A 43,687-nucleotide genomic window follows, 5' to 3' on the forward strand; every position below is an offset into this window, starting at 1 on the left:
GTCGTGGACCTCACCACCGTCGACCCCACCGTCCGCACCGACATCCGGTACGCGGGCCCGCACAACTTCGTCGGCCGCCCGATCGACGGGTACGCCGAGCCGCGCTGCCTGCTCACCCGGCCGGCCGCGCAGGCGCTGCACCGGGTGCAGACCGCCGCGCTCGCCGGTGGGCACAGCCTCAAGGTGTACGACTGCTACCGCCCACAACGCGCCGCTGACGACTTCGTCGCCTGGGCGAAACTCCCCGGCGAGCAGCGGATGAAGGGGGAGTTCTATCCCGGCGTAGCCAAGGACCGGCTGTTCGCCGACGGCTACATCGGCGCGCCCACCGCGCACAGCCGGGGCAGCACGGTCGACCTGACACTGGTCCCGGTCTCCGGGCCGCCGCAGGCCGCGTACACGCCCGGCCAGCCGCTCGTGCCCTGCACCGACCCGGCCGGGCGCCGCTTCGCCGACGACTCGATCGACATGGGCACCGGGTTCGACTGCTTCGACCCGCGCGCCCACACCGCCGACGCGCGGATCAGCGACACCGCCCGGAACAACCGGGACCTGCTGCGCCGGCTGATGTCCGCGCAGGGATTCGAGAACTATCCGCTGGAGTGGTGGCACTACCGGTACGTCGACGAGCCGTACCCGGACACCTGGTTCGACTTCCCGGTGGCCGGTTCGTCACTGCGGTGACGCGGTCGTTCCACCATGATCGATTGCGGCTAGGCTCGACGCTCATGGAGACCGAACGGATCGGGCCGCCGCTGCTCGCGGACGAGCGGGAGTCGTTGCGCGCCTTCCTCGACTTCCACCGGGCCACGCTGGCCCTCAAGTGCGAGGGGCTGACCGACGAGCAGTTGCGCCGGCAGGCGTCGCCGCCGTCCACGCTGTCCCTGCTCGGCCTGGTCCGGCACATGGCCGAGGTGGAGCGCACCTGGTTCCGCCGGGTCATCGCCGCCGAGGACGTACCGCTGGTGTGGTCGGACAGCGGCGACTTCCAGCAGGCGTACGACGCCCGCGACGCCGACGCGGCGGAGGCGTTCGAAGCGTGGCAGCGGGAGATCGAGCACGCCCGGCGCATCGAGCGGGAGGCCGAGTCGCTCGACGTGACAGGCCACCAGGCACGCTGGGGCGAGGACGTCTCGCTGCGCCTGGTCATGCTGCACATGCTGCACGAGTACGCCCGCCACAACGGGCACGCCGACCTGATCCGCGAGGCGATCGACGGCACCGTGGGCGTCTGAGCCCGCTCAGCGCCCGCGCACCGGTCAGCGCGTGCGCAGCGGCAGCCAGGCCAGCACGTCGGAGATCCGCGCGTCCCAGTACGCCCAGTCGTGGTCACCCGGGCCGAAGTCGACGGTGACCGGCACGTCGCGCTTCCGGGCCACGTCGAGGAACCGCAGGCTGTCCTCGTACAGGAAGTCCTCGGTGCCGCAGGCGACGTAGAGCGCGGGCCGGTCGTCGCCGGAGCGCTCCAGCAGCCCCACCGTGTCGTCGTCGGCGGGCACCGGGCCGTCACCCCAGACGGTGCGCCACACCGCCGGGTCGACCGGACGGGTCGCATGGTGGCGGCGGCGCGTCACGTCCAGCGCGCCGGACAGGCTGGCCGCCGCCGCGAACCGCTCCGGGTGGCGCAGCGCCCACTTCATCGCCCCGTAGCCGCCCATCGACAGGCCCGCGACGAATGTGTCCTCCCGCCGCGTGGACAGCCGGAAGAACGACCGGCACACCTCGGGCAGCTCCTCGCTGAGGAACGTCCAGTACCGGTTGCCGTGCGCCTCGTCGCAGTAGAAGCTCCGCTGCACCTGCGGCATCACCACGGCCAGCCCGAGCGGCGCCACGTACCGCTCGATCGAGGTGCGCCGGGTCCACACCGTGTCGTCGTCGGTCAGGCCGTGCAACAGGTAGAGCACCGGCGGGTCGCCGTCGGCGGCGGCGCCCGGCACGCCGACCCCGGCCGCGCCGCGATCGGGCAGCAGCACCGTCATCGACGTGCCCATGCCCAACGCCTCGGAGAAGAAGTCACACCGGATCAGCGCCATGAGGCGGCAGCGTACCTCGGAGGGGTTCGATGAGGGCGTTCCTATTGCCCCGGGACCGTCGCACGGGAAAAGATGGCCGTGCGTGCCGGAAACACACTCGTAACCTGCGCGCTGCTGGTCTCTGTCACGAGGAAGTGGGAGTCAGTCATGAGCGACGTGTCGGCCGCACTGGGTGTGCGCCTCTACCCGGACCTGGTCGAGCCCGGCGGTCTCGCCCCCGCGCTCGTGGCGACCGCCGCCGCGCAGCAGCTCGACGTGGGCGAGGTGACCGCGCCCGAGCAGGGGCGCAGCCGGTTCACCTGTGCCGAGATGACCTCCGCCCGGGGCGTGGTCTGCGTCAGCCTCGGCTCCCAGGCCCGCTACTTCATGATCGACCTGCGGGTGGACGGCGACGTCCAGGCCCGGGGCGACGCCACCGATCTGCTCCAGGTCGCGCAGGTGGCGGCCGCATGGCGGGCCGGCATCACGCTCGCCGAGCTGACCGCGCGCTACCCGTTCATGGAGGAGATGCGGCGCCACCCGGTGGCGCACGCCGGCTGAGACCGGGCACCCCAGCCCTGCCCGATCCAGGTCGACCGCCGCTCCCGGACGCGTCGTGTCGATCTAGGGTGATGCGATGACCGCCAGGCGCGTGACGACAGTACTGTTCGACTTCGCCTGGACTCTGTTCGCCAGAGACTCGGAGCGTTGGGTGGGCAACGCGGCGGCATCGATCGACCGGGCATTGGCTGCTGGCGAGGCGCACCGTATTGCTGGCGACTTCGCGGAACTGTTGCGGGAGACGGCCACGGATCCGGCCCACATCGCCCGAGATCTGGATCCGCGAGTCTGGGATCGGGCGATCCTCACCGTGCTGGAACAGATTCCTGGGGTTGACCAGGCGCTGGCATCGGTCATGCACGAAACACACGCCGAAGCAATCGAGCCGTACGCCGACACCGTCGCCACGCTGTCCGCATTGCGTGACAGCGGTGTTCGCATCGGCGTCGTCAGCAACGTCGGCTGGGACATCCGCAAGTGCTTCGCGCGGCACGGACTCGACGGCTATGTCGATGCGTTCGTACTGTCCTACGAGGTCGGCTTCGTCAAACCGGACCCTCGGATCTGGGGCGCCGCCCTCGCAGCCCTCCATACGGCACCGGGCCAGACCCTGATGGTCGGTGATCATCCCGCTGGCGACGGCGGATCGGTTTCCGCCGGCATACCAGCGCTGATCCTGCCAATGGTGGATTCGCCCGCGCAGAAACGCGGATTCGAATACGTGCTCAGGCTTGCCCAAGTTCCGTCCTGACGGGTCTGCCGCTGGCACTCACGTGAAGCCCCTCGTGAAGTTGATCTCTCGGCAGAGACCTCCTTCATACGAGGGCTTCACTCGCAAATTCACGTTGCCGCCGGTGCGCGGCGGCCGTACCGTGAGCGGCAACGTTCTGGTCCACCAGGGGAGTCCACCGTGTCGCAGCAGAACCGCACCCGCGCCGAGCGGCAAGCGCCGCGCGCCGGTGTCCTGCTGCCCGAATCGGGCACGGGCCGGCGACGGCAGTGGCAACCAGGGTGGTGGCGCGTCTAGCGCCGGCGCGACGATCCGCGCGAACCGCCCGCCCCAGACCGGAGCCGGGCGGTTCTCCGTGTCCGGGGTGAATCCGCCGACGGCGTCACGCCGCCGGAGGGCCGTTGGAGCAATTGGCAGCTCACCCGGTTCTCACCCGGGAGGCTACGGGTTCGAGTCCCGTACGGCCTACGCCAGACGGACATGAGCAAGGAGACGACGATGGGTTTCACCCCGCTGGCCGGTACTCGGGCACCGGTCCGGGTCTGGACCGACCCGTACGCGATCGAGGCGCAGGCGGCCCGGCAGCTGCGCAACATCGGCGCGCTGCCGTGGGTGCAGGGCGTCGCGGTGATGCCGGACGTGCACTTCGGCAAGGGCGCCACTGTCGGCTCGGTGATCGCGATGCGGCAGGCCGTGTCGCCGGCCGCGGTCGGCGTGGACATCGGCTGCGGCATGTCGGCGGTGCGGACCTCGCTGACCGCCGCCGACCTGCCCGACGACCTCGCGCCGCTGCGGTCGGCGATCGAGGCGGCGATCCCGGTCGGCTTCGCGATGCGTGACGACGCCGTCGATCCGCGCCGGGTCCGGGGGCTGGAGCAGGCGGGCTGGGACGAGTTCTGGCGGCGGTTCGGGACGCTGGACCGGAAGGTGGCGCAGCTCCAGACGCGGGCGCAGCGGCAGCTCGGGACGCTCGGCGGCGGCAACCACTTCATCGAGGTCTGCCTGGAGCAGGGCGGCGCGGACGACGGCCGGGTCTGGCTGATGCTGCACTCCGGTTCCCGCAACATCGGCAAGGAGCTGGCCGAGCGGCACATGGCGGTGGCGCGCGGCCTGCCGCACAACACCGACCTGCCGGACCGGGACCTCGCGGTGTTCCTCGCCGGCACGCCCGAGATGGAGGCGTACCGGCGGGACCTGTGGTGGGCGCAGGAGTACGCCCGGCGTAACCGGGCGGTCATGCTCGCCCTGCTCTGCCAGGTGGTCCGGGAGGCGTTCCCGCACGCCTGCTACGACGAGCCGATCTCCTGCCACCACAACTACGTGGCGGAGGAGAGCTACGACGGGGTGGACGTGCTGGTGACCCGCAAGGGCGCGATCCGGGCCGGCCGGGGTGACCTGGGCATCATCCCGGGCTCGATGGGCACCGGCTCGTACATCGTGCGCGGGAAGGGGAACCTCGACGCGTACTGCTCGGCGTCGCACGGCGCCGGGCGGCGGATGTCGCGGGGGCAGGCGAAGCGGACGTACAGCACCGCGGACCTGGCCGCGCAGACCGCCGGGGTGGAGTGCCGCAAGGACGCCGGTGTGGTCGACGAGATCCCCGGCGCGTACAAGGACATCACCGAGGTGATGGCCCAGCAGGAGGACCTGGTCGAGGTGGTCGCCCACCTCAAGCAGGTCGTCTGCGTGAAGGGTTGACCGGTGGGGCCGGCGTCGAGGGGGCGCCGGCCCTACCGGGTACGCCGGGCGACGCGTACGCCGATGGCGACCGCGCCGATGACGAGCAGTGCGGACAGGAACTGGAGGCCGGGGGAGTCGTCGGCCTCGCCGTACACGAAGCCGGTGACGCCGAGCACGACGGCGAGCAGGGCGACGACGACGGCCAGGTGTCTCATCGCTCCTCCTCGTCGGCGACCCATTCGAGCAGGTCGCCGGGCTGGCAGTCGAGCACCCGGCACATGGCCTCCAGGGTGCTGAAACGGACGGCCTTGGCGCGGCCGTTCTTGAGCACGGCGACGTTGGCCGGGGTGAGCCCGACGCGTTCGGCGAACTCGCCGACGCTCATCTTGCGCTTGGCCAGTTCGACGTCGATGCGCACGACGATCGGCATCAGATCACCGCTTCCATGTCGGTGCGCAGCGTGGTGGCCTGGCGCAGCAGCGCGCGCAGGACGACCATCAGCAGCCCCAGCACGCTGACGCCGGTGACCAGCAGGAACAGCAGCAGCGGCAACCCCGGGTCGTCGGCGTTGAAGCCGACGTAGAGGAACACACCGACGAGCACCACCCAGGCGGCGGCGACCGCCCAGACGATCCCGTCGACCCAGCCCAGGGACGCCTCGGTGAAGATGCGGTCGTTCTTGACCAGGGTGAGCAGGTGCCAGGTGCAGACGATCACCACCTGCACGCACAGCACCCAGAAGATCGTCACCGCGGTGGCGGGCCATCGCAGGTACGCCATGTCCGGGTTCTCGCGCGCCATGTGCGCGAACTGCCCGGGCAGCGACATGGTCTGGAACAGCACCAGGATCGCGAACAGCAGGACAAGGAAGGCGCGGAGTGGTGTCACCGCGCGTTGCGCCGTCAACATGCATCGACTATCGCGCGGAACCTATCGAAAGTCAATCGGTATCACTCGCGCGACGGCCGACGGCGTACCTGACGTGCACCGCGTGGCGCGAGTGGTGCACGGCGCGGATCTCCAGGTCGACGTCCCGGTCGAAGCCCTCGAAGAGCCTCTTCCCGCGACCGAGGATCACCGGCGCGGTGGACAGGCCCAGCTCGTCGACCACGCCGGCCGCGAGCGCCTGCCGGATCACGTCGGCGCCCCCGCCGATGACCACCGCGCCGTCACCGGCCGTACGCCGGGCCGCCGCCAGCGCCGCGTCGAACCCGTCGACCATGAGGAAACCGGCGTCCGGGTCGGGCTGGTCGGCGGTGCGGTGGGTGAGCACGACCAGGGGCGCCTCGAACGGGTTGCGGCCGCCCCAGGCGCCGGCGCTGTCGTACATGCCCCGGCCGCACAGCGCGGCACCGACGCCCGCCAGCAGCTCGTCGAAGTACGCGCGGTCCTCGCCGGTCATGCCGGTGCCGGGTTCGCGTGGCGTGTCGTACGTCCACGGCCCGCCCATCACCCAGTGGTGCAGCCGCTCGCCGCCGACGCCCAGCCCCTGGCCCGCGTGGTCGTCCGGACCGGTGACGTAGCCGTCCAGGGACACGGTGACGAACGCCCGCACCCGGCCCCGCGCTTCGCTGGTGCTCATGCTTCCTCCCGGAGATCGGAGAACACCGACCCGGGGCAGACCGCCCTCGCGCGGCGGACTCATCGGCGCCGCCGGTCCGACGTCAGCCGTAAACCGGATGTTCCGCCTGGAACGCCAGCCGCCGGTCCGCGCCGGCGGCCAGCTCGGCGAGGACGTCGTCGAGGTCCAGGAACGTCTGCCAGCGCTCCTGGCCGGTGATGGCGGCGAGCCGGTCGACCACGAGCTGCTCCAGGTCGGTGACCCGGCGGCCCTTCCACACCTTGTCGGCGAGGCTGACCAGCAGGTCCTCCAGCTGTACGCCGGGGGAGTGCCAGGCGGCGTGGGTGACGGCGAAACGGGCCCGCTCCTCCGGTACGCCGAAGCGCAACAGCAGCTGGTAGCCCGCCTCCTCGTGCGCCGACCCGGGGCCGGTCAGCTCGCCGGGATGCTCGACCTTGCCGAGGTCGTGCACTGCGGCGCCGAACAGCACCGCCTGCCTGTCGAACGGCACCGCGCCGAACCGGTCGGCGAACGCGGCGGTCAGGTGCCAGGCGACGTCGTGCACCAGCCGCAGGTGCGCGCCGAGGCGCGGCGGGGCGGCGAGGGCGTCCAGCAGCTCGACCGCCACGCCGGGAAGCGGGAGCAGCGGCGGGTCGCCCGGTTCGGTGAGGGCGCGGCGCAGCGCGTCGGAGGTCATCGGGGCGAGCGTACCGGGCCGCCTCGGGCTCACCTCTGGTGATGGACGAGCAGCCGAGCGTGAAGCGGCCACTCGTCCGATTCCGGTGCGTCGATCCACTCGCGAGTGTGGGGGCCACGTCTCACACGGGGGTTGTCGAATGACCGCAATGAATCGTCGTGCCCTGCTGCGTACCGCCGCGCTGACCGGAGTCGCCGCCGCGACCGGGCTGGCCGTCGGGCCCCACGCCGCGTCCGCCGCACCCGCGTCCGCCGCCGACGTGGTGAACGGGTCGTGGCTGGTCAGCGTCGGCTGGGGTGTGCTCCAGGTCGACCCGGGCCGCACCACGCCGCGGGAGCTGCTGCCGAACGGGGACCACGCGAAGGCCTCGCCGGACGGCCGGTACGTGGCCTGGGTCAACACGGCCCGCTCGGGCGACGGCACGCTGGAGCCGTACGTGGCCGTGTACGACCGGGTCACCGGCCAGAAGCGCACACTGCTCGCCGATCCGTTCGGTGTCCGCTACGGCGCGCCGACGTGGTCGCCGGACGGCACCGAGATCGCGCTGGTCACCGGGCAGGGCAACGACCGGCTGATCGCTGTGGACGTGGTCACCGGCGCCACCCGCGTGCTGGTCGAGGGGCACTCCATGAGGGACCCGGACTGGTCCCGGGACGGCTCGATGATCGTCGTACGGTGGCGCAGCCGTTCGCAGGGCTGGCAACTGCGGGTGCTGGAACTCGCGACCGGCACGGTGCGGCCGATCTACACGCCGGTGGCGGGCGAGATGTTCATCTCGCCGGTCTTCATGCCCGACTCGGGGCGCGTCGTCTTCTGCACCAACCGCTGGCACCTGGACCGGGAGGTCTACAACCAGTCGCTGGCGTCGGTGCGCATCGGCGGCACCGGGCTGAAGAAGCTCACCGACGAGCCCCGGTTCTACCTGTCGCCGGTGTTCTCCCCGGACGGCCGCTACTGCGCCGCGCTGTCGATCCCGCCGGAGAACGAGTACCCGGACGGCGGCAACATCATCGTGTCCACCAGTGGCTTCGGCGAGCAGTGGTGGATCCCCGGCGACGAGTACGACGACAGCACCCGGCTGGACTGGGCGCGGGCGATCTGACGTAGCGCCGCGCGCACATCCGGTGGGCCGGATGTGCGCGCCGCCGGGCGTAACCGGTGCGAGGCTTGGTGCGGACGCCGCCGAAGGGGCCGGCGTCCGCTGTGGAGGGGTGATGGCCGAGCCGCCGACCGGGACGTCGTCGCACCGCGCGCAGGCGCACGGCAGGCACGCCAACCACCGCCGCTACCACGACGGCGCCGAGGTCGACGGGTACGTCGACGACCCGTACCACCGGGTGCGCCGCGCGGTCGCGGCCCGGCTGATGGCCGAGGGGGTGACCCGACGTGGGCCGGTGCTGGAACTGGGCTGCGGACCGCGCGGCATGCTCGACCCGGCCGCGCTGCCCGGCCCGGTGGTGCTCGCCGACACGGCCGAGACGGCGCTGCGCACGGCCCGCGCCGCGGCCCGCGGACGGGCGCTGCCGGTCTGCCTGGACGCCACCCGCGGGCTGCCGTTCCGGGCGGGCAGCTTCGCCGGGCTGCTCGCCGGCGAGCTGATCGAGCACGTGTACGACCCGCTGGCGCTGCTGCGGGAGTGCCACCGGGTGCTGGCGCCCGACGGCCTGCTGGTGCTCACCACGCCGAACCTGGCGCCGGTGCAGGACCGGCTGGCGTTCCTCGCCGGGCGGGCGCCACGTCAGGTCGATCCGCTGCACCCGTACCTGTGGCTGCACATCCGCCCGTTCACCGCCTCGCTGCTGCGCCGGACGCTGCGCCGGGCCGGGTTCACGCCGGTGGCGCTGCGGTCCAACGAGGTCGGCTGGCGGCTGCCGGGCGGCCGGTGGGTGGCCTCGCGGCGGCTGGCCCGCGCCGCACCGGGGCTCGGCGGTTCGCTGATCTGCGCCGCCCGCCGGCACGGCGCACCGCCACCACAGCAGAACAGGGCGTGATGGCGACATTGACAGCGGGCTATCATGGAGGTTCCGTCGTCGACCGGGGGATGTCATGACGCGCCTGCTCGCCTGGGTCGTGACCAATCTCGACGCGTTCATCGGCCTCGTCCTGGCCCTCACGGTGTCCGTGCTCGGCCTCACCAACGCGGTCGACCAGGAGGTCGTCAACAGCGCGATCCTGCTGGTCCTGGGCCTGCTCGCGCAGGCGATGCTGCGGGACCGGCTGCGCCGGCGCACCACCGAGCGGGAGGTCCGCCAGGTCATCTCGGACACCCGCGACCGGCTGACCGACCTGGTGCCGCAGATGCAGGAGATCACCGGGCCGGAGGGCGCGCTGAACCGGGCCCGCGAGGCCATCGACAGCGTCTCCATGGTGCGCGTGCTGCACGGCAGCGAGGTCGGGCAGGCGCTCGCCGAGGCGCGGCGGCACACCGACCAGTGGAGCTTCAAGGGCGGCACCGGCACCTACCTGCGCGCGGTCACGCTGCCGGACTGTCTGGAACACGCCCGGCGGCGCAACGCCACGCTCACCGTCGCGATCGAGATCATCGACCCGACCGACGAGGAGGTCTGCGAGCGGTACGCGCGGTTCCGGCGCAGCCTCGACCCGGACGCGCCCGGCGAGCCGTGGACCGTCGACCGCACCCGCAAGGAGTCGTACGCGACCGTGCTGGCCGCCTGCTGGCACCTGCAACGCTCCGGCCTGCTCACCATCGACGTCCGGCTCTCCGCGCAGATGACCACGTTCCGCTACGACCTCTCCTCCTCCTGCGTCGTCATCACGCAGGAGAACCCGCAGACGCCCGCGCTGCGCATCGACCGCGGCGAGGTCTACTACAACCGTTTCAACATCGAGCTGGACTACAGCCGCCGGCAGAGCCGGCGCGTGCCGATCGAGGCGGCGGCCCAGGTCAAGCTCGACGACGAGCCGTCGGTCGAGCAGGTACGGCGGTTGTTCACCGCCCTCGGCCTGACGCTGCCCCGGTCCTTCGGCGACCGTGAGGTCGCCGGCATCATCGGCAAGGCCGTCCAGGCGAGGAACCCCTACTCATGACCAGTTACGCCGACCTCGAACGGGAGATCGACCGGGGCACCCGGCCGGAGATGCTGCGCGGCTGGGTGCTGGACGTGCTCGGCGACGTCGCCGACGGGCGGCGGCCGCTGCGCGCGGTCCGGCACCCGCTCGGCTTCACCTGCCTGCCCGTGGAACGCGACGGCCCGGACGGCATCTGCGTGCACGCCTGGCCGGCCGACCCGCCGCCGGTGCGCCCGACCACCTCCACCATGCACTCGCACAGCTGGGATCTGCTCAGCCACGTGCTGCACGGGACCGTCCGCAACGAGCTGATCGAGGTCGACGACGCGCCGGCCGACCCGGCCTGGCGGATCTACGAGGTGCACAGCCTCGGCGAGGTGGACGAGATGGCCGCCACCGACCGGCTGGTCACCGCGATGACCGCGACGGTGGAGACGCACTCGGCAGGCGACTCGTACGCGCTGCGCGCCGGCGGCTTCCACACCTCGGAGGTCGACGCCGGTGAGCCGGCGGTGACAGTGGCGCTCGGCCGGACCACTCCCGGCGCGTGCGACCTGAGCCTCGGCGCGGTGGACGGGCGCAGCCACCGGGTACGCCGGGACCGCTGCGACGCGGCGGAGACCGCGCGGATGGCGCGGGAGATCGCGCGACTGGTGGCACGGGGCTGACTGGCTGGAGGAGCCATGGACGTGGAGCCGAGCAGAGGCGGGCCCGACCTGCGCGACGCGCACCGGTTCGCGGTGGAGGCAGCGCAGGCGGCGGGCCGCCTGCTGCGCCGGGGCACCCGGGGGGAGGTGCACGCCCGGGCCAAGAATGACACCGGTGACCTGGTGACCGACCTCGACCTGGCCGCCGAGCGGCTGATCGTCGACCGGATCCGGGCCCGCTGGCCGGAGCACGGCGTGATCGCCGAGGAGGGCGGCGAGTACGCCCCGGACACCGCGTGGGCGTGGCTCGTCGACCCGCTGGACGGCACCAACAACGTGGCGATCGGGCTGCCCGCGTACGTGGTCGGCATCGCCCTGTGCGACAACGGCTCGCCGGTGCTCGGCGTGGTGCACGACCCGGTCGCGGGCCGTACCTGGTCGGCGGTGCGCGGCCGGGGCGCGTTCGTGCACGCGTCCGGCCCGGCCGCGCGGCCGCTGCGGGCCGCGCAGCGCCCGGTGCCGTCCGCGCCGGTGCTGGCCTGGACCCAGGGGCACGAGGTACGCCGCGACGACAGCACCGCCCGGGCGCTGAAGGTGGTGCTGGACACCAGCGCCCGCCGGGTGCTGCAACTGTGGGCGCCGTTGCTGTCCTGGGTGATGCTGGCCCGCGGCGACATCGACGGCATCGTCGGCTACCGCCCCGAGGCGGTCGACCTGCCGGCCGGGATGCTGCTCGCCGTCGAGGCCGGCATGGCGGTCCGGGCGCTCGACGGCGGCACTTTCGACGACAGGTACGGCTGCCCCGCCGACCGGCGCAGCTTCGTGGCCGGGCCACCGGAGACCATCGACCGGCTGGTCAAACTGGTCACCGCGGCACAGTGGATCGAGCCGCAGGTACGCCGCCTCACCCCGGTCGGCCTCGGCTCGGTCGGCTGGTGAGCCGGGTCGGCTAGCCTCGGCGGGATGGCCGCCAGACAGCTCAAGATCGGGCTCCGGGTCCGCGACCTGGACCGCTCCCACCGGCTCTACCTGCGACTCGGCTTCAAGGAGATCCCGCAGACCGACCAGACGAACCTGCGTTACCTCACGTTCGGCCACACCTGGCTGATCCTGTCCGACCTGCACCGCCACGGGCACCACAACGCGGAGCGGGAACGCGAGGTCAAGGCCGGGCCGCCGGGGCTCGGTGTCGTCCTCACCGTGCCCACCGCCGACCTGGACGCCACGTACGCGCTGTGGCGCGACGAAGGGCTGCCGGTGACGCTGGAGCCGGAGGACGTGGGCTGGGCGCGGATCTTCTACGGGCTCGACCCGGACGGCTACGAGGTCATGTGCGAGCAGTTCCACCCGCCGTCGCGCGCCGCCTCCTGACGCGCGGCGGCGGGTCAGGCGACCGGCCGCGACGGCTCCCGCTCGGCCAGGAAGCCGGTCCAGGTCCGCACGCCCCTCGCGGCGCCCGGCCGGGCGAGGTTCGCGCCTTCCCGGTACGCCCGGCCGGCCCGCCCGGGGATGCGTACCGGCAGGCGTGCCCGGCGCTTCCCGGCGGCGGTCAGGTAGCCGGTCAGCAGGTCACCGATGCCGTACGTGTCCGGCCCGGCCAGGTCGGGGACCAGCCCGGCCGGTGCGCCGAGCGTGAGTTCGGCCAGCCGGGCCGCCACCTCGTCCGCGTCGACCGGCTGCAACCGCAACCCACCCGGAACCGGCACCACCGGCAGTCTCGTCATCGCCGTCAGCATGGTGAACACCAGGTCGTGCACCTGCGCGGCGCGCAGCACCGTCCACGGGACGCCGGAGTCCACCACCGCGCGCTCGGCGTCGAGCTTGGACCGGATCCAGGCCAGCGGCACCCGGTCGGCGCCGGTCACCGAGATGTGCACCAGGTGGGCCACAGCGGCCCGGTGCGCGGCGCGGGCCAGGTGGGCGGTGGCACGGTCGTCGCCCTTCGCGCCGCCGGCCAGGTGCAGCACAGTGGACACCCCGCTCAGGGCGGGGCCGAGGTCCGCGCCGCTGAGCAGGTCGGCGGCCACGTGGGTGACACCGTCGCCGGGCCGCCCGCCGCGCCGGCTGAGCACGCGCACCGGGTGCCCGGCGGCGCGCAGCAGCGGCACGACGTGCCGGCCGATCGTGCCGGTGCCGCCGGTGACCAGAATGGGTGCGTTCATCGTCGTCCTCCCGTTGTCGGTGCTGCCACCTCGACCCGCGCCGGCCTGCCGACGTGACAGGTGTGACGGCTGTCACCTGTGGTCACATCGGTGACCCGGCGCGGGTCGAGTCGATGTGCGGGAGGGGAGGCTCAGGTGATGGACCTGGCGGAGCGGTTCGAGCGGGAGCGGCCACGGCTGCGCGCGGTGGCGTACCGGCTGCTCGGGTCGCTCACCGACGCCGAGGACGCGGTGCAGGAGACCTGGCTGCGGCTGTCCCGCACCGACCCGGACACCGTGGAGAACCTCGACGCCTGGCTCACCACTGTGGTCGCCCGGGTCAGCCTCAACACGCTGCGGTCCCGCGCCGCCCGCCGGGAGGACCCGCTGGACGTACGCCTGCCCGACCCGGTGGTGGACACCGGCGCCGACGATCCGGCGCACGCCGCGGTGCTCGCCGACTCGGTGGGCCTGGCGCTGCTGGTGGTGCTGGACACGCTGACCCCGGCCGAGCGGCTCGCGTTCGTGCTGCACGACGTGTTCGGCGTGCCGTTCGACGAGATCGGCCCGCTCGTCGACCGCTCGCCGGCGGCGGCCCGGCAGCTCGCCAGCCGGGCCCGCCGCCGGGTACGCGGACAGGCGCCCACGCCCGATCCCGACCTGACCCGGCAGCGGGCGGTGGTGGACGCCTTCCTCGCCGCCGCCCGCGACGGTGACCTCGACGCGCTGATCGCGGTGCTGCACCCGGACGTGGTGCTGCGCTCCGACGCCGGGACCGCCCGCGCCCGCCACACGGTCGTGCTCACCGGCGCGACGACCGTGGCGGCGCAGGCCACCACGTTCGGCCGGCTGTTCCCGCACGCCCGGCCGGTGCTCGTCAACGGCGCCGCCGGGGTGCTGGTGACCGCCGGCGACCGCCCGCTGTCGGTGATGGCGTTCACCGTTGCCGGCGGACGGATCGCCGCCGTGGACGTGATCGCCGACCCGCGCCGGCTGGCCGCGCTCGGCCTCGCCGGCTGACCCGGAGTCGCGGACCGTCAGTCGACCAGAACCAGATTGGCCATGTCGACCACCGGCCGGAATCCGAGCCGGGCGTAGAGCCGGTTCGACACCGGGTTGGCCTGGTCGGTGAACAGGCACACCCGCGCGCCCTCGGCGGTGAGCAGCCGGCACACCTCGGCGACGGCGTTGCCGGCCCAGCCGCGTCCGCGCTGCTCCGGTGGCGTGTAGACGGGTCCGACGCGAGCCACGCCGAACGACGTCGGGTGGGCGGCGGTCAGGTGCACCGGGCGGCCCGACCCGTCGGTCCAGAACCAGACCCGGCCGTCCCGGATCCGGCGCAGTAGCTCGGCGCGGTCGGGCGTCTCGTGTGCGCTGGTGCCGGGCGGGCGGCCCGCCTGCTCGTCGGCGTCGGCCGTGAACGCGCCGAACCACGCGGCGACCAGGTCGACGTCGTCGGTGGTGGCCGCCCGCAGCGCGCCGGGGACCGGAGCCGGTGGTGCCAGTTGGTCGAGCACGTGCAGCCGGGTGTGCTGGGCCACAGCGACCCGCCCGCCGTCGAGGCGTGCGACCTCGTCGGCGCAGGCGCGCGCGGCGGGCAGCGCGCCGTTCACCGCGCGGACCCGCTCGCCGCGCCGGTGCCACGCCCCGGCCAGCGCCACAGCGGCTGCCTCGGGCATCGGCAGCAGGAACGGCGGTCGCGGCGGGAACGGCGCGGTACGCATCGCGGCGCCCACCACCGCCCCGGAGGCGTCGCGCACCACCAGCCACCAGTCGTCCTCGGGCAGCGCGACGCCCTCGGCGCGGCGGGCCGCCATCCGCTGCGCGACAGTGGCGACGACCGTGCCGACCACCGGATCGGCGGCCAGGTACGCCTCGGCGGCGGCGAGGAACTCGCCCGGGTCGGTGCAGAAGTGCAGAGTGGGTGCGGCGGTCATGCGGGCACGGTAGCCACCGCCCGGGATCGGGCCGTACCGGTTTTCCCGCCCCGGCGAAGGTGGGCGATGCCGCGATGCTAGGCGCCGGGACCGACAAGAAGCGCCGTCACGGTGGCGGCGGTGGCGAGCACGGCGAGCGCGGCGCTGGTGGCCACGAACCGGCCCAGCGGTACGGCGACCCCGGCGGCCCGGCAGCGCTCGTACCAGATCAGTGTCGCCAGCGACGCCCACGGCGTGGCCAGCGGACCCACGTTCGTGCCGATCAGCAGCGCCAGCAACTGGGTGTGCCGGTCGGCCGCGATCACCGCCTCGCCGGCCAGGTACGCGGGCAGGTTGTTCACCACGTTGCTGAACAGCGCGCCGACCGCGCCCGCCCGCAGCGCCCCCTCCGCGCCCGGGTCGGTGCCGATGAGCGTGCCCATCACCGTGTCCAGGCCGTGCCGGCCGATGGTCTGCACCACCAGGAACAGCCCGGTCACGAACACCAGCAGCCGCCACGGCACCAGTGCCGGACGCAGCCGGTGCCGGGCCCGGACCGCGAAGCCGGCGACCAGGATCGCGGCGGCCGCCCCGGAGGCGATGCCGATCTCCACCCCGGCCAGGATCCCGGCGACGAACAGCAGGCAGGCCGCCAGCGCGGTGCGGTAGAGCACCCGGTCCGGCGGCACGTACGGCGGCGGCGGGACGAACGGGTCGGCCCCGGCGCGCGCCGGACGCCAGTACCACCACCACAGCAGCAGCGCGGTCACCGCGACGGCGACCAGTTGCGGCCACCACATCCGGGCCGCCCACGGCACCGGGTCCAGGTCGACCCGGTCGCTGGCCAGGATGTTCGTCAGATTGGACACCGGCAGCAGCAGGCTCGCCGTGTTCGCCAGCCACACGGTGGTCATGGCCAGCGGCGTCGGCGGCACGTTCAGCGCCCGGGCCAGCGCGATCATCACCGGCGTGAGCAGCACCGCGGTGGTGTCCAGGTTGAGCGCGATGGTGGTCACCGAGGCGAAGCCGACGCACAGCCAGAACAGGGCCCGGAAACTGCCCCGCGCGGTCACCGCCACCCGGGTCGCCAGAGCGTCGAACACCCCGGCCACAGCGGTCAGCTCGGCCAGCACCACCACCGTGCCGAGGAAGATCAGGATGGGGATGATCCGCCGCATCGTCGCCTCGGCGTCGGCGCGGGGGAGCAGCCCGGTGAGCACGAACACCACGCCGAGCACGGCCAGCCCGATCGCGATCCAGTCCAGCACGTGCAGGCGGCCCCAGCGGGAGCGGTCGGGCACGGCGTTCGGCGGATCGCCGGGGGTCTCCACGAGGGATGATCCTCGCACATGCCGGCGCGGGCGGAGGAGCCCGACGCGGGACGATCCGAGCTGCCGAGGGTGTCGATCTGTTGACCGTCGGTGGCCATAATGACCATGTGGTTGTAGGCGCGCACCCCACCCGGTCCGACCGCCCCATCGATTTCTTCATCAGCTACTCGCCGGCCGACGAACGCTGGGCCACGTGGCTGGCGTGGGAGTTCGAGGCGGCCGGCTATCGCACGTTGTTGCAGGCGTGGGACTTCGTGGCAGGCACCAACTTCATCGACTTCATGGACCGTGGCGTCCGCGAGGCCGAGGTGGTGGTGGCGGTGCTGTCCGAACGCTACCTGCACTCCACGTACGGCAAGCTGGAGTGGCAGGCCGCGCTGCGCGCCGACCCGGACGGCACCGGCAACAAGCTCGTCACGGTACGCGTCGAGGACTGCCCGATCGACGGCCTGCTCGCCACCATTACCTATGTGGACCTGGTCGGCGTGGACGACCCGGTGCAGGCCCGCAACCGGGTGCTCGACCGCATCCGGGAGGCGCTCGACGGGCGCGCCAAGCCGATGCGGCAGCCGGCGTTCCCGCACCACCCGGCCGACCCGCACGGGGTGCTCGCCGCACCGGCCGCCGGAGCGCCCGCGCCCCGCCGCGCCCGGCGTACCCCGATCAACCCGCCGCCGTTCCCGCCCGCCGCGGCGGCGCCACCGACCGCCCGGGACACCGTCACCGTGCTCCAGGTCGCCGGGCCGCGCTTCGGCCGGGGCGTGATCACCCCCGGCGCGCCGGTCACCCCGGGCGAGGTGCAGGAACACCTGATGGGTGACCTAACGCTGCTGATGAACGACGGCGTGCCCCGGCCGGACCTGCTCGTCGTCGCCGGCAACCTCACCGAGTCGGGCAGCCCGCGCGAGTTCTCCGACGCGCTGAGCTTCCTCACCGGCCTGCGGGTGCTGCTCGGGCTGGAGCCGCACCGGCTCGTCGTGGTGCCCGGCCCGCGCGACGTGACGATGGCCGCCTGCCGCGCGTACTTCGCCACCTGTGAGGCCGACGACGTCGACCCGCAGCCGCCGTACTGGCCGAAGTGGCGGCACTACGCGCGCCTGTTCGACGACCTCTACCAGGGCCTCGACGACCGGATCTTCGACAGCGAGCAGCCCTGGACGCTGTTCCCGGTGCCCGACCTGCGGGTGGTGGTGGCCGGGCTGAATTCCACCATCGCCATCACCCACCGCGAGGAGGACCGGTACGGCTTCCTCGGCGAGGCGCAGTCCAGCTGGTTCGCCCAGCGGCTGCGCCACTACCAGCAGTCCGGCTGGCTGCGGCTGGGCGCGATGGCGCACGCGCCGGGGGCGCGCAGCCCGTACGCCGACGAGGTGCCGCCGGACCCGGTGTCGCTGCGCGACCGGGGCTCGGTCAACCGGCTGGTCGGCCCGATGCTCGACCTGCTGCTCTCCGACGCCGCGCCGTCGGCCCGGGTGGACCCGGTGGTGCCGCTGGCCGCCGCGCCCCGCGACGGCCGGGCGCAGGTGCTGCGGCTGGGCGCGGACGGGATGACCCGCTGGGTGCTCGGCCGCGACGACCGGCTGGCCGGCGGCGCGGTGACCGCCGTGTCCTGGCCCCACGCCGAGGCCACCTTCGGCGCGTCCGGCCCGGCCCAGGTACCCGACCCGCGCCGTCCGGTCGCCGTCGAGGGGGCCACCCAGGGCGCCGCGGTGGCCGCCGCGCCGGTCGCACCGGTGCAGCGGCTGCTGGACCGGCTCGCCGAGGTCTGCGAGGCCCGCTACGACCGGGTGGTGGTGCGCCGCGTCGGCACCGACCCGCCGCACCTCTACATCAGCTACCGCTCCGACGGGGTGGTCCGTCAGCAACGCGTCGGCGCGCACGTGGGCACCCCCACCGCCGCCGACGTGGACGTCTTCGCCCGGCGGGTGCACGCCACCGACCCGGACATCGCCTCCGAGCTGGTCTACGACGGCGACCGCGTGCCGCGCGGGCTCGCCGAGGAGGCACAGCGGCGGGGCGTACGCGTGCTGCACCTGACCGAGTTCCAGGGCCTGCTCGACCTGCGCGAGTACGTCGCCGCGCAGACCGCCCGGCTCCAGGCGGACCGGCTCTACCCACCCGGGCAGTACGTGCCGCAGCGCTACCGCCACCTCGTCGGCGCCGACCAGCGCGTCCGCGACGACGTGGTGGACGAGCTGCTGGAGACCGTCTCCGCGCCGGACGGCCGGTTCGTGCTGGTGCTCGGCGACTTCGGCCGGGGCAAGACGTTCGCGTTGCGGGAGGTGGCCCGGCGGCTGCCCACCGCCGCGCCCGACCTGATCCCGATCCTGGTGGAGCTGCGGGCGTTGGACAAGGCGCACTCCGTGGACGGCCTGGTCGCCGCGCATCTGGCCAACCACGGCGAGCAGGTGATCGACCTCAAGGCGTTCCGCTACATGCTGCGCCAGGGTCGCATCGTGCTGCTGTTCGACGGGTTCGACGAGCTGGTCGCCCGGGTGACGTACGACCGGGCGGCCGACCACCTGGAGACGCTGCTCCAGGCCGCCGAGGGCAACGCGAAGATCGTGGTGAGCAGCCGTACCCAGCACTTCAAGACCAACTCGCAGGTGCTGACCGCGCTCGGCGAGCGGGTCGGCCTGCTGCCGCACCGGCGCGTGCTCGCGGTGGAGGACTTCACCCCCGGGCAGATCGAGGCGTTCCTGCGCAACCGGTACGGCGGCGACGAGCGGGCCGCCCGCGAGCGGATGGACCTGCTCGCCGGCGTGAAGGACCTGCTCGGGCTCTCCCGCAACCCGCGCATGCTCGGCTTCATCGCCAACCTCGACGAGGGGCGGCTCGCCGCGGTGGCCGGGGCGGGCGGCACGTTCAGCGCCGCCGCGCTGTACCGGGAGATCCTGGAGTCCTGGCTGGACTTCGAGGAGCGCCGCACCCAGGGCATCCCGGGCGCACCGGTCAGCCTGCGCCGGCCCGAGCTGTGGCAGGCGGTCAGCCGGCTGGCGTTCCAGCTCTGGGAGAGCGGCGAGGCATACCTGCGCCTGGCCGAACTGGCCGAGTCCACCGGCCAGCTCGCCGGGCGGGCCGACTCGCGGCTGTCCGGCCCGCAGGCTGCGCACGCGGTCGGCGCGGGCAGCCTGCTGGTCCGTACCGACGACGGGTTGTTCGGGTTCATCCACACCTCGGTGATGGAGTGGCTCGTGGCCGAGGGGGTGGCCGAGCAGATCAACAGGGGCGAGGAGCCGGGCGCGCTGGCGGTCCGGTCGCTGTCCGCGCTCGCGGTGGAGTTCCTCGGCGACCTCGCCGACCCGGCCCGCTGCACCGCGTGGACCGCCCGGGTGCTCGGTGACGAGTCGGCGGGCGAGACGCTGCGCGCCAACGCGCTGCGGCTGTCCGCCCGGCTGCGCCTGCCCGACCGGGCCGACCTGCGCGGCGCGGTGCTGCGCGGCGAGGACCTGTCGCACCGCGAGCTCGCCGGGGCCGACCTGACCGGGGCCGACCTGACCGACGCGCGGCTGGTCGCCACGAACCTGACCGAGGCGCGGCTGGAACACGCCCGGCTGCGCGGCGCCCGCCTGGACCAGGCCCGCCTCGCCGGGGCCGACCTGCGCGACGCGGAGATGGCCGGGGCCCGCCTGTTCCGTACCGACCTGCGGGGTGCGCGCGTGGCCGGCAGCAGCTGGCACCGCACCGCGCTGATCGATGTCAGCGCCGACCCGGCGCTGCTGCGCGCCCCGGAACTGCGCGGCGCCGTCGTCGCGCCGGGCCGTCCGGTCGCGCCGGGCCTGGCCCCGCCCGCCGTGGGCGTCGGCTACGGCTTCGAGGTGGGCCGGCTGCCGGTGCCGGTGGCGTACAGCCCGGACGGCGCGGTGCTCGCCGTCGGCAGCGACGACGGCGGTGTGCTGCTCTGCGACACCGCCACCGGGCTGCCGGTGCGCACGCTCCAGGGACACCGGTCCCGGGTGTACGCGGTCCGCTACGACGCCGCGTCCCACCAGCTCGTCACCGGCTCGGCCGACCTCACCGTACGGCTGTGGGACGCCGACCACGGCGACGTGCGGCACGTCATCGAGGACGTCTTCACCGGCTGGGTGTGGCCGATGCTCACCGACGGCCGCCGCGGCCGCCTGGTGGTCGGCGACGCGGCCGGCGTGGTGCGGCTCTACGACACCCGTGGCGCCCGGCTGCGTCACGAGTGGCCCGGCCACTCCGCGCCGATCTGGGGCACCTCGTTCAGCCCGGACGGGCGGCGCGTGGTGGTGGCCGACAGCGCCGGCACGGTCCGCGGCTGGGACATCCCCACCGGCAAGCTGGCGTTCGAGGTGCAGGAGCCCGAGGTGGTCTACCGGGTCGTGCACTCACCGGACGGCCGGCTGCTGGCCGCCGTCGGGCAGCACGGCCGCATCTGGATCCGCCGGGCCACCGACGGCGAGCTGCTGCGCGCGCCGCGTGGCCACGAGGCCGACGTGTACGCCCTCGACATCCACCCCGACGGCACGCTGATGGCCACCGGCGACACGCACGGCGCGCTGCGGCTGTGGGAGACCGAGACGGGCCGGCCGGTGCGGGTGCTCGGCCGGCAGCGCGGCGCGATCTACAGCGTCCGGTTCAACGGCGACGGCAGCCTGCTCGCCACCGCCGCCAGCGACGGCGCGATCCAGCTCTGGGACACCGACGACGGGCAGGTGCGGCACGAGCTGACCCGGCACCGCGGCTCGGTGTGGCCGGTGGTCTGGCGGCCGGACCAGAACCAGGTGGCGACCAGCAGCAACGACGGCACCACCCGGCTGTGGGACGTCCGCAGCGGGCAGCTCCAGCACACGCTGCGCGGGCACGGCCGCAAGGTCACCGCGCTGTCCTTCCGCGACGACGGCGAGGTGCTCGCCGCCTGCGGCAACGACGGCGTGATCCGGCTCTGGGAGCCGCGCACCGGCCGCCTGGTGCGGCAGCTCGCCAGCCCGGCCGACCGGCTGCTGTCCGTGGTGTTCTGCCCGGATGAACCGCTGGTGGCCACGCCCAGCGGCGACGGCGGCGTGCACCTGTGGAACACCGACACGGGCGCCGACGAGCGCGAACTCAACGTGGACACCGACCACGTCTGGGCGGTCGCGTTCAGCCCCGACGGCGACGCACTCGCCACCGCCAACGACGACGACACGGTACGCCTGTGGTACCGCCGTACCGGCCGGCACTTCGCCACGCTCACCCCGCACCGGGGGCGCGTGCGCACCGTCGCGTTCAGCCCCGACGGCGAGACCATCGCCACCGGCTGCGACGACCAGGCGGTACGGCTCTGGGACGCCGCCACCGCCACCTGCCGGCTCACGCTCGAACACCACACCGACCGGGTCTACTCGGTCGGCTTCAACAGCGAGGGCACGCTGCTCGCCAGCGCCGGTAACGACGGCACGGCGGTGGTCTGGGACGCGGTCACCGGCGAGCGGCGCCTGGTGCTCACCGAGCACGACGGCCGGCTCTGGTCCTGCGCGTTCAGCCCGGACGGCAACCTGCTCGCCACCGCCGGCGACGACCTGGTGATCCGGCTGTGGGATCCGGTCACCGGCCGGCTGCACGGCACCCTTGCGGCGCACACCCGGCGCGTCTGGTCGGTGCACTTCAGCCCGGACAGCAGCCTGCTCGCCAGCGCCGGTGACGACGGCACGGTACGGCTGTGGGACGTGGCCGACCCCGAGCACGCCCAGTTGCGGACCACGCTCATCGGCCTGCCGGACGGGTGGGCGGCGGTCAGCCCGGACGGCCGGTACAAGCTGGACGGCGACCCGGGCGGCCAGTTCTGGCACGTCATCGGCACGTGCCGGTTCGAGGTGGGCGAACTGGACCCCTACCTCACCCAGGTCCGCCGCCTGTCCGTGGACGCCCCCTTCTGATCCCCGCCGTATCCGACACGAACTCCTTGGTCAACCCCGGGCAGGCGGGGGAGGCGGGGCGGCCGGTCCGGTCCAGCGGACCTCGCCGTCCTGCCACACGTCGGTGAGGGCCAGGCCGCAGGCCGTGGCCACCGCCGCCGACGCGCGGTGGTCGGGATGGACGTGGGCCACGAGGGTACGCACACCGCGTCGCCCCAGCCAGCCGGCCATTCCACGGGCGGCCTCGGTGGCGATCCCGCGCCCCTGCCACTGTGTTCCCACCACCCAGGCGATCTCCGCGATCGGTCCCGCGGCGGCCGGTGTCGCCTCGTCGAGGTGCCGGTGCCCGACCGCGCGCGCACCCGCCGTGGCGGTGTCCGCCACCGGTTCGTGTGGCTCGGTGACCGTGGCCTGGACGAAGCCGGCCAGCCGGCCGTCGTCCCGGAGCCGGATCACCCAGTTGCACCACGACTCGGCCGGGTCGGGCGAGCCGGCGACCAGCCGTTCGTAGCGGGCTCGCAGCGCCGCGGGGGAAGCGGGCTCGCCGCCGATGAACGTGTGCAGCGCCGGGTCGGCGAGGACGGCGGCCATCTCCTGGGCGTGCTCGACGGCCAGGGGCAGCAGGTCAAGCCGTGCGGTGGAGATGGGCTCCGGCGTGAACCCGCTCGTCGACGGCAGCGCGCCGGTCGGTTCATCCATGATGGCGCTTCCAGGGGATCGATGACCTGGTCTCGCGGGAGCGAAACGGACCTCACGGTATCCCAGCCCGCAACGCCATTCGTGCCCCCGGCGAGGCAGCCACCCCTCGCGATCTTGCAGTTTGTGCCCGGGCGAATGGGGCATTCGCGTCACCGCTCGGGCCGAAAGTGCAAGATCGCGAGGGGAGGGGTGGCGGGCCGGGACGCCGGTCAGCGGCGCCATTTCTGGTTGGCGGCGCCGGTGCAGTCCCAGATCTGCAGCCGGGTGCCGTCGGCCGAGCTGGGACCCGTCGCGTCCAGGCACTTGTTCGCCTGGGGGTTCACGATGTCCCCGGCCGCGCTGAACACCCACTTCTGCGCGCCGGTGCCGTTGCAGTCGTAGAGCTGCACCTTGGCGCCACTCGCGGTCGATCCGGCCGCCACGTCGAGGCACTTGCCGAGTGCGCGGACCGAGCCGTCGGCATTCCAGGTCCAGCGCTGGGCGGCGGTGCCGTTGCACGTCCAGAGCTGCACCGGGGTGCCGTTGGCGGTGCTGGCGCTCGCCACGTCCACGCACTTGTTGCCGTACCCGACGATCTGGCCGCCGGTGCCCCCGCCGCCGTTGTCCCAGGCCTGGACGCGGACGTAGTCGACGGTCATGGTCTGCGGGAACGTGGTGCTGCCGTCCGGCGAGCCGGGCCAGTTGCCGCCGACCGCCACGTTCATGATCATGAAGAACGGGTGGTCGAAGACCCAGCGGTTGCCGCCGATGTCGGCGGGCGTCTTGCGGGAGTACGCGACGCCGTCGAGGTACCAGGTGATCGAGTCCGGCGCCCAGTCCACTGTGAACGTGTGGAAGGCGTCGGCGAGCGCCTGGCCGCCTGGCAGCGAGGTGGACGCGCCGACGCCGCCGCCGCCGGAGTAGCCGGGGCCGTGCAGCGTGCCCCAGACGGTCGACGGCGCGTAGCCGACGTTCTCCATGATGTCGATCTCGCCGCTGCCGGGCCACGGGTTCGTGCCGATGTCGTTGCCGAGCATCCAGAACGCCGGCCACAGCCCTTGTCCACGCGGAACCTTGATGCGTGCCTCGAACCGCCCGTACGCCTGGGCGAACGTGCCGTTGGTGAGCAGCCGGGCCGAGGTGTACTGGCAGCTTCCGTACCAGCAGGAGTAGCCGCCCGGGTTCTCCTTGCGGGCGGTGATGACCAGGTTGCCGTTGCCGTCGAGCGCGGCGTTGCGGGTGCTGTTCGTGTAGTACTGGAGCTCGTTGTTGCCCCAGCCGCCGCCACCGATGTCGTAGCGCCACTTGCTCGCGTCGGGGGCGGCCCCGGCCGGGCCGTTGAAGTCGTCGGACCAGGTGACCGCGCCGGGGGCGGCGGCCGCCGGGGTGCTGGGGACGGCGGTGAGGGCGGCGGTGAGGCCGACCGCTGTCACCGCCAGGGCGGCGAGGGTACGGATGGTGCGCACGGGGCGCCTCCTGCGGGGGTGGTGGCCGTTACCGTCACGGCGGCCGGCCCCGCCCAACGGTTAACAAACCATACAAATAGACTTCGATGAAGGTATGAATGAAGTCGGTCGATGTCAAGAGAGCGCTTCCCGCTGGCGCTCCGACGTCGGCTCGGGCTCGCGTTGCCGCACCACAGTGGGTCGGCGCATGTCCCGCCACGGCCCGCCCAGCAGCGGCGTCAGCACCACCAGCAGGTAGCAGGCGCCCATCACGACGAGCGTGGACGTGGGGCCGAACCGGTCCGCGGCGAATCCCGCGCCGACCGCGCCGGCCGGCATGGCCGCCCACGCGCCGGCGCCGATCACGCCGTACACCCGGGCCCGCATGGCCGGCGGCACCCGCTCCAACTGGGCCGCGCCCATCAGCGGGTTGAGCGCGCCGGCGGCCAGCCCGGCCATCGCCACCACGGCGGCCACCACCGGCAGCGGTGGCGCGGCGGCGAGCGCCCACAGTGGTGGGGCGCCGCACAGCACGTACGCGGTGACGAACGTGGCCCGGCGGGGCAGCCGGTGCCCGATCGCGCTGAACACCAGCGAGCCGACCAGCGCCCCACCGCCCATGACGCCCACCAGCAGGCCGAACGCGGCCGGCCCGCCGAGTTCCCGTTCGGCGACCACCGGCAGCAGCACGTTGCTCTTCGCCGCGTCGAACAGGTTCGTCACCAGCACCAGCAGGACCATGGCGCGCAGCAGCGGCTCCCGGACCAGGAAGCGCAGCCCGGCGGCGAACTGCCGCCAGTAGCCGCCGGTCTCCGGCTCGCTCCCGTCGTCGGACGGCCGCAGGCCGCGCGGCACCAGCAGCGTCACCACGAGGGCCGACACGGCGAACGTCACCGCGTCCAGCGCCAGCACCGGCACCGCACCGAACACACCGACCAGCAGGCCGGCCACGGGTGCGCCGATCATCCGGGCGCCGCGCGAGGTCGCGTCCTCCCACCCGGCCGCCCGCTCGATCGGCACCCCGGCCGCCGCCGCGGCCTCCGGCAGCAACGCGGTGCGCGCGGTCTGCCCCGGCGTGTCGAGCAGGCCGCTGACGAAGACCAGGGCCAGCAGCGCCGGGAACGGCAGGCCGACTGTGGCGTGCAACAGGGGTACGGCGGCGATCGTCACGCCGGAGACCACGTCGGCGAGCACGCTGGAGCGCCGGTAGCCGATCCGGTCGACGAGTACGCCGCCGAACGCGCCGCCGAGCACCACGGGCGCGGTGGCGAACGCCCCGGCCAGCCCGGTGGCGGCGGGTGAGCCGGTCTCGGCCAGGACGTAGAGCGGCAGCGCGATGAGCGTGAGCACGTTGCCGGTCAGCGAGACGGCGTGCCCGATCAGCAGTCCGGCCAGGGGCCGGCGGTCGCGGGTCACTGCGGCCCCCGGTACGCCTGCCAGATCAGCGTGACCATCTCGGCGCCGGGCCGGCCGGGTGCGCCGCGCTCCTGCCAGCGCCGGCCCAGCGCGGACAACTCGTCGCGCAGCTCGACCAGTTCGTCAGGTGTCAGGCGCAGCACCATGTCGCTGCTGGTGGTGCCGCGGACCCACGCGGGGTCGAGGCTCGCCTCCGACTCCAGGTATGCCTGGTAGCGGTCCACATAGCGCTGCATGGCGGCCTGGCGCAGCATGTTGCCGGCGAGCCGGCGCTCCGGGTCGTCGAGCAGTTCGAGCGGATCCCAGTCGGTGGTGGCGTGCGCGGCCCGCCACCACCGCTCGCGCCGGTCCCGGGCCAGCTCGGGCGCCTCGGCCACGAAGCCGTGCTCGGCCAGCTTGCCGACGTGGTAGCTGACCGACCCGACCGCCTCGCCGGTCCGTTCGCTCAGCATGCCGACCGTCTGCGGGCCGCGCAGGCGCAGTTCGCCGAGCAGCCGCAGCCGGGTGGGGTGGGCCAGCGCCCGCATGGCTCGTGGGTCACTCACCCGCCGGTTGCCGGTTCCGTCAGTCATGCCGCCAGGTTAGACCGACAAGGAATGATGTACAAGGAGTCTTGTATTCATCGCGCCGCTTCCGGCGTGTGGCGGTACAGGTCGCGCAGCAGGCACACCTCGGACAGGTGGTGGATCACCTCCCGGTTGATGTGTAGCACGAGCGTGGCCATCGGGACGTCGGCGAACGGCCCCTCAGCCGGGCCGCAGGGGCGGGCCAGGCCGTCCTCGCCGAGCGCCTCGACCCCTGCCGTCCAGGCGGCGTACTCCTCGTCGAGCTGGGCCAGCGCGCCGGCCGCGGTCGGGGAGTAGGGGAACGAGGCGTAGTCGGTGGGCGCGCGGCCGAAGTGCGACACGTTGCGCATGGCCAGCACGCCCACGATGACGTGGGCCAGCCGCCAGGCGATGGTGGTGAACGGCGGCGGGTCCGGCTGCGGCATCGCGAAGTCGATCGCCGGAATGCCGTCGTCGCCGCGCGGGCGCACGCTCCAGCAGCCGGGGACCGGCTCCCAGAGGTATTCGGCGTCGGTGAGCCCGGCGAGGCGGTCGCGCAACTGGTAGGTCCAGTGCCAGGTGAGCTGCTCGCGGAGCAGCGGGTTCCAGGTCAGATCGGTCATGCGCCTCAGCGTGCCACCGCCCTGGGACAGAAAACGGCGCGCTCAGCCCCGCCGCGCCGCCGTCCGGCCCTTGAGCCGGCGGCCCATCTCCCGGGCGATCTCGCGTTTGGCGTCCCGCTCGGCCAGCGCCTGGCGCTTGTCGTACGACCGGCGGCCCCGGGCCAGGCCCAGCTCCACCTTGGCCCAGCCGTCGGCGAAGTACATCGACAGCGGCACCAGCGTGATGCCGCCGTCGCGCAGCTTCTCCAGGATCCGGGCGATCTCCACCCGGTGCAGCAGCAGCTTGCGGGTGCGCCGGGGCGCGTGGTTGGTCCAGGTGCCGAAGCCGTACTCGGCGATGTGCAGGCCGTACAGCATGATCTCGCCGTCGCGCTCCTGGGCGAACGCGTCGACCAGCGACACCCGCCCCTCGCGCAGCGACTTGACCTCGGTGCCGGCCAGCACGATGCCCGCCTCGTACGTCTTGAGGATGTCGTAGTCGTGCCGCGCCTTCTTGTTCGAGGCGATCAGCTTGCGCCCGTTCTCCCTGGCCACGCGAGCAGAGTACCCGCCGGGGGCGGCTGCGGGCCGGTCGCCGGGCGCGCCGCGGCCACCCAGCCGGTGGTGATGAGCAGCAGCGCGGCGCAGTAGGTGGTCATCACCAGCAGGCCCCGCCCGGGCAGGTCCACACCGGCCGCGCCCACGCCGATGAGCAGGTCGGAGACGAGGAAGAGCGCCCCGCCCGCGGCGACCCGCGCGGACACCCCGGTCGCGGCGGCGGCCATCAGGCACAGCGCCAGGCTGTAGCCGAGCACCGGCAGCCGCAGCGGCCCGAGCATGCCCCAGAGCAGTGCGTTCGCGCCGGCCCAGGCGAGCAGGTAACCGGCCCACGCCACGCCCCGGGCACGCCGGTACCGGACGAAGGCGGTGATGAACGCGATCTGGGTGACCAGGAAGAAGCCCATGCCGGCCAGGAACGCGGTGTCTCCCGGCGGGAGCAGGGCGACGTCGCCCGCGGTGGCGGCGACCAGGCCGACCGCCACCGCGTCGACGCGGCGCCGGTGCGCCCAGAGGTACGCCAGCAGCACCGGCGCGAGCAGCGGCTTGGCCAGCCACTGGAGCGCGGTCGAGTCGAGCGCGACCCCGACCAGTTCGACGGCCGCGACCAGCCCGAACAGGGGCAGCAGCCAGGAGCGCCTCATCGGGCCGGCTGCCAGCCGGGACGGCCGAACAGGTAACCGAGGCGGTGCCGCCAGGAGTCGGCCCGGCGTACGTCGGACCAGATCGCGGCGAACTCGTGGGTGGCCACCCGCAGCGGGTTGTAGGTGCCGATGTTCTTGGTGAGCCCGTAGCGCGCGGTGGCCCGCTCCGGCTCGAAGCTGCCGAACAGCCGGTCCCAGACGATCAGGATGCCGCCGTAGTTGCGGTCCAGGTACTCGGTGTTCGAGCCGTGGTGCACCCGGTGGTGCGACGGCGTGTTGAAGATCCACTCGATCGGCCGGGGCAGCACGTTGATCCGCTCGGTGTGCAGGAAGAACTGGTACAGCAGGCTGACCGACTGCTGGAGGAAGATCATCCACGGCGGGATGCCGAGCAGCGCCAGCGGCAGCCAGAACGGCAGCGAGGTCATCGGCGTCCAGCTCTGCCGCAACGCGGTGGAGAAGTTGTAGTAGACGCTGGAGTGGTGCACGACGTGGCTGGCCCAGAGCACGCGTACCTCGTGGTGCGAGCGGTGGAACCAGTAGTAGGCCAGGTCGTCGGCGAAGAACAGGATCACCCAGGTCCACCAGTCGCCGGGGGACAGGTGCACCGGCGCCACGGTCCACAGCGCCGCGAACGCACCGACGGTGAGCAGCTTCCACGGGAAGCCGATGATCTGGCTGCCCAGCCCCATCGACAGACTGGTGGTGGTGTCGCGCAGCTCGTAGCCGCGTTCGTCGTCGTCGGGCAGGAAGCGGTAGGAGACCGCCTCCACGACGATCAGGAGCAGGAACGCCGGGACGGCGTACAGCACGGCGGGGATCATGCGCGCGCTTTCCTTCCGGGTGTGGGGGTGGTGGGGGTGGTGACCGGCGCGGTCAGCAGCGCCCGGGCGTGCCGGGCCGCCGCCGTGCCCTGACCGGAGGCGACCGACGCGGCGAGACGGCGGTGCCCGGCCACGTCCAGCAGTTCGGCCGCGCGGGCGTCCGGGGGGACGTCGCCGACCGCGAACGTGCCGGCCACCAGGCTGTTGAACGCGAGCTGGTAGGCGGTGTTACCGCTGCCGCGCACGACCAGCCGCCAGATGGCGATGTTCGCCTCGTTCATCAGGTCCAGGTCGGGGGCCAGGTCGCCGTACTCCTCGGCGGCCCGGACCAGGGCGGCGACGACCGCCGCGTCCGCGCGCTCGGCGCAGAGCCGGGCCGCGTCGATCCCGACGCAGGCCCGCATCTCCAGCATGTCGCGCACCAGCGTCTCGACCGGGAGTACGTCAGTGGAGCGGGCCAGGGACAGCGCCAGGTCCAGCCCGGCGTGGACCCGCCAGTCCAGCACCCGGGTCGCGCCGCCCTGGCTGACCCGGACCAGGCCGAGCTGTTGCAGGCGGCGCAGCGCCTCCCGGACCGCGTGCCGGTTGACCTCGAACGCGCCGGCCAGCTCCCGCTCGCCGGGCAGCGTCTCGTCCGGTGCGTACCGGCCGGACACGATCGCGTCGCGCAGCCGCCCGAAGACGTGGTCGGAGACCGAGACACGAGGCGCGGGATCGAAGGTCATGCGCAGAAGTGTGGCCCCGAACACATCAACCCGTCAACTGGTTGTACCAGTGGATTTCCGGGGCGGCCGGTGCGTGCCGCAGCCGTCACCCCTCGTATCCTTTCCGCCGTAGGCCCGCCAGAGGAGAGGGAGTCGGTGTGAGCAACCGCGTCGAGACGTTGGAGTTCCAGGCCGAGGCCCGCCAGCTGTTGCAGCTGATGGTGCACTCGATCTACTCGAACAAGGACGTCTTCCTGCGCGAACTGATCTCGAACGCGTCCGACGCGCTGGACAAGCTGCGGCTGGAGTCGCTCGTCGACAAGGAACTGTCGGCGGACACCTCCGACCTGCACATCGAGATCGAGGTCGACAAGGACGCCCGTACGCTCACCGTGCGGGACAACGGCATCGGCATGACCCGCGACGAGGTGGTCGGCCTGATCGGCACGATCGCGAAGTCCGGCACCGCCGAGCTGCTGCGCAAGCTGCGCGAGTCCGCCGACGCCGCCGCGTCCCAGGATCTGATCGGCCAGTTCGGCGTCGGCTTCTACGCGACGTTCATGGTCGCCGACAGGGTGACGCTGCTGACCCGCCGTGCCGGGCAGTCCGGCGGCACCCGCTGGGAGTCCGCGGGCGAGGGCACCTACTCGATCGAGGAGGTCGAGGACGCGCCCCAGGGCACCTCGGTCACGCTGCACCTCAAGCCGGTCGACACCGACGACAACCTGCACGACTACACCGCCGAGTGGACGATCCGCGAGATCGTCAAGCGCTACTCCGACTTCATCTCGTGGCCGATCCGGATGACTGTCGACAAGCCCGGCGAGGACGGCGCCACCACCCGCGAGGAGCAGACGCTCAACTCGATGAAGGCGCTCTGGGCGCGCTCGCGGGACGAGGTTGACGAGGCCGAGTACAAGGAGTTCTACCGGCACGTCGCGCACGACTGGGCCGACCCGCTCGAGACGATCCACATGCGCGGCGAGGGCACCTTCGAGTACGAGGCGCTGCTGTTCCTGCCGTCGCACGCCCCGCTCGACCTGTTCTCCCCGCAGGGCCGCCGGGGTGTGCAGCTCTACGTCAAGCGCGTGTTCATCATGGACGACTGCGACGCGCTGATGCCCAACTACCTGCGCTTCGTCAAGGGCGTCGTGGACGCGCACGACCTGTCGCTGAACATCTCCCGGGAGATCCTCCAGCAGGACCGGCAGATCCGCGCGGTGCGCCGCCGGCTGGTCAAGAAGGTGCTCGCCACGCTCAAGGACATGTCCGCCGAGTCGTACCGCACGTTCTGGACCGAGTTCGGCGCGGTGGTCAAGGAGGGTCTGCTGGAGGACCCGGACAACACCGAGACGCTGCTGGAACTGGTTCGCACCGCCAGCACCCACGACCCGGCCGAGCCGACCACGCTGCGCGACTACGTGGAGCGGATGAAGGACGGCCAGACCGAGATCTACTACGCCACCGGCGAGAACCGGGCCACCATCGAGAACTCGCCGCACCTGGAGGCGTTCCGCGCCAAGGGCTACGAGGTGCTGATCCTCACCGACCCGGTGGACGAGGTGTGGGTCGAGCGCGTCGGCGCGTACGACGGGAAGACGCTGCGCTCGGTCGCCAAGGGGCAGGTGGACCTGGAGACCGAGGAGGAGAAGGAGAAGGCCGAGGCGGAGCGCCAGGAGTACGCCGACCTGCTCGCGTTCCTCGGCGGCGCGCTCGCCGACAGCGTCAAGGAGGTGCGCCTGTCCACCCGGCTGACCACCTCACCGGCCTGCGTGGTGGGCGACGCGCACGACATGACGCCGACGCTGGAGAAGATGTACCGGGCCATGGGCCAGGAGGTGCCCCGGGTCAAGCGGATCCTGGAGCTGAACCCGGCCCACCCGCTGGTCACCGGGCTGCGCAAGGCACACGGGGAGGGCGGCGACACGGCCGCGCTGACCGAGACCGCCGAGCTGCTGTACGGCATGGCGCTGCTGGCCGAGGGCGGCGAGCTGGCCGACCCGGCCCGGTTCACCCGGATCCTCGCCGACCGTCTCGCCCGCGGCCTGTAGCCAAACCCGGCTCGCCCGACCCGCCCCGGCGGGCTGGCGTGATCGACTCCATGCCGCCGAAGTGGCGGTATCGGCATGCCACCGATACCGCCACCTCGCCGAGCCGGTGTCGACCCCGCTCGGAAGTCGATGGTCGGGCGGGTGTCGGGTCAGTTGCGTGATCCACTCCAGCTCGCCGAAGTGGTGGTATCGGACGGGCTCTGACCCCGCCATTTCGCCGAACTGGTGTTGATCACGGTGGGTCTCCCAGACTGGGGACGAGCGCTTGGGTGTCCCAGAGTGGGGGAGACTGGTCCCAGATGGAGGGACCTCAGGCGGTTGTCGTGGCAGCCGATCGATCGACACCCGGCTCGCCGAGGTGGCGCCGCCACCTTGGAGGCGGGTCGGCTCAGGGGAGCGCGGGGTAGAGCGCGGCCACACCGCCGGACAGTCCGGCCTGGACCCGGCGCGCCACGTCGTCGGCGAGGATCTCGTAGCTGTCGGACTCGATGCCGTCGGCGGCGAGCCGGGCGACGTCGGCCGGGTGGGCCTTCGGGCCGGGTACGGCGGCGGCCATCTCGGTGTCCATGTAGCCCACGTGCAGGCCCGCGACGCGGACGCCCCGGCCGGCCAGCTCCTGGCGCAGGGCGTTCGTCATCGACCACTCGGCGGCCTTCGCCGCGCCGTACGCGCCGACGCCGGGGAACGTGAACCAGGACAGCGCCGACAGCACGTTCAGGATCGTGCCGCCGCCGTTGGCCACGATCTGCGGCGCGAACGCCCGTACCACCGACAGCGTGCCGAGGTAGTGCGTCTCCATCTCCAGCCGGATCTGCGCGAGGTCGCCGTCGAGCAGGTCGGTGCCGGTGCTCACGCCGGCGCTGTTGACCAGCAGCGTCACGTCCCCGGCCCGCTGCGCGGCGGCGGCCACCGATTCGGGGTCGGTGATGTCGAGGCGTACCGGGGTGACTCCGGGCAGGTCCACGGTGTCCGGGTTGCGGGCGCCGGCCCAGACGGTGGCGCCGCGTGCGACGAGTTCGGCGGCCAGGTGCCAGCCGAAGCCGCGGTTGGCGCCGGTGACCAGGGCGGTGCTTCCAGCGATCTTCATGTCTCGCTCCGAGGTGTGGGGAAGGGAGGGGTCAGGCGGACAGCAGGCCCGGACCGGGCAGGACGGCCAGCTCGCCGGGGGGTACGTCGTGCCCCGCGCCGCAGCGCAGCCGGGCGTGCACCGCGGCGCCGCACTCCTCGTGGGCCACCCGCACCGCCGGGCCCGCCTCGTCGGCGGCGTACGTGTCGCCCCACTGCCGCAGCGCGACGAGCACCGGGATCAGGTCGCTTCCCTTCGCAGTGAGCACGTACTCGTCGCGGGTGCGCTGCCCGGGCTCCCGGTAGGGACGCCGGTCGAGCAGCCCGTCGGCGACGAGCTGCTTGAGGCGTGCGGCGGCCACCGGCTCGCTGACGCCGACCCGCCGGGCGAAGTCGTCGAAGCGGCGGGTGCCGAACGACGCCTCCCGCAGCAGGAGCAGCGTGGTGCGGTTGCCGACCACCTCCAGCGCCCGGGCGATCGAGCAGTTGGCGGTGGACCAGGAGTCACGCTGCGCAAGGAGGTCCGTCATGGCGTCGACGGTACCCCCTGACTTAAGAAAGCAGAAGTCAGCTACCTCACAGCTGGCCGGGGAAGAACCCGTGCCGGGCCAGCGGCTCGACGATCTGGTGCTCCTCGTACGACAGGTGCGACAGCAGCGTGTCGGTGAGCAGGTCCACCGCCTCCTGGAGCTGCGTGAAGTCGCCGGGCCGCCGGACCAGCTCCACGAGCGCCCGGTCGACGCTCTCCACCACCCCGTGGATCACCACGTGCTCCTCCTCGAGGCGGTCCAGCACCGCGGCCAGCCCGGCCTCTGAGCGGCGCAGGTGCGGGAAGACCGAGGCGTCCTCCAGCCCGTGGTGCTGGGTGACCATCGTGCAGTAGGCCGCGCAGTACGCCCCGAGCGTCCAGTTGTTCTGCCGCATGGTCATCTCGTTGAGCGCGGCCCGCGCCCGGCCCGGCGAGACCGAGCCCTGCTTGACCTGTTCCAGCAGGTCGCGCACCTGGGCCAGCTCCTGGCGCAGATGGTCGTGCACGTCCACCAGGTGCTGCCCGGCGGCCTGTCCCCGGGCCGGGTAGACGTGTCCGGCCGGCGGCGGCGGAGCGCTCGGGCGGGTGGACTCGTCCCACGGGCGGCGCGCGCTCAGGCGTACCCCCGGGTCGGGGGTGGGGGTGACGCCGAGCGTGCTCGGGCCGCCGGCGTTGGTCGGCTCGTCGGCGGCCTCCCGGGCGCCGCCGGCGGGCGTGGCGCGCTCGGCGGCGACCAGTTCCCGGACCGCGGGCGCCACCTCCTGGCCGAAGATCTGGATCGCGCGCGGCTCGTCGCTGCCGAGGATGAACGTGGTGATGCCGTGCTCCAAAGTGAGCCCGGCCAGTTCCTCCACCCACTGCTCCGGCGGCCCGGCCAGGAAACCGGCCGACGAGCGGGCGAACGCGCCGGTCACGTTGAGCATGCGGCGGATCGCGGCCGGGTCGCGCCCGGCGGCCTGGGCGCCCTCGTCCACGAGCGCGTTCAGGGCGGGCAGCTCGTCGGGGCCCTTGGGCAGGTACGACAGGGACGGCAGCCAGCCGTCCGCGGCGCGGCCGACCAGGCGCAGCATGCGCGGCTTGTACGCGCCGACCCAGATGCCGACCGGATGCGCGGGCGCCGGGCCGCGCTTGGCGCCGACCACCCGGTAGTGCTCGCCGTCGACACGGATCATGCCGCGGCTGCCGGTGTCCCAGACCTCGCGGATCACCCGGATCGCCTCGTCGAGGGCGTCGACGGCGGCGCCGGGGGACAGGCGCCGCCCGCCCGCCGCCTCGATCGCGTCCCAGAACGCGCCCGCGCCGAGTCCCAGCTCGACCCGGCCGCCGGTGAGCAGGTCCAGGCTGGCGACGCTGCGGGCCAGCACCACCGGCTGGCGCAACGGCAGGTTGAGGACGTTTCCGGCCAGGCGGATGCGTTCGGTCGCCGCGGCCACGTAGGACATCAGCGTCCAGGTGTCCAGGAAGCCCGGCTGGTAGGGATGGTCCTGGAACGTGACCAGGTCCAGTCCGACCTGCTCGCACAGCCGGGCCAGCGCCACGACCTGGTCGGGCTGCCCGGCGGCGGGGGTGATGAAGCCGCCGAAGGTCAGCTCGTGTCCGTGATCGGTCATCCGTCAAGCCCTCCCGTGATCTTGCCTGGCCCTGCCACCGTAGCGCCGCCGCCGGTAGCCCGGCCGGGTGAAGAGCGTCACAAGAAGTGGACGATCGTCGCAAATCGCTCCTAGCGTCGGTTTCGTTCGCAGACGCGGACACCGCGGGCCGGAAACGCCAAATCCCGCCGCCGTCCCCGGTAACCGGACCTCGCGCGGGAGCGGGGGAACCACACGTTCCACGGTGCATCGTCACCTCGGGGTGAAGCCGCCGCCGGCGGCCGGGCTCCTCGGCCCGAACCCGACAGCTCACCTCGTCGGCGTGGAGGAATCCACATGGCAACTGAATACTCAGCCCGAAGCCGCCGTACCGCCCTCGGAGCGGTCCTGGCCGGCGCCGCCGTCGGCGCCGCGAGCCTGTTCGGCCCGGCCGTTCCGGCCAGCGCGGGCGTCAACTGGGACGCGGTCGCGCGCTGCGAGTCGGGCGGCAACTGGAAGATCAACACCGGTAACGGCTACTACGGCGGGCTCCAGTTCTCCCGCGCCACCTGGAACGGCTACGGCGGCAAGAAGTACGCCGCCCGCGCCGACCTGGCCAGCCGGTCCGAGCAGATCGCCGTCGCGGAGAAGGTGCGGCGCGGCCAGGGCATCGGCGCGTGGCCGGTCTGCGGCAAGAAGGGCGGCTCGGCGAGCGCGGCGACCCGGTCCGAGCGGGCCACCACAAAGGCGGCCCCGAAGCGGGCCGCCACGCGCAAGGCCGCGCCGGAGCGCGCGGCCACCCGCAGGGCCGCGCCGGAGCGCGCCACGACGACGGTGGCGCCGCAGCCGTCGTCCGGCGCCGGGACGTACCTGGTCCGGCGTGGGGACACGCTGTCGGAGATCGCCGTGACGCAGCGCGTCGACGGCGGCTGGCGCGCCCTGCACGAGCGCAACCGCGCAGTGGTCGGCGACGACCCCGGCCTGATCTTCCCCGGTCAGCGGCTGCGGCTGCGCTGACAGCGGTCCGAGAACGCCCGGCCGGGTCGCCCCGGCCGGGCGTTCGCCCCGTCCGCGACACGCCGCGTCGACGGTGTCCGGCCTGCTCCCGGCGTCCGGGAGACGGTCCGCGACGGCGGTGACCGCGATTCGTCGGAGCCGGTTGCTAGTGTCACGATGCTCGGCTAAGACGTGAAGAAAGCGCGGATATGACCAACGACCCGTTCTCGGCGGCCGCGAGCATCGACGAGCTGCTGACCCGCACGCAGCAGGCGCTCACCGCGATGCGCTCCCGGGCCTCGGCGCACGCCGACGGCGAGCCCGGCGACCTGCTGCGCGCCGAGGGCACGGCCGCCGGCGGCCGGGTCCGCGCGGTCGCCGTCCAGGGTGGCCGGCTGGATTCCGTGACGATCGACCCGGAGCTGGCCGGCGAGCCCCTCGACGTCCTCTGCGGACACTTCGTCACCGCCGCCAACGCCGCGCTGTCCGAGCTGGACGCCCGGGTCAGCGCGTCGGCGCGGGCCGACGCCGACGCGCTCGCCGCCCGGCTCGGCAGCATGGGCGACCAGGCCGAGCTGTTCGGCCGCGCGATGCACGAGGCGGCCGCGCGGATCCACCGCGACCGCGGCACCGCGTCCCAGGGCGCGCGCCGGGCCTGACACGGCGAAACGGCCGGCCCGACACGGCGGGACGCCGGGCCTGACACGGCGGGACGCCGGGCCTGACACGGCGGGACGCCGGGCCTGACACGGCGAGGCGGCCGGCCGCCGGGAGGACGACGACCGGCCGCGCACGCCACGGTCAGCTCAGGGTGACCGCGGTGTCGTCGACGACGAAGGACGTCTGCAACGAGCTGTCCTCCACGCCGCTGAACGAGATGGTCGCCGTGGTGCCTGCGAGCGACGAGATGTCGAAGGACCGCTGCACGTAGCCGGTGGCCTTGTTCAGGTTGGAGTACGTGGCCAGCGTGGTGCTGCCCGCCTTGACGGTGAGCTTGTCGTACGCAGTGCTGGTGGTCGACTCCGCGCTGTCGATGTGCAGCCAGAAGCTCAACGTCGCCCGGCAGCCGGCCGGGATCGTCACCGACTGGCTGAGCGTGTCGGTGTGCGACGAGCCGTACCCGTCCAGCCACGCCTTGTACGAGCCGCCGTGCGCGGCCTGGCCGCTGTCGGTGGTGATGACGCCGGACGAGGCGCTCCAGCTCACGTTGCCGGACTCGAAGCCCGGGTTGGCGAGCTTGTTGCCGGAGCAGCCGCCCGACGGCGGGGTGGTCGTGGTGCTCGGGGTGGGCGTCGGGGTGCCGCCGGCGCAGGTCGGGTCACCGGACTGGGCCGGCACGCTCACCGCGTCCCAGGCCGCCTTGACCGTGTTGAACTCCGCGCAGCTGCCCGGGTAGAGGTTCTTCGCCGCCTGGAGCGTCCAGGTGCGGTACTTCAGGTACGACGAGGACGAGGTCTTCAGCAGCATGCCGTTGTACATGATCTTCATGGCCTTCTGGATGCCCAGGCCGGTCACGCTGCTGCCGTTGCAGGTCGAGCTGGACGGCTGCCCGTTGGTCGGGCTGCTGCCGTTGGCGAGCAGGTAGAACCAGTGGTTGCCCGGGCCGGCCGCGGCGTGCACCTCGGTCGACGGGATGCTGCTGGAGTAGCAGTTCGGGTCGCCGAGCGCCGACGGGTTGTACATGTTGCGGATCGGGCCGGAGCCGACCAGGTTGATCTTCTCGCCGACCAGGAAGTCCGGCGCGTCGTAGCTGGACGGCTCGTTGGCGAACCACTCGGTGGCCGCGCCGAACGTATCGGCCACGAACTCCTGGGTGCCGCCGCCGGAGATGCCGCCCGGGGTGTTGTCGTCGATGCCGTGGCCGATCTCGTGCGCCACCACGTCCAGCGAGCCGATCCACTGGCCAGCGGTGTTCTTGCCGATCTGCACCTGGCTGCCGTCGTAGTAGGCGTTCTGGTCGTTGAGGCCCACCCGGATCGGCCAGTAGCCGCCGTTGCCGTTGGCGCCGTTGCGGCCCAGCCACTGGGCGAGCATCTTGTGCTCGGTCTGCGCGGAGAACAACGCGTCCACGCAGCCGGTCTCCTTGTTGGTGGCGGTGCCGTTGCCCCACACGTCGTCGGAGCCGCTGAACGTGGTGTTGTTGGCCGCGTCCTGGCAGCTCAGGTTGGTGACGGTCGGGTCCTTCATGGTGTACGTGGAGCCCGACTGGGTGGTGTTGAGCGTGAGCGGGCTGGGCCCGTTCCAGGCGCCGGTGCCGGTGCCGCGGACGACGTGCTCCTGCTTGCGCAGGACCGCGCCGGTGCGGGCGTCGACGTCGACGGTGAGCCGGCTCGGCCCGTCCGCGCCGGTGCCGCGAACAGTGGTCTCCCAGGCCAGCGCCGGTGCGGCGCCGAGCGTGTAGACCACGAGCGTGGTGCCCTCGACCGCGTTCACGGTCTTGAGCTGGGCGCGCGCCGTCTTCGCGGCGGCGGCCGGAGTCAGCGCGGGCGTGATGGCGAGGGCGCCGATGGGCCGCTGCTGGGCGACCGAGGCGTACTTCAGGTTGCCGGCCGAGTCCGTGGCGAGCACGAAGTCGCCGCCGACCACCGGGAGGCCCTTGTAGGTGCGCTCGTAGGGCACGTACTGGGTGCCCTCGGAGGAGATGACCGGCTTCTGGACGAACGCGTCGTCGGAGCCGGCCTGCAGGTAGGCGGGGCGGTTCGCGACCAGGGCGCGGGCCGAGTCGGCGGCGGTCGCGCGGGCCTGCGCCGGGTCGGGGGCGGCGGGTCCGGGTGGCGCGGCCTGCACGGCGGCGGCGGTGCCTGCGGCGAGCAGGCCGGCCGCGGCCGCGCCGGTGAGCGCGGCGAGGCGAGGTGAGAGTTTCACGGGGGTTTGCTCCTGTTCTACAGGCGCGCCGCACGGAGCCCGGTGGGGACGGGCGGCGCGGTGGTGCGAGGCAGGGTGACGGCCGGTCACCGGAGCTGCCGGCGTGGCTCCGGGTCGACAGATCGACCGTCGCGATTCGCCGGGGGTCGGCGGCTCGCTGGTGCACAATCACACGTCGCCCGAGCCCGGAGCAATGGGTGACCTGGGCAACGGCTGACAGTCGGGCGCGCCGCCGCGCGCGCCGATTTAGGCAACCATGATCTTCAATAGGCCCTGATCAGGGCGAACATCGCCGACGGTGGATGGACGCCGGTGCAAATTGCGGACGTTGCCGCTGTGTGCGAATGGCGCGCATAGACGCGAGGCCGCCGTCAGCGCGGCCGGGCGGCGGCCGGACCGCCGCCCGGCCGGGTCAGCGTGGGCCGCGGGTCCGCGTCGGCGACACGGTGGGCAGCGGCGGCAGCGACGGCGTCAGCGTCGGCCGCGAGGTCGGCCGCCCGGTCGGGTCCGGGCTCGGGCTCGACGAGGACGGGCTCGGGCTCGGCGACTCCGACGGCGTCGGCGCGGCGGTGGTCGCCGGCGGAGGCGCCGACCGGGTCGGCTCCGGGGTCTCGCCGGGGAACTTCGGCTGACCGAAGCGGTACTTGTCCGGGTCGAGCTTCATGGCCGCGGTGGCCCGGGTCATGAACTGCCGCCAGATCGGCGCGGCGCCGGTCGAGCCGTACACCTCGTAGCTGCCGCCCCTGGTCCGCAGCGGCTTGCCGTCGGTGGTGCCCAGCCAGACGGCCGAGGCGAGCGCGCCGGTCCAGCCGACCATCCAGGTGTGCACGTTCTGCGTGGTGCTCTGCCCGGCCTGCCAGGTGCCGGTCTTCCCGGCGGAGTCCCAGCCGTTGCCCAGCTCGGCGGCCCGCACGCGGCGCAGCGTCCAGTCGAGCTGGTCGATCGCCTCCCGGTCCAGGCCCAGGTCCGTCGTACGGAGCTGCTCGGTCCACACCTCCTCGTCGTCCTTGGTCACCGACCGGACGAAGTGCGCGTCGGCACGCTTGCCGCCGGCCGCGAACGTCGCCATCCCGTTCGCGTGGTCCTGCACGGTGATGCCGTACTGCCCGATCCCGACCTCGGTGGAGAACCGCTTCGCCACCTCGTCGGCCGGGTCGCTGCGCAGGTCGACGCGCTGCGGCCGGGGATTGCCCCGCACCGTCTCCCACATCGACTCCACGCCGGCCTGCCGCGCGGTCTCGATCACCTTGGCGGTACCCAGCTTCTCGGTCAGCTCGAAGTAGGTCACGTTCAGCGACGCGACAGTGGCCTCCCAGAGCGCGCAGTCCGGCTGGCAGGGCGCGCGCTCCGCGTTGCGGATCGGCCCGGCCGCGCTGCCCTTCGTCCGCCCCGAGGCGGGGAACTCCTTGGTGTCCGGCGAGTCGAACCGCTGCTTCACCGAGATCCCGTCGCGTACGGCGGCGGCCAGGTCGTACACCTTGAACGACGACCCCGGCGGATGCTGGCCGAAGCCGCGGGTCTCGCCGTTCTCGTCGTGGTACCAGCCGGCGTAGTCCGCGCCCGAGCCCTTGTCGCCGCCGTAGTAGCCGAGCACCCGGCCGGTGCCCGGCTCCACCGCCACCAGCGCGGCCTGCCAGTTGCGCGGCTGGCCGCGTACCGCCTGCGGCGCGGTGTCGCGGCGGATGTCCGCCGCCGCCTCGGCCGCGTCCTGCACGCGCTTGTCGATCGTGGTGACGATCCGGTAGCCGCCGTCGCGGATCACCTCGTCCGGCTTGCCGCGGAACGGCTCGGTCTCGCGCAGCTCGGCGAGCACATGGTTGACCACCAGGCCGGTCGGCCGGTCCAGGTCGGAGCGGCCCGCGTCCTTGTCGATCGGCCGGACCGTGTCCGGGTACGCGAGATCCGCCGCCTGCTGCGGCGTCAGGTAGCCGAGCTTGACCATGCCGTCGCGGATGTAGTTCCACCTGTCGATCGAGTTCTGCCGGGCCAGCGCGTTGCGGCGCGGATCGTAGCCGGGCGAGCCCTCCGGGTCGGCCGGGTCCGCCTCCGGCTGCTTCACCATCGCGCAGAGCACCATCGCCTCGGCCGGCGTGAGCTGCCGCGCGGCGGGCGCGTCCCGGCGCACCGTCTTGCCGAAGTACGTCTGCGCGGCCGCCTCGATGCCGTACGCGCCCCGGCCGAACGGCACGGTGTTCAGGTAGAAACCGAGGATCTCCTCCTTGGAGTACGCGTCGTCGAGCTTCCACGCGATCACCGCCTCGCGCAGCTTGCGGGAGTAGGTGACCCCGCGCAGGTCGGCGGCGATGCGCGCGTACTGCTGGGTGAGGGTGGACGCGCCCTGCCGCTGCCCGCCGCTCACGTTGGCCCAGGCCGCCCGCAGCACACCCTTGAAGTCGATGCCCTGGTTCGTCCAGAACGTACGGTCCTCGGCCGCCACGATCGCCTGCTTCGCCGAGTCGTTCATCTGGTCGTACGGCACGATGGTGCGGTTCTGCGCGCCCAGCTTCGCCATCGGCGTGCGCCCGTCTGCGTAGTAGACGGTGGTGGACTCGGGCAGCTTCAGGTCGCTGGGCGTCGGCACGCTGTCGAAGTAGTAGCCGCCGGCGACCAGCCCGCAGCCGGCCAGCAGCGTGCAGACCGCGAGGACGACCAGCAGACGCCGCCGCTTGCGCCTGGGGCGCACCTGGGTCGCGCCGCCCGGTTCCGGGGTGGATCCGCTGTTCCGCACGCGTTACCTCCGACTGCTCGGCTGAGTCGTGCCCGGCTCGCAGGCTAACCGAGCTGCGCCGACGGCACCGGCCGAAGAACCCGGACGGTGTGGCGCCGGTCCGGGCCGGGGCGGCGGTCGTCCACCCCGGCCCGGGGCTCAGCCGGTCAGCGTGCCGCCCAGCCGACGGCCCGGTCGTCGCGTTCCCGGCGGGCGGCCCGGCGGGTCCGCCACCTGTCGTTGCCGCCCGCGTGGAACGGCGCCGACCGCCACAACGACCGCACCGGCGTGCCGTCCGGGGCGGCGAACGTCTCCCGTTCGGCGTAGCCGAGCCGCCGCAGCAGCTCCTCCTCCTGCTCACCGGCGCACGGGTGCGCGTACGTGGGCAGGCTCAACGTGTCCATCCGGCGCTGCGCCGCGGACAGCGCCTGCGTCGCGCCGCCCCGGGGCGCGGCCAGCAGCGCCAGATGGTTGTGCGGCTCGGCAGGACGGCGTGCCGCCAGTTCCTCACCGAGGCGGCGGAACCGGTCCTCGTCCGTCCCGGCGGCGCCGGCGAGCCGGTCGGCGTACCGGTGGGGGGCGGGGATCGGGCGGTAGCGGTGGAACCACACGGTGGCGGCGCTGCCGTCGGGCAGCAGGAACGCGTCGCCGAACAGCAACGCGTGTTCGGTCCAGATCCGCGCCACGGCGGCGAGGACCGGCAGGCGGCGGGACTTGTCGGGGACGAGCCAGGCGGCCAGCGCGGTGGGCGCGAGGGCCTCGGCGACGAGATCGGCGATCCGGCCGATGTCGCACCATCGGGCGCGGACGACGGGCAGGGCTGTGCTCATGAACGAACTCCTGTTTTCCAGGCGTGGTCGGGTCGGTTACGGGCGCCGGACGACTGTCGACGGCGCCGCCGCGGCATGCGGCAGTCGGGCGGGACACGCCCGCTCCGGATCGGAGGTGGTGCCTGTGGAGTCCGCTCAGGCAGGTCTGGTGCCGGGGCGCGACGTGCGCGACGGCGGCAGCGGGTCGGCCGACGGTCGCGCGTACCCGTGGGTCAGCGTCGGCAGTCGCCAGCGGTTCGCGTCCGCGTCGGTGGCCTCGCTGTGCACCGCGCCGCCGCCGTGGGTGACGCCGTCGAGCGGCAGCGGCAGGGCGGGTGTGGTCGTGACGTGCGCGGCCGGACCGACGGTCGCCGGTGCCCGGCTGCGTACGGGCTCGACCCACCGTGTGCCGACGACGGTGAGGCTGCGCGCCGCCGGGGCGGCGAGGACCGGCCCGCCGAGGCGGGGCGGCGTGTCGTGCGCACGCTCGGGAGCCGGTGCCGGCGTCGCGGCCGGGTCGGCCGGGACGATCGGGGCGCCGGGAGCGGCCGGGCCGGGCACGGGCTCGCCGGGCGCCGGGGGCGAGCCGGGTTCCGGCGCGGCCGGCGGGTCGATCAGATCGGTCACCGGGCTGAGCGGATCGAGCACCGGATCCAGCGGGTCGAGTACCGGTTCCAGGCCCCGCCAGACCGGGCCGAGGATCGGGCGCAACGGCTCCACGACCGGGGCCAGCACGTCCGCCACCGGGTCGAGCACGCCTGCCCTCAGCGGGTCGGTGACCGGGCGCAGACCCTCCGCGACCGGCGCGAGCACGTGGTCGCGTACCGGATCGGTGACGGGGCGCAGGCCGTCGGTGACGGGCGCGAGCACGTGGTCGCGTACCGGCGTCACCACCGCCTCGACCACCCGGCCGGTGGCCGGCGCCGTGGGGGCCGGCTGGGCCTTCGGCCGGCCCGTGCCGGGCAACGGCGTTCCGGATGCGGGCGTGCCGGGCTTCGGCGCGGTCGCGTCAGGTGCGGGCACCGGCGCGGCGGAGTCGGACGCAGGCGCGGGCGCGGCAGGCGTCGCCGGCTGCGCCGCGGCGTCACCGGATCCGGTGGAGGGCGCGGCGCCCGTTCCGGACGTGGGCAGGCCGAGCACCGTTCCGAGCGTGTGGGTGAGCACCCCGACGGTGGCGGTGAGCGGGCCGGACGGCTCGCGGTCGGCGGCGTGGGCGGCCGAGCCGGATGCGACCTCGTGGACGCCCCAGACGACCGCCACGGCACCGAGCAGCAGGCCGAGGCGCAGCGTGCAGCGCGCCATCCACCCGGTCCGTTCCGACATCCCGCACCCTTCGGATCCACGCCCGGCGGCACCGATCGACGCCCCGCACTGTACCCAACGTGGCGGCCCGGGCACAGTACGCCGTCGATCCGTGTCGGGCGCGTCGCGCCGGGCGCAGGCGTGGGATCCGCGGCGTCCGGGTACCAGCCGGCCATGGACACGCGCACGGCCGAACGCCCGGACACCACCCC

The 43,687-nt window shown here is 73.4% G+C and carries 41 protein-coding genes, 1 tRNA gene and 1 riboswitch; of the genes, 17 read left to right on the forward strand and 25 right to left on the reverse strand.

Features of this window, described 5'->3' with window-relative positions; genetic code table 11:
* The coding region (locus ABD52_RS12740; RefSeq protein WP_047891936.1) for a M15 family metallopeptidase at positions 1–684 on the forward strand (684 nt) is incomplete at its 5' end.
* Positions 685–728: 44 nt separating this feature from the next.
* Complete coding sequence (locus ABD52_RS12745) at positions 729–1,235, forward strand: DinB family protein (RefSeq protein ID WP_047891937.1); 507 nt, start codon at positions 729–731, stop codon at positions 1,233–1,235.
* Between the two features lie 24 nt (positions 1,236–1,259).
* Here ABD52_RS12745 and ABD52_RS12750 read toward each other — a convergent pair whose 3' ends face one another.
* A complete protein-coding gene (locus ABD52_RS12750) occupies positions 1,260–2,033 on the reverse strand; it encodes an alpha/beta hydrolase family protein (RefSeq protein WP_047891938.1) in 774 nt (257 codons plus the stop codon).
* Positions 2,034–2,180: 147 nt separating this feature from the next.
* Between ABD52_RS12750 and ABD52_RS12755 the strand changes: the two genes are divergently transcribed.
* The 4 genes from ABD52_RS12755 to ABD52_RS12770 all read left to right on the forward strand — a co-directional run bounded on the left by ABD52_RS12755 (position 2,181) and on the right by ABD52_RS12770 (position 5,001).
* The gene (locus ABD52_RS12755; protein WP_047891939.1) at positions 2,181–2,573 is read left to right on the forward strand and encodes a hypothetical protein; all 393 of its coding nucleotides are present in this window, start codon (positions 2,181–2,183) and stop codon (positions 2,571–2,573) included.
* Between the two features lie 76 nt (positions 2,574–2,649).
* Complete coding sequence (locus ABD52_RS12760; RefSeq protein WP_053065371.1) at positions 2,650–3,324, forward strand: HAD family hydrolase; 675 nt, start codon at positions 2,650–2,652, stop codon at positions 3,322–3,324.
* A gap of 374 nt (positions 3,325–3,698) precedes the next feature.
* A tRNA-Glu gene (locus tag ABD52_RS12765) sits at positions 3,699–3,771 on the forward strand.
* Between the two features lie 30 nt (positions 3,772–3,801).
* A complete protein-coding gene (locus ABD52_RS12770) occupies positions 3,802–5,001 on the forward strand; it encodes an RtcB family protein (RefSeq protein ID WP_047891961.1) in 1,200 nt (399 codons plus the stop codon).
* A 32-nt stretch (positions 5,002–5,033) separates the two neighbouring features.
* Here ABD52_RS12770 and ABD52_RS40180 read toward each other — a convergent pair whose 3' ends face one another.
* The 5 genes from ABD52_RS40180 to ABD52_RS12790 form a co-directional block, all read right to left on the reverse strand.
* Positions 5,034–5,198, reverse strand: a complete 165-nt coding sequence (locus ABD52_RS40180) for a hypothetical protein (RefSeq protein WP_162881534.1) — start codon at positions 5,196–5,198, stop codon at positions 5,034–5,036.
* Positions 5,195–5,413 carry a helix-turn-helix transcriptional regulator gene (locus ABD52_RS12775; RefSeq protein WP_013476639.1) on the reverse strand — a complete coding sequence of 73 codons (219 nt, stop codon included), beginning with the start codon at positions 5,411–5,413 and terminating at the stop codon, positions 5,195–5,197. Before ABD52_RS12775 ends, ABD52_RS40180 begins: the two co-directional genes overlap by 4 nt.
* The gene (locus ABD52_RS12780) at positions 5,413–5,892 is read right to left on the reverse strand and encodes a DUF2975 domain-containing protein (RefSeq protein ID WP_013476640.1); all 480 of its coding nucleotides are present in this window, start codon (positions 5,890–5,892) and stop codon (positions 5,413–5,415) included. The genes ABD52_RS12775 and ABD52_RS12780 overlap by 1 nt, the downstream gene beginning before the upstream one ends.
* 31 nt (positions 5,893–5,923) lie before the next feature.
* Entirely contained in the window at positions 5,924–6,565 is a 642-nt protein-coding gene (locus tag ABD52_RS12785; protein ID WP_047891940.1) for a dihydrofolate reductase family protein, read from the reverse strand.
* A gap of 82 nt (positions 6,566–6,647) precedes the next feature.
* Positions 6,648–7,241 (reverse strand): HD domain-containing protein, encoded by a 594-nt coding sequence (locus ABD52_RS12790; RefSeq protein WP_013286533.1) that lies wholly within the window; start codon positions 7,239–7,241, stop codon positions 6,648–6,650.
* Positions 7,242–7,389: 148 nt separating this feature from the next.
* Between ABD52_RS12790 and ABD52_RS12795 the strand changes: the two genes are divergently transcribed.
* The 6 genes from ABD52_RS12795 (at position 7,390) to ABD52_RS12820 (ending at position 12,289) form a co-directional block, all read left to right on the forward strand.
* Positions 7,390–8,343 (forward strand): LpqB family beta-propeller domain-containing protein, encoded by a 954-nt coding sequence (locus ABD52_RS12795; RefSeq protein WP_230649811.1) that lies wholly within the window; start codon positions 7,390–7,392, stop codon positions 8,341–8,343.
* A 112-nt stretch (positions 8,344–8,455) separates the two neighbouring features.
* The gene (locus tag ABD52_RS12800) at positions 8,456–9,232 is read left to right on the forward strand and encodes a class I SAM-dependent methyltransferase (protein WP_013286531.1); all 777 of its coding nucleotides are present in this window, start codon (positions 8,456–8,458) and stop codon (positions 9,230–9,232) included.
* Positions 9,233–9,287: 55 nt separating this feature from the next.
* Complete coding sequence (locus tag ABD52_RS12805; protein ID WP_013286530.1) at positions 9,288–10,289, forward strand: hypothetical protein; 1,002 nt, start codon at positions 9,288–9,290, stop codon at positions 10,287–10,289.
* The gene (locus ABD52_RS12810; protein WP_013286529.1) at positions 10,286–10,939 is read left to right on the forward strand and encodes a hypothetical protein; all 654 of its coding nucleotides are present in this window, start codon (positions 10,286–10,288) and stop codon (positions 10,937–10,939) included. Before ABD52_RS12805 ends, ABD52_RS12810 begins: the two co-directional genes overlap by 4 nt.
* Positions 10,940–10,954: 15 nt before the next feature.
* The gene (locus ABD52_RS12815) at positions 10,955–11,857 is read left to right on the forward strand and encodes an inositol monophosphatase family protein (protein ID WP_013286528.1); all 903 of its coding nucleotides are present in this window, start codon (positions 10,955–10,957) and stop codon (positions 11,855–11,857) included.
* A 24-nt stretch (positions 11,858–11,881) separates the two neighbouring features.
* Positions 11,882–12,289 (forward strand): VOC family protein, encoded by a 408-nt coding sequence (locus ABD52_RS12820; protein WP_047891941.1) that lies wholly within the window; start codon positions 11,882–11,884, stop codon positions 12,287–12,289.
* Between the two features lie 14 nt (positions 12,290–12,303).
* Here the strand turns inward: ABD52_RS12820 and ABD52_RS12825 are convergent, their stop codons facing one another.
* Complete coding sequence (locus ABD52_RS12825) at positions 12,304–13,080, reverse strand: SDR family oxidoreductase (RefSeq protein ID WP_047891942.1); 777 nt, start codon at positions 13,078–13,080, stop codon at positions 12,304–12,306.
* A gap of 138 nt (positions 13,081–13,218) precedes the next feature.
* Between ABD52_RS12825 and sigJ the strand changes: the two genes are divergently transcribed.
* Positions 13,219–14,079: an RNA polymerase sigma factor SigJ gene (gene sigJ / locus ABD52_RS12830; RefSeq protein ID WP_047891943.1), complete on the forward strand. Its 861-nt coding sequence runs from the start codon at positions 13,219–13,221 to the stop codon at positions 14,077–14,079.
* 17 nt (positions 14,080–14,096) lie between these two features.
* On the opposite strand, the gene ABD52_RS12835 is transcribed toward sigJ, so the two are convergent.
* Positions 14,097–14,996 (reverse strand): GNAT family N-acetyltransferase, encoded by a 900-nt coding sequence (locus tag ABD52_RS12835; RefSeq protein WP_047891944.1) that lies wholly within the window; start codon positions 14,994–14,996, stop codon positions 14,097–14,099.
* A gap of 77 nt (positions 14,997–15,073) precedes the next feature.
* Entirely contained in the window at positions 15,074–16,306 is a 1,233-nt protein-coding gene (locus ABD52_RS12840; RefSeq protein ID WP_013286520.1) for an SLC13 family permease, read from the reverse strand.
* Between the two features lie 107 nt (positions 16,307–16,413).
* Here ABD52_RS12840 and ABD52_RS12845 point away from each other — a divergent pair, with 107 nt between their 5' ends.
* Positions 16,414–22,188 carry a TIR domain-containing protein gene (locus tag ABD52_RS12845; protein WP_047891945.1) on the forward strand — a complete coding sequence of 1,925 codons (5,775 nt, stop codon included), beginning with the start codon at positions 16,414–16,416 and terminating at the stop codon, positions 22,186–22,188.
* A gap of 30 nt (positions 22,189–22,218) precedes the next feature.
* On the opposite strand, the gene ABD52_RS12850 is transcribed toward ABD52_RS12845, so the two are convergent.
* The 9 genes from ABD52_RS12850 to ABD52_RS12890 all read right to left on the reverse strand — a co-directional run bounded on the left by ABD52_RS12850 (position 22,219) and on the right by ABD52_RS12890 (position 29,604).
* On the reverse strand, positions 22,219–22,866 hold the full coding sequence (locus ABD52_RS12850; protein ID WP_047891946.1) for a GNAT family N-acetyltransferase: 648 nt from the start codon (positions 22,864–22,866) through the stop codon (positions 22,219–22,221).
* Positions 22,867–23,075: 209 nt separating this feature from the next.
* Positions 23,076–24,311, reverse strand: a complete 1,236-nt coding sequence (locus ABD52_RS12855; protein ID WP_047891947.1) for a glycoside hydrolase family 16 protein — start codon at positions 24,309–24,311, stop codon at positions 23,076–23,078.
* Positions 24,312–24,425: 114 nt separating this feature from the next.
* Complete coding sequence (locus tag ABD52_RS12860; protein ID WP_047891948.1) at positions 24,426–25,706, reverse strand: MFS transporter; 1,281 nt, start codon at positions 25,704–25,706, stop codon at positions 24,426–24,428.
* Positions 25,703–26,278, reverse strand: a complete 576-nt coding sequence (locus tag ABD52_RS12865; RefSeq protein WP_013286515.1) for a helix-turn-helix domain-containing protein — start codon at positions 26,276–26,278, stop codon at positions 25,703–25,705. Before ABD52_RS12865 ends, ABD52_RS12860 begins: the two co-directional genes overlap by 4 nt.
* A 47-nt stretch (positions 26,279–26,325) precedes the next feature.
* Positions 26,326–26,874, reverse strand: coding sequence for a DinB family protein (locus ABD52_RS12870; protein WP_047891949.1), 549 nt, complete (start codon positions 26,872–26,874; stop codon positions 26,326–26,328).
* A 42-nt stretch (positions 26,875–26,916) separates the two neighbouring features.
* Complete coding sequence (gene smpB / locus ABD52_RS12875) at positions 26,917–27,408, reverse strand: SsrA-binding protein SmpB (protein ID WP_013286513.1); 492 nt, start codon at positions 27,406–27,408, stop codon at positions 26,917–26,919.
* Positions 27,381–28,055: a lysoplasmalogenase gene (locus ABD52_RS12880; protein ID WP_047891950.1), complete on the reverse strand. Its 675-nt coding sequence runs from the start codon at positions 28,053–28,055 to the stop codon at positions 27,381–27,383. Before ABD52_RS12880 ends, smpB begins: the two co-directional genes overlap by 28 nt.
* Complete coding sequence (locus ABD52_RS12885) at positions 28,052–28,879, reverse strand: sterol desaturase family protein (protein ID WP_047891951.1); 828 nt, start codon at positions 28,877–28,879, stop codon at positions 28,052–28,054. Before ABD52_RS12885 ends, ABD52_RS12880 begins: the two co-directional genes overlap by 4 nt.
* Positions 28,876–29,604 (reverse strand): FadR/GntR family transcriptional regulator, encoded by a 729-nt coding sequence (locus ABD52_RS12890; RefSeq protein WP_047891952.1) that lies wholly within the window; start codon positions 29,602–29,604, stop codon positions 28,876–28,878. Before ABD52_RS12890 ends, ABD52_RS12885 begins: the two co-directional genes overlap by 4 nt.
* A gap of 137 nt (positions 29,605–29,741) precedes the next feature.
* Here ABD52_RS12890 and htpG point away from each other — a divergent pair, with 137 nt between their 5' ends.
* Entirely contained in the window at positions 29,742–31,634 is a 1,893-nt protein-coding gene (gene htpG, locus ABD52_RS12895; protein ID WP_047891953.1) for a molecular chaperone HtpG, read from the forward strand.
* 388 nt (positions 31,635–32,022) lie between these two features.
* Here htpG and ABD52_RS12900 read toward each other — a convergent pair whose 3' ends face one another.
* The 3 genes from ABD52_RS12900 to ABD52_RS12910 are packed head-to-tail and all read right to left on the reverse strand — an operon-like array spanning position 32,023 to position 34,838.
* Positions 32,023–32,721, reverse strand: a complete 699-nt coding sequence (locus ABD52_RS12900) for an SDR family oxidoreductase (protein ID WP_047891954.1) — start codon at positions 32,719–32,721, stop codon at positions 32,023–32,025.
* 31 nt (positions 32,722–32,752) lie between these two features.
* Positions 32,753–33,229 (reverse strand): helix-turn-helix domain-containing protein, encoded by a 477-nt coding sequence (locus tag ABD52_RS12905; RefSeq protein ID WP_013286507.1) that lies wholly within the window; start codon positions 33,227–33,229, stop codon positions 32,753–32,755.
* 46 nt (positions 33,230–33,275) lie between these two features.
* Positions 33,276–34,838 (reverse strand): LLM class flavin-dependent oxidoreductase, encoded by a 1,563-nt coding sequence (locus ABD52_RS12910; protein ID WP_047891955.1) that lies wholly within the window; start codon positions 34,836–34,838, stop codon positions 33,276–33,278.
* Positions 34,839–34,983: 145 nt separating this feature from the next.
* A riboswitch (cyclic di-AMP (ydaO/yuaA leader) is annotated at positions 34,984–35,155 on the forward strand.
* Between ABD52_RS12910 and ABD52_RS12915 the strand changes: the two genes are divergently transcribed.
* On the forward strand, positions 35,154–35,813 hold the full coding sequence (locus ABD52_RS12915; RefSeq protein ID WP_047891956.1) for a transglycosylase family protein: 660 nt from the start codon (positions 35,154–35,156) through the stop codon (positions 35,811–35,813). It overlaps the preceding riboswitch by 2 nt.
* Before the next feature lie 188 nt (positions 35,814–36,001).
* Entirely contained in the window at positions 36,002–36,451 is a 450-nt protein-coding gene (locus ABD52_RS12920) for a YbaB/EbfC family nucleoid-associated protein (RefSeq protein ID WP_030273244.1), read from the forward strand.
* A gap of 142 nt (positions 36,452–36,593) precedes the next feature.
* On the opposite strand, the gene ABD52_RS12925 is transcribed toward ABD52_RS12920, so the two are convergent.
* The 4 genes from ABD52_RS12925 to ABD52_RS12940 form a co-directional block, all read right to left on the reverse strand.
* The gene (locus ABD52_RS12925) at positions 36,594–38,657 is read right to left on the reverse strand and encodes a M4 family metallopeptidase (protein ID WP_047891957.1); all 2,064 of its coding nucleotides are present in this window, start codon (positions 38,655–38,657) and stop codon (positions 36,594–36,596) included.
* A 412-nt stretch (positions 38,658–39,069) separates the two neighbouring features.
* Entirely contained in the window at positions 39,070–41,385 is a 2,316-nt protein-coding gene (locus tag ABD52_RS12930; protein WP_047891958.1) for a transglycosylase domain-containing protein, read from the reverse strand.
* A gap of 146 nt (positions 41,386–41,531) precedes the next feature.
* Positions 41,532–42,194: a hypothetical protein gene (locus tag ABD52_RS12935; RefSeq protein ID WP_047891959.1), complete on the reverse strand. Its 663-nt coding sequence runs from the start codon at positions 42,192–42,194 to the stop codon at positions 41,532–41,534.
* Positions 42,195–42,329: 135 nt separating this feature from the next.
* Positions 42,330–43,496, reverse strand: a complete 1,167-nt coding sequence (locus ABD52_RS12940) for a hypothetical protein (RefSeq protein ID WP_235437452.1) — start codon at positions 43,494–43,496, stop codon at positions 42,330–42,332.
* Between the last annotated feature and the right edge of the window lie 191 nt (positions 43,497–43,687).

Source organism: Micromonospora sp. RV43, from assembly GCF_001029515.1.
Lineage (GTDB): Bacteria > Actinomycetota > Actinomycetes > Mycobacteriales > Micromonosporaceae > Micromonospora > Micromonospora aurantiaca.

Excerpts from the sequence above, each read along its gene's own strand:
- ABD52_RS12745 (WP_047891937.1), top strand. The coding sequence starts at position 729 with ATGGAGACCGAACGGATCGGGCCGCCGCTGCTCGCGGACGAGCGGGAG.
- ABD52_RS12750 (WP_047891938.1), bottom strand. The coding sequence starts at position 2,033 with ATGGCGCTGATCCGGTGTGACTTCTTCTCCGAGGCGTTGGGCATGGGC.
- ABD52_RS12755 (WP_047891939.1), top strand. The coding sequence starts at position 2,181 with ATGAGCGACGTGTCGGCCGCACTGGGTGTGCGCCTCTACCCGGACCTG.
- ABD52_RS12760 (WP_053065371.1), top strand. The coding sequence starts at position 2,650 with ATGACCGCCAGGCGCGTGACGACAGTACTGTTCGACTTCGCCTGGACT.
- ABD52_RS12770 (WP_047891961.1), top strand. The coding sequence starts at position 3,802 with ATGGGTTTCACCCCGCTGGCCGGTACTCGGGCACCGGTCCGGGTCTGG.
- ABD52_RS40180 (WP_162881534.1), bottom strand. The coding sequence starts at position 5,198 with ATGAGACACCTGGCCGTCGTCGTCGCCCTGCTCGCCGTCGTGCTCGGC.
- ABD52_RS12775 (WP_013476639.1), bottom strand. The coding sequence starts at position 5,413 with ATGCCGATCGTCGTGCGCATCGACGTCGAACTGGCCAAGCGCAAGATG.
- ABD52_RS12780 (WP_013476640.1), bottom strand. The coding sequence starts at position 5,892 with ATGTTGACGGCGCAACGCGCGGTGACACCACTCCGCGCCTTCCTTGTC.
- ABD52_RS12785 (WP_047891940.1), bottom strand. The coding sequence starts at position 6,565 with ATGAGCACCAGCGAAGCGCGGGGCCGGGTGCGGGCGTTCGTCACCGTG.
- ABD52_RS12790 (WP_013286533.1), bottom strand. The coding sequence starts at position 7,241 with ATGACCTCCGACGCGCTGCGCCGCGCCCTCACCGAACCGGGCGACCCG.
- ABD52_RS12795 (WP_230649811.1), top strand. The coding sequence starts at position 7,390 with ATGAATCGTCGTGCCCTGCTGCGTACCGCCGCGCTGACCGGAGTCGCC.
- ABD52_RS12800 (WP_013286531.1), top strand. The coding sequence starts at position 8,456 with ATGGCCGAGCCGCCGACCGGGACGTCGTCGCACCGCGCGCAGGCGCAC.
- ABD52_RS12805 (WP_013286530.1), top strand. The coding sequence starts at position 9,288 with ATGACGCGCCTGCTCGCCTGGGTCGTGACCAATCTCGACGCGTTCATC.
- ABD52_RS12810 (WP_013286529.1), top strand. The coding sequence starts at position 10,286 with ATGACCAGTTACGCCGACCTCGAACGGGAGATCGACCGGGGCACCCGG.
- ABD52_RS12815 (WP_013286528.1), top strand. The coding sequence starts at position 10,955 with ATGGACGTGGAGCCGAGCAGAGGCGGGCCCGACCTGCGCGACGCGCAC.
- ABD52_RS12820 (WP_047891941.1), top strand. The coding sequence starts at position 11,882 with ATGGCCGCCAGACAGCTCAAGATCGGGCTCCGGGTCCGCGACCTGGAC.
- ABD52_RS12825 (WP_047891942.1), bottom strand. The coding sequence starts at position 13,080 with ATGAACGCACCCATTCTGGTCACCGGCGGCACCGGCACGATCGGCCGG.
- sigJ (WP_047891943.1), top strand. The coding sequence starts at position 13,219 with ATGGACCTGGCGGAGCGGTTCGAGCGGGAGCGGCCACGGCTGCGCGCG.
- ABD52_RS12835 (WP_047891944.1), bottom strand. The coding sequence starts at position 14,996 with ATGACCGCCGCACCCACTCTGCACTTCTGCACCGACCCGGGCGAGTTC.
- ABD52_RS12850 (WP_047891946.1), bottom strand. The coding sequence starts at position 22,866 with ATGGATGAACCGACCGGCGCGCTGCCGTCGACGAGCGGGTTCACGCCG.
- ABD52_RS12865 (WP_013286515.1), bottom strand. The coding sequence starts at position 26,278 with ATGACTGACGGAACCGGCAACCGGCGGGTGAGTGACCCACGAGCCATG.
- ABD52_RS12870 (WP_047891949.1), bottom strand. The coding sequence starts at position 26,874 with ATGACCGATCTGACCTGGAACCCGCTGCTCCGCGAGCAGCTCACCTGG.
- ABD52_RS12880 (WP_047891950.1), bottom strand. The coding sequence starts at position 28,055 with ATGAGGCGCTCCTGGCTGCTGCCCCTGTTCGGGCTGGTCGCGGCCGTC.
- ABD52_RS12885 (WP_047891951.1), bottom strand. The coding sequence starts at position 28,879 with ATGATCCCCGCCGTGCTGTACGCCGTCCCGGCGTTCCTGCTCCTGATC.
- ABD52_RS12890 (WP_047891952.1), bottom strand. The coding sequence starts at position 29,604 with ATGACCTTCGATCCCGCGCCTCGTGTCTCGGTCTCCGACCACGTCTTC.
- ABD52_RS12900 (WP_047891954.1), bottom strand. The coding sequence starts at position 32,721 with ATGAAGATCGCTGGAAGCACCGCCCTGGTCACCGGCGCCAACCGCGGC.
- ABD52_RS12905 (WP_013286507.1), bottom strand. The coding sequence starts at position 33,229 with ATGACGGACCTCCTTGCGCAGCGTGACTCCTGGTCCACCGCCAACTGC.
- ABD52_RS12910 (WP_047891955.1), bottom strand. The coding sequence starts at position 34,838 with ATGACCGATCACGGACACGAGCTGACCTTCGGCGGCTTCATCACCCCC.
- ABD52_RS12915 (WP_047891956.1), top strand. The coding sequence starts at position 35,154 with ATGGCAACTGAATACTCAGCCCGAAGCCGCCGTACCGCCCTCGGAGCG.
- ABD52_RS12920 (WP_030273244.1), top strand. The coding sequence starts at position 36,002 with ATGACCAACGACCCGTTCTCGGCGGCCGCGAGCATCGACGAGCTGCTG.
- ABD52_RS12935 (WP_047891959.1), bottom strand. The coding sequence starts at position 42,194 with ATGAGCACAGCCCTGCCCGTCGTCCGCGCCCGATGGTGCGACATCGGC.
- ABD52_RS12940 (WP_235437452.1), bottom strand. The coding sequence starts at position 43,496 with ATGTCGGAACGGACCGGGTGGATGGCGCGCTGCACGCTGCGCCTCGGC.